We start from the raw sequence: 53,877 nt of genomic DNA, 5'->3' as shown, positions 1-53,877 counted from the left end.
CGTGCTCGCGACGGGCTTCGCCGCCACCGAACCGCCCGTCGCCCGACGCGTGCGGGGCCGCGACGGCCTGTTGCTCGCCGATCACTGGGGCGGCGGGATGACGGCCTGGGCGACGACCCTGGTGGCCGGGTTCCCCGACCTGTTCGTCGTCGACGGGCCCAACGCGGCGCTCGGCCACAACAGCGCCGTCGACATGATCGAGACGCAGGCACGGTTCGTCGTCGCGGTCCTGCGACGCGCGCGGGCCGACGGTGCGCGCACGGTCGAGGTGGACCCCGACGCCGAGCGCCGATGGACGGCGGACCTCGACGCGATGGCCGCGGGCACGGTCTGGCTGACCGGCGGATGCCGCAGCTGGTACGTCGACGAGCGGAGCGGCCGGCTCACCCTGCTCTGGCCGGGGACGGCGCGCGCGTTCCGGCGGACCCTCGAGCGGTTGGCCACCCAGCCGCTCCCCCGACGAGCGGCCTGAGACGCATCGCGCGCTCACCACGCGATCCGTTCGAACTCTGCTCGCAACGCCGCTCCGCGCGCCGGGTGCACCTGCTCCACCCAGCCGACCCGTCCCTCCAGATGGGCGCGGAAGTCGGCGTGGTCGCCGCGGTCCTGCGACGCCGGTCCGTACCGCACGCAGTTGTGCAGGACCGCTCCGAGGCGGTCGAGCTCGCGTCGGCCGACGCCGGGCACCGCGTTCACGACCACGCCCGTGACCGACTGGCGGACCCCCTGCCGCCGCACGCGCGTCTTCCGGGGGTTCAGCGCGTGCCCCTCGTCGGCGACGATCCGGTCGACGCCGCGCAGGAACGCGTCGGGTCGCGCGGCGATCGCGCCGTCGCCGCTGAACGCCAGGTCGTCCGCGTACCGCGTGTAGACGGCGTCCGCGGCCTGCGCCCACCCGGCGAGCCGGGCGTCGAGTCGGCGGAGCGACAGGTTCGCCAGCGCCGGCGAGGACGGCGCACCCTGCGGCAGGTGTGGCGTGGCGAGGGCCTGGCGGAGCGCCCACCGCTCGTCGAGGTCCCCGCCCGGCGGCATCGCGCGGAGCACCGCGTCCGGCACGACGTGCGTGCACAGTCCGGTGAGCACGTGCGCCACGGGTTCGGCGTACCCGACCCGGCGGAAGATCCCGTACACGCGGGAGGCCGGGACGGCCGCGAAGAAGGACACGAGGTCGGCACTCACGACGACGTCGTGCCCGACGTGGACCTCGGCACCGGACAACGCGCTGCGACCGCGCACGAAGCCGTGCACCGCGTCGGACAGCGGGAGGGGCGCCAACACCTGGTCGAGCACCACCCGCTGCATCGTCCGGAGCTGGTGGAGCGGCGCCTCCAGCAACCGTGGGGTCCGTCCCGGGCGCTGGACCCACCGGTGCTCGTAGTGGTGGAGCGGACTCCCGGCCGGGACCCGACGGTTCCACCCGCGGGTGTCGGCGAACCAGAGCAGCCGCTCGGTGGTGACACCGAGCAGCGTCGCGAGATCGGGCAACGCGTCGACGACGGGAACGTGCGCCGCGACCGGAGCCGCGACCACGGGTGCGACCGTGCGCACCCGGAGCCGCACGGGCCGGCGGGCTGTGAGGCGTGCGAACGCCGCGGTGAACGAGCGGTCGGACGCGAGGACCCCGGCCAGCCGACGCGGCGCGTCCCGTGGGGCGCGCGGGTACACGGCGAGGACGGCCGCGACCGCGGGCTCGACCAGACCCGGACGGCGTCCAACCGTCGTGGTGCCTGCGGCCGAGAGCTCCGCGGGTCGCCACGCCGACGCGGCCAGGAAGGCGTCCGCGAGCGCGATCGCCGTCTCGACGAGACCGGCCGACCGCTCCGGGGCGACGAGCCGCGAGGTCGGTGGCGGGTCGGCGTGCTGGTGGTCCCCGGACGACTCGTCGTGCCGTTCGGGAGCGTCAGCGCGCGGAGCGCGCCCGAGCTCCTGAGGCGTGTGTTCCTGGTCGATCCGCGTGCCCCGGGGTAGCCCCGGAGAGGATGCAGCAGCGCGTGCTCCATCCGCCTCGCCCGGGGACCACCGCACGGGCTCACCATAGTGCGCAGCGGATCGTCGTGGTGGTGCGGGATCAGGACCGGGCGAACGCCGCCAGCGTCCGCGGCCCCAGGCCGGACCCGAGGGCGGCCAGGTGCGCGCGGGTGTCCACGTCACGTCGGAGGCCGGTGAGGCCCGGCAGGTCGAGCTCCGTGTAGCCCTGGGCCCGATGGGCGCGGGCGGAGCCGCGTCCGAACCGCGGGCGGTGGTCGTGGCCGTGCAGTGCCGTGAGCAGGACGGTGCCGGTCCCGTCGGCGTCCGGCAGCACCGCGCGCGGGTACGGTGCCGCCGCCGCGAGCGCGGCACGGAGCTGCGCCGCGTCGAGTGCGGGCAGGTCGCCCTGGAGGACCGCGGTCGGGCCGTGTGCGCACGTCGCGACGCCCGCGAGCACCGCGGCGTCGAGGCCGCGGCCCGGGTCCTCGACCACGGTGACGGCGAGGGCGTGGAACGCCGGCGCGGACGACGGGTGGGTCACGACCACGACCGGCGCGACCGTGGCGGCGACGGCGACCGTGTCGAGCGCGATGGCGAGGGCCTGCTCGGGCGTGGCCGCGAGTCGCGTCTTGGCCCCCGCCGTGCCCTTGACCGGGACGACGATCGTCCAGTCCGGGGTCACGGCACCTCGGTGGGCGGCAGGATCCGGTGGGTGCGGGTCTGCTGGGCCTGCTCGGCCGCGGCCGCGGCCGCTGCCAGACCGGCCTCGTAGCCGTCGCGGTGCGCCTCGGCGGAACCACGCCGGAACCAGTCGCGCTCGGCCGGGTACTGGAGCACCCGCGCGCCGGGCGCGTCGGCGTCGAGCAGGTGCCCGAGTCCGCGGACCACCGCGACCGGGAGGCCCGTCGCCTTGCCCTTGGCGAGGTCTGCCGCGGCGGCGATCTCGTCGCCGACCGCCGGAGCGGTCACCCCGAGTGGCCGTCCGCTCGCGTCGAGGGTCCCGGCGAGGTCGACGAGCAGCCGGACGCCACTCGCGCCGATCGCGACGTCGGTCTGCCCGGTGCGCCACGCCCGCCCGAGCGTGTCGGTGACGACCACGCCGAGGCGGAGGCCGAAGCGGGCCTCCAGGGCCGTGCGGATGCGGCGGGCGGAGGCGTCCGGGTCCTCCGGCAGACGGAGGACGGTGCCGTCGGCGGTGTTCGAGGCGTCGACCCCGGCGGCGGCACCGACGATGCCGAGCCGGTTCTCCACGATCCGGGTGACCCGCCCGTCGGGGGTGGGACGTTCGGCGACGACGCGGACGGTCTCCTCGGCGATCACGCGGTCACGATCGGCGGCGGGGGCCGTCCGCCCCTCGGCCTTCGACACGACCTTGCTCGTCACCGCGAGGACGTCGCCGTCGGCGAGCGCCTGCTCGGGGTCCGCGGCGATCGCGTCACCGATGAGCGCGGCGAGGTCGGCACCCGGAACGACCTCGGGCACGCCGCGGATGGCGAAGACGGTGAACCGGGTCACCTGGTCAGCTTCGGCAGGACCGCGTCGGAGAACACATCGATCCATTCTCGCTGGTTCCGCCCGACGTTGTGCAGGTAGATCCGGTCGAAGCCGAGGTCCGCGTACCGCTGCAACGCCCGGAGGTGCACGTCCGGGTCGCTCGAGATGACCATGCGGCCCTCGAAGTCCTCGGGGCGGACGAGCTTGGCCATCTGCTCGAACTCGAACGGCGAGCGGATGTCGGCCTTCGGGAACTTCATGCCGCCGTTCGGCCACTCGACCATCGCGTTCCGGAGCGCCTCCTCGTCGGTCGGCGCCCAGGACAGGTGCACCTGGAGGACGCGGGGCATGGTCGACGGGTCCTTGCCGGCCTCGCGCGCGCCCTCGTCGAACTTGGCGAACAGGCCCGCGATCTTCTCGAGCGGTGCCCCCACCGTGATGAGGCCGTCGACCGTCCGCCCGGCGCGCTTGGCGGTCACGGGACCGGCGGTGGCGACGAGGATCTCCGGCGGCACCTCGGGCATGGTCCACAGCCGGGTCGACTCGAGCTTGAAGAAGGTGCCGGAGTGCTTGACGTCCTTGCCCGCGGCCGAGGCCCGGAACAGCTTCTGCATGACGTCGATGGCCTCGAACATGCGGTTGATGCGTTCCGGCGTCTCGGGCCAGTACTGCCCGACGACGTGCTCGTTGAGCGCCTCGCCGGATCCGAGTCCGAGCCAGTGCCGGCCCGGGTACATGGCGGCGAGGGTCGCCGACGCCTGGGCCACCATCGCCGGGTGCCAGCGGAACGTCGGGGCCGTGACGCCGGGCCCCATGTCCCCCCGGGTCCGTTCGCCGATGGCGGTGAGCACGTTCCACACGAACGAACTCTGACCCTGCGCGGGGACCCACGGCTGGAAGTGGTCGGCGGCCATCACCCCCGAGAACCCGTGCTGCTCGGCGTACTCGCTCAGCGCGACGGCCTCGGTCGGGTGGAACTGCTCGAGCATGGCGGCGTAGCCGATGGTCGGTCCGGTCACGGGATGCGTCCTCCTGTCGTGGGGGCCCGTGCGCCTGATGCATCCGCGGTCCGGGCTCCGGCTCGATCGTACGGGCGGTCAGGTCATGACGCTGGCTGCGGATCCGCGACGACCATCCGCTCCGCTGACGCTCCCCGGGCCTCCAGCCCGAGCGCCAGCGCGGCCCGCGCCATGTCGGCCGTGGCGTCGTCGTCGGTCATCCAGAGCGGGACGGCCCGGGTCGGGAGCCCGTCGCGCTGCAGCTCGGCCGCGGCGTCCGCGTCGACCTCGTCGACGAGCCAGGCGTCGAGCAGCCCGCCGTCCCGCCGGGCGCCGTAGTGCCGTGCGATCCCCGCGGCCGTCGCCTCGACGCCGGCCACCGCACAGCAGACGTCCGCCATGCCACGCACGGGTCGACCTCCGATCACCGGGGCGACGCCGACCACCGGACCCCGGGCCGCGGCGAGCGCCTCGCGGACCCCTGGCACGCCGAGCATCGTGCCGATCGACACCACCGGGTTCGACGGCGCGAGGAGCACGACGTCGGCACCACGGATCGCCGCCGCTGCCGCCGCACTGACCGACGCCCGTTCGACGCCCTGCTGCACGAACCCGTGCGTGGGGATCGCGGCGCGGTGGCGCACCCACCACTCCTCGAAGTGGATGCGGTCCCGGGTGCCGTCGGGACGGTCGACGTCGACGAGGGTCGGGACCTCGTCGTCGGTCACGGGCAGGAGCGTGACGTCGAGGGCCCACCGCGCTGCCAGCCGCGCCGTGGCCCGGGTCAGGTCGTCGCCGTCGCGGAGCATCGCGGTGCGCGCGATGTGCGTGCCGAGGTCGAGGTCGCCGAGCGTGAACCACGGCCACCCCACGCCGTAGGCGGTGAGCTCGGCGCTGACGCGTTCGGACTCACCGGCACGCCCCCATCCGCGCTCGGTGTCGTTCGCGTCGGCGAGCGCGTACATGACGGAGTCGAGGTCGGGGCACACGCGCAGGCCGGTGAGCCAGAGGTCGTCGCCCGTGTTCACCACGACCGTGACGTCGAGGTCCTGCTGCCGGGCGAGGTGCCGGACGCCGCGCGCGAACCGTCCCCCGCCGACGCCGCCTGCGAGCACGGTGACGGAACGGCGGGTGGGCACGGGTGTCGAGGTCGAGGAGGCCATGCGTCTGATCCTCCCAGGCACCGGGAACGCCAGGGAACGCGGATCGGTCCGGCACGGATCAGCAACAGGAGGAGCACGTCCCCCACATCGTCCGACATGCGTCGTGGTGCCGCGTCCCGGGCCGCAGAAGTGCGCGAGCGGCTCCGTTTGTCCCCCGTTCGATGGGTGGCACCCGGACATGCGGGACGGCACGGCCGAGAACGCGTTGCATCGCCTGCGTCGACGTCAGCCCGTACGGCGCGTCGCGATCACACCGGCGCAGGGCCCGACGTCCACGCGCTCCAGAGCAGACCGAGAAGCAGACCCGAGAAGCACCACCGACATCAGGGAGAACGCGATGATCGACACCACCACCATGAACGACATCTTCGACGCGACGGTCATCGACCGCGACGGCGACAAGGTCGGCACCGTCAAGCAGGTCTACGTGGACCAGAACGACGGTCACCCGCTGTTCGCCAGCGTCTCGACGGGACTCTTCGGCACCTCCGAGTCCTTCGTCCCGCTGGAGAACGCGAACTACAGCAACGGCACGTTGACGGTCGGGTACGAGAAGGCCAAGATCAAGGACGCCCCGCGGGTGGACGCCGACGGCCAGCTCGGCATCGACGAGGAGAACACCCTGTTCTCGTACTACGGCATCACCGGCGGCACCGGCACGACGGACACCTACGCCGGCACCGACACCACCACGACCGGCACCGACACCACGGGCACGGTCGGCACCGGCACCACGGGCTTCGAGGGCGCCGGCCACGACACCTCCGGCCCCGACACCGACGACGCCATGACCCGTTCGGAGCAGCACCTCCAGGTCGGCACGCAGCAGGTCCAGACCGGCCGTGCGCGCCTCCGCAAGCACATCGTCACCGAGCAGCAGAACGTCACCGTCCCCGTCCAGCACGAGGAGGTCCGACTCGAGCGCGAGCCGATCACCGACGCGAACGTCGGCGCCGCGACCGACGGCCCGGAGCTCAGCGAGGAGGAGCACGAGGTGACCCTCAGCGAGGAGCGCGTCGTCGTCGACAAGGAGACCGTGCCGGTCGAGCGCGTCCGCCTCGGCAAGGACACCGTCACCGAGCAGCAGAACGTGACCGAGGACGTCGCGCACGAGGAGATCGAGCTCGAGGGCGACGGCGGCACCACCGGCACGACGGGCACCACGCGGAGCTGACTCCGCAGCACCGTCACCACGACGACGGCCCGCCACCCCTCGGTGGCGGGCCGTCGTCGTTCGTCGTGCAGGACGCGTCCGGACCGCACGGGACGTCGACCCCGAAGAGGGGCCTGCGCGGCACCTGGGAGGCGCCGGTACGGTCGCCGCATGGGGGAACTCCGTGACACCGCCGTCCCGTCCGAGCCCGCGGGAGCGGCGGCCCCGCCGTTCCGGTTCCGCCGCCCGCTCGGGTGGCCCGAACCGTCGGCGGAGTGGGTCGCCCTGCACCAACTGTGGGAGCCGCCGGAGGGCTGGTCCCCGGCACCGGGCCTCCCGGCCGCGCCACGCGGATGGCGCTTCTGGACGCGCGATCGCGCGGCGATGCTCGCGTTCCTCGGCCCGTCGTGGTCGACGGCCCGACGCGCCCTCACCGACGGCACGCCGACCACCGCGTTCGTCGGCGGCGTCGGCGGCGGGGACGCCGCGACGATCCGCGCGATCACCTGCGGCGGGGTCTGACCGGACGACCGGCGGATCAGCGCGCGTCGGTGCCAGGGACGCCAGCGCGTCCGGGCGCGGTGTGCTCGAGCTCGGGTGCCGGTTCCCCCAGCACCCACCGGGCCACGGCGTCACCCAGCAGCGGGCCCATCGTCAGTCCGGCCGCGCCGTACCCCGTCGCGACGACGACGCCCGGCGCACCCGGCAGCGCACCGACGACCGGCATGGTGTCGTCGGGCAGGGGCCGCAGCCCGACCCGCGTCTCGATGAGCGTCGCGTCCGCGAGTCCCGGCGCGACCGCCAGCGCGTCCTGCAGGACCTGGAGCTGCCCGGCCGCGGTGACGCGTGGGTCGAACCCGCTGCCGGTCTCCCGGGTCGCGCCGACGGCGACGCGCGAGTCGTCGAACGCCACGAGGTAGTGGTGCGACAACGGGTGGACGGAGGGCCAGGCGGACGTGTCGACGCCCTCGACGCGGAGGTGCGTGATCTGACCGCGCTGCGGTGCGACCGGGACGGCGGCACCCGTGGATGCGAGGAGGTCCCGTGACCACGCGCCCGCGGCGACCACGACGACGTCCGCCGTCGTGTCCGCGCCGTCGACGTCGACCAGCGGCCGGCCCTGCACGACGCGCACCGACCGGACGTGGCCGCCCCGCCGCACCGCGCCGAGGCGCTCGGCCGCCAGGAGGAGCGCATCACGGAGCGTGCGGCCGTCCACGCGTCCGCCGCCCTCGATGAAGAGCGCGTCGAGTCCCGCGGCGAGCGGAGGGAAGCGTCGTCGAGCCTCGACGTTCGTGATGCGCTCCACCGCGCCGACGACCGACCCGGCGACGGCCGCCCGCGACCGGACCCGGGCCTCCGCGGCGTCCAGGAGGGCCGGGTCGGCGTTGACGACGAGCGCACCGCTCCGACGGTGGTCGGTCCGGGTCACGCCGACGCCGGCGAGCTGCGCGAGCAGGTCCGGGTAGAACGCGGCGCCCGCCGCGTAGAGGTCGAGGAACGGCCCGTCGACCGCGGACGACCAGGGCTGCAGGATCCCCGCACTCGCCGCGGTCGCCTGCCCGGTCGCGCCGTCGTCGACGACCGTCACGGCCACCCCACGGCGCGCCAGGGCGAACGCGGTGGCGGCGCCGGCGATCCCGGCTCCGATCACGAGGGCGGTGGCGGTGGTGTCGGAGCGGGGCACGGAGCGGCTTCCTGTCGGCGGGCGGGGGCGCGACGATGCTCTCACGAGCCGGCGACGAGGCAGCGCCGGTACCGGTACGCCGCGTGCGAGGGCGTGACGAGGTCACGATCGCGGAGGATCGTCATGCGCGGCCGCGACGCGGAACGGCAGGCGGCGGCGAACGTCGTGCGGAGCGCGTCGCTGTACTCGACGTCGATCACCCGTCCGCCGTACACGCGGGTGTACGCACGGCACTCGTCGTAGCGCACGCACTCCTCGGCGACGGCGAAGTCGAAGCCCGCGACGTCCCGCCCCCGCGTGCCGAGGCCCGGCGCGTTCTTCTGCCCCGCGGCGAGGCCGTCCCGGTGCGCCACGTCGACCAGGAGCGCGGCGGTGGCGAGGGCGTCAGCGCGGCTGAGGCGCCCGCGCGAGCGCGTCCACGAGTCGAGGTTGTCGAACTCGACGGCGTCGAACCCACGACGTGCACAGCGGTCCACGGTGCGGGACAGGACCCGGACGACGTCTCGACGGTGCGCCGCGGTCCCGGTGTCCAGGAGGACCTCGTCCGGCCACCCGGGATCGCTGACCGGTTTCCCCGATGCGGTCCGGAGGAGGTCCCTCGGGTGCTCGCGCCGCCACCACGCGGTGTCCTGGGGCTGGGTCTGGAACCCGTTGACGTAGCAGATCCCGTACGTGCCCGGTGCCGGATGCGCGGTGCTGTCCCGTTCGACGATCGTGACGCCGGCGGGCGGACGGTAGGCGCCGCCGAGCTGGTAGTCCGGGCGCCCGCGGGTCGGGAACGGCCGGACCGGCGGGGACGAACGCGTCGCGGTGGACGCGGGTGCCGCGACGGCGAGCCTCCCGACACCGAGCCCCCCGACGCCGAGCCTCCCGACACCGAGCCTCCCGACACCGAGCCTCCCGATGGCGGCCGACGCGGGTCGGTCCGACGGCGCGGCGGACGCCACGGACGGGGCGACCACCCAGCCGGCCACGACGAGCACGGCGGCCATGCAGGCTCGCCCGGAGACGCGACGAGCGGTCACCCGCCGAGCACCGCCCAACCGGAGGCCGCCAGTCGGACGCGACCGTGGTCGACCTCGCCCGCCCCCGCCTCGACCGTGGTCGACCCGGCAGCGGGCAGCGACACCGCCTCGTCGCCGATGTTGAGCGCGGTGACGACCGCGTCCGTGCCGATCGCCGTCCGGAGCACGATCGCCGTGTTCTCGAGGTGCACGATGTCCGTGTGCGCGCGGTGCAGCCACGGGTGGCGACGCCGCACGGCGACGAGCGCCTGGTGCGTGCGGAACGCGTCCCGGCCCTCCGGATCGAGGTCGGCCGGAGCCGGTGGCACGGGTGGGAACGCCGGGCGCACGGCGTCGTCGCCGCCGACCCGGGCCTCCTTGACGCCGCGGAAGGCGTACTCGTCGCCCGCGTACACACTCGGCACGCCGGCCACCGTGAACAGGACCGCGAGGGCGTGCGGCAGGTGCCGCGGACCGACCGCGGAGGTGATGCGCGTCACGTCGTGGTTACCGACGAACGTGCTCGGGACGAACGTCGACAGGAGCGCGTCGTGCCGGCGGATCGCGTGTGCGAGCTCGTGGCAGTTGCCGTCCGCGATGCCGTGCCAGATGCCCTGCCACAGCTCGTACTGGGTGACCGAGTCCATGGTCGAGGCCCGCACGACGGCAGCGGCGTCACCGTGGATCACCTCACCCGAGAACCAAGCGTCCGGGTGCCGCTCTCGCACGCGGGGCAACACCGCCGCCCAGAACGCGGGCGGCACGGCGTACGCGGCGTCGAGGCGCCAGCCGTCCACGCCGCGGTCGAGCCAGTGGGTCATGACGTCGACGACCAGGTCGACGGTCGCCGAGGAGCCGTGGTCGAGGGCGACGAGTTGGTCGTGTCCCTCGAACACGTCCGCGTCGACGCGGTCACCGGGACGCCACCCGTCCCAGCGCACGCGGAACAGTCCGGCGGTCGGGGCCGCGGGTCCGTCCTCCTCGAGCGCTCGGAACGCCGGATGCGCGCGCCCCACGTGGTTGAACACCCCGTCGAGCAGCACCCGGACGCCGCGGTCGTGCGCCGTGGCGACGAGACGGAGGAGGTCGTCCTCGTCCCCGAGCCGCGGGTCCACCCGGAAGTGGTCGAGCGTGTCGTAGCCGTGCGTCGACGACGCGAACACCGGTCCCAGCGCGATGCCGTTCAGCCCGAGGTCGACGACGTGGTCGAGCCACGCCTCGAGTCGGCCGAGCCGGTGCTCGACCGGGCGTTCCCGTGCCGACGGCGCGGGGGCCTCCGGCGGACGGATGTCGGCACCGACGAACCCCAACGGGTACACGTGCCACCAGAGGGCGTGCTCCACCCAGGACGTCATCGACCACCTCCGGTTCGTCGGCCTGGTCGACCCTACCGATCCGCGCTGGGGGCCACGCGGTCAGGAGCCGGACCAGCCGGGTGCGACGAGGCCCGTCTCGTAGGCGAACACGACGAGCTGCGCCCGGTCCCGTGCGCGGAGCTTCACCATCGCCCGGCTCACGTGTGACTTCGTCGTCGCAGGGCTGATGAACAGGCGTTGTGCGATCTCGCTGTTCGACAGTCCCCCGGCGACCCAGCGCATGACCTCGCGCTCCCGGTCGGTCAACCGGTCGAGTGCAGGGGTCAGTTCCGCCGGGGTGGCGTGCGTGGCGAAGGCGGCGACGAGGGACCGGGTCGCCCCCGGCGAGAGCAACGAGTCACCCGCGACCACCGTCCGGATCGCGCGGAGGAGCTCGGCCGGCTCGGTGTCCTTGACCAGGAACCCGGCCGCTCCGCCTCGGATCGCCTCGAACACGAAGGCGTCCTCCTCGAAGGTCGTGAGGACCACGACGCGCACGTCACGGAGCGCCGGGTCGGCACCGATGCGCCGCGTCGCCACGAGTCCGTCGACGCGGGGCATGCGGATGTCCATGAGCACGACGTCGGGGTGGTGTTCCACGGCGGCACGCACGGCGTCCTCGCCGTCGGCGGCCTCGGCGACGACGGTCATGTCGGGCTCGGACTCGACGAGCGCCCGCAGTCCGCCGCGGACGAGTGCCTGGTCGTCCGCGATCACCAACCGGAGCGGTGCCGCCTCGCTGGCGTCATCCACGGTGTGCCTCCTGTCCTCGCTCGAGGGCAGCGGTCCGTCGGTCCGAGATGTCCGTGCCCGTGCCCGTGGTCGTGGTCGTGGTCGTGGTCGTGGTCGTGCCGGTGGTCGGGAGCCGCGCGTGCACCCGCCATCCGCCACCGGTGACCGGGCCGGCTTCGAGCACGCCGCCGACCGCAGCCACCCGCTCCCGCATGCCGATGATGCCGTTGCCCGACGGACCGAGGTCGGCCTGGGCGCGGTCGAGGGTGTCCTGCGGGGCGTCCACCGAGGCCGACGCGGAGGACGCGGCCGACGCGGCCGACGCGGCCGGGTCCGGCTGTGCAGCAGTGCCCCTCCGCCCGCGCGCGTCGGGCAGGTCCTCCACGGTGACGTCGAGGACTTCCGCAGACGCGCCGACGACCACCGCGACACGATTCCACGGCGCGTGCTTCATGACGTTCGTCACCGACTCCTGCACGATGCGGAACGCCGTCCGATCCACGATGCGGTCGACGGCGCCGAGGTCGCCGTCGACGTCGAGCGTGACGTCGAGTCCGGCCGCCTCCGCGCGCAGGACGAGATCCCGGAGTCGATCGAGGCCGGGCACCGGGGACCGTTCGGGCACCACGACGCCCCCGTCCCCGGTCGCCTCGATCCCACTCCCGGTCGCCGCACCTGCGCCGCCGCTGTTCGTTCCCGCGTCCGGATCGTCCACCCTGCGGAGGACCCCGAGCACCGCGCGGAGCTCCACGAGGGCCTCGTGGCTGGCGTCGCGGATGCTCGTCAACGCGGCCCGGGTCGGGTCCGGCAGGTCGGCGCCGAGGTGCAGCGCCACCCCGGCCTGCAGGTTGATCAGCGACATGTTGTGCGCCACCGAGTCGTGCAGCTCGCGAGCGATGCGGACGCGTTCGTCCTCGGCGCGCCGCCGGACCGCTTCCGCGCGTGCGCGGCGGGCCTCGGCCGCGCGGAGCACGCGGACGCGAGCGAGCTCGCTGAGCGCGATCGTGAGCCCACCCCACGCGAGCATGACGGTGACCGTCCCCCAGGGCAGGACGGACGAACGCCCGGTCGCGAGGTCCACCCACGGGAGCGCGAACGCGCCGATCGCCACCGCCGCGGACGCGGAACGTCGACGACCCGACAGCCACGCGTTCACCGCCGCCATGGTGAGGGCCGCGACGAAGGGACCCCGCGGGCTCACGAGGACCGCGTAGCCGAGGGTCGTCGCCAGCGTCACGCCGAGGACGACGACCGGCCAACGCCACCGGAACGGCAGGACGACCACCGCAGCGACGAGCATCGCGATCGCGAGCGGACCGGGTGCCGCCACGACGGCCTCCCCCGTTCCCGGCCCCCACGGCGGTCCCGGATGAGCAGGCACGGTGCCGGGCGTCGGCCCGGTCCAGCGCGACAGGACGAGGGTGCCGACGAGTTGCAGTGCCGCCACCGGGAGCACCCTGCCGACGCGCGCGAACCGCCGCCGCCCGGTCTCGGTGGGTCTCCTCATGCCCGGAAGCCTAGGTGCCGACCGGGGCGCCGTCGTCCGCCCGGGGAGGTGTCCGTGGACTCCTCCCTCCGGCGTGATGCGTGTGGAGGAACGACCTTGGGTACTGCCGTCGGGAGCACGTCCAGGAGCGTCCCCCGAGCGGACGACAGGACGACCGCGGAGCAGGAGCCTGGACCGGTCGCACCAGCGACGCCCAGCCACCGACCGAGGAGGTCACCATGACACCCGCACTCACCGCACTCGCCGCCGCACCGTCCTGGCACGGCGGCCCGCCCATGGCCCCGTTCGCCGTCGTGTTCCTCGCGACCCTCGTCGTGCTCGCCCTCGTGTTCGGGGTCCTCCGCCGCGGGCCGTGGCGCGCTCGCTCCGACGCCCGGGCCGTCCTCGCGGACCGGTTCGCGCGCGGCGAGATCGACGCGACGGAGTACCGGGCGCGGTCGTCCGAGCTCGACCGACGTTGACGCCGCGGCACCGTGCCGCACGCCGCGGTCGCCGCCGGTCCCGGGACTACGTCCCGTCTCCGCCCGCGGCGGCCGCGTCGGACACGACGCCCTGCGCCTGCTCGAGCAGCCCGGTCGCGAGGTCGTTCAGCACGAGGTACAGCCCGGCCCGGTGCTCGGCGTCGACGGCCCGCATGACCCCCTCGTAGCGGCGCCGGATCTGCGCGACGACGGCCTGACCCGCGGGTTCGAGCGTCAGCAGGGACCCGCGCCGGTCGGCCGGGTTCGGGATCCGCTTGATGAACCCGCCCGCCACGAGTCGGTCGAGCATGCTCGTGACCGCACCGGAGGTCAGCTCGAGGAACCCGGCGACCTCGGTCGGCGTGGACCGGGCCGTGTCGTCGATGAGCACGAGCGCCCGCAGCGCGTTCTCGTGCACGCCCGCGAGGAGGCTCAGCTGCCGCATGAGCGCGGCGTTCGCCCGCTGTACGGAGGTGAACGCCGCGATGAGGTCGGACACGTCCTCGTCCGCTGTTCCCACCCGTCACCCCCCCTGCTCCCGCCCGGAGGTACGCACGCTACACCGAGTCCAGGTCGTCCTCGGCGCGACCCGCGAGCGCCGCGGTTGCCGGACGACGCCCCCGATCGAGGGGGACGACGGCCGCGCCTGGCAACGACGAAGCCCCGAACCTGCGGCTGATGCCGGGAGGTCCGGGGCTGGTGGTGCGCCCCCTGGGACTTGAACCCAGAACCCACTGTTGAGGGCTGATAGTTCGGGTGATCTCGGGCTATCTCGGAAAGTCCCGACCAGCGTGCGGATTGCTCTTTCCGAGGTTGGGCCAGCGTTGGTCTATCTCGGTGGATATCGGGAGCAAACCGCCGGGTAACCGGTGGCTACATCCCGGATTCCACTGCTTCCGCGAACCGATCGAGGATCGTCCGAACGTCGGGCCCGACCTTGGCTTTCGCGGCGTAGTGCTTCTTCGTGACGGCGTTGCTCGAGTGCCCTAGCTGAGCGGCCGCGACGTCGATGCCGTCCTCTCGGTCCAGTACCGTCGCGACGGCTTTTCGGAACGTCTTCGGGGTGATCCAGGTTGGGTAGTCCCAGTGCTCGCGGAAGTCCCGCCACTGCCTGCGCATGTTGTTCGGCGCGCGAAGAGTTCCCGTTGAGGATGGGAACACCCACTCCCCCTGGGACTCGGTGCGTCGTCGCAGCAGCATCGCCACGGCGAACGACGGCAGTCCCAGGGTTCGGTGCGATGAGTCGCTCTTCGGCCGCTCCTGCCGGCGCAGTCCTTGGCCGGTGATCTGGACGACGGTGGAGCGGATCGTGACCGTGGGCAGATCGGCTCCGAGGTCGAGGTCTGTCCAGCGGAGCGCGAGGACTTCGCCCGTGCGGGCGCCGGTGGCGAGGAACATGTCGACGATGTCGGCGAGGTCAGTGACGCGGCCTCGCCCGCCCTTGTCGGTGCCGCGGTCCCACTCGGCCACTCGCTTGCGCATGAGGGGCACGTCCTCCATGTCGACGACGAGAATGTCCTGCCGTGCGGCGCGGACGGTCTCGGTCTCCCGGACGGGGTTCGTGGGGGCGGCGCCATGCCGGACGGCGAGGGACATCGCCCCGGTCAGCACGACGCGGGCTCGTTTGGCGGCGGCGTCGCCGTTGGTGGCGCGGACGGCGGCGAGGAACCGGTCGACGAGTGGGACTGTGCACTCACGGATCCGGACGTCACCGAGCGCCGGGAGGATGTGCACGCGCAGAGAGCGCCGGTAGGCCTCGAGGGTGGACTCGGCCAGCTGCCGCTGCTCAAGCGCCGATGCCCACTGCTCGGCGAGGTCGCGGACCCGGCTGTCACCGGTGAGTTCGCCGCCGTGCATGCGGGTCCGGTCCCTCAGGTGCTCGACCAGCGCGTCCTCGGCCTGCCGACCGCTAGCGCCCTGGCGCTCGACCTTCCGAGTGACGCCGTCGAAGTCCCGGAACCGCGCGGACGCCACCCAAGTGGCACCGCGCTTGGTGCGGCTGATCTTCCCCCAGGTGCCGAGGACGAGCGGTGGTCGCGGCATCAGGCCACCTCACTAATCCGGAGTTCGCCGGCGAGGATCGCCTGCTGGAACACCTTCACGCAGTGGAGCGTGACACCGAGCTCCTGCGCGATCGCGAGGGGACTGGCGCTGATGCGCTCGGCGCGTGCGTAGTCGTCGGGGTGGATGAGCATGCGTGCTGCCTCTCGCTGTGCTCGGTGTTCGAGGGCGGGGTGGCACGAGCGGTCGCGGTGCTTCGCGTGCACGTACTCGTGGCAGAGCGTCTCCGCCTCGAGCGCAAGGGTGAGGTCAGGGCGGATGACGATGAGGCGCTGGTCGTCGTAGTAGACACCCAGGCGGCCGGGCGGGAGTTCGGTGCTGTACTCGAGTCGCACCCCCAGCGACTCGATCAGGCGGAACACGTCCACGAGCCCCCTCTCAAGGCCGATCCTGCTCGCGCTCCTGCTCCGATTGGTAGTCGGGGCGGTCGGATGCTGCGATCGCTTCGTCGGCGTCCAGGGTGATCGCCGACGAGCTGTCACTTTGACGCAGAGGTGTGACATTGCTGGCTCCGTCGAAGCGCGCGCGGAATGCCTCGTCAGCTTCGATGCGCGCCACGAACACGTCCGGCTGCATGCCGATGAGCTCGCAGAAGTCCTCGATGTCGTTGAGGGACCACTCGTAGGTGTCCTTCACGCGCTCGCGCACGTAGCCCTCGGACTTGCCGAGCTGGCGTGCGAGCTCTCGTCCGGACATCCGATGGTTGCCCATCTCACGGCGGATCGCTGCGGAGACCAGCTTGGCGAACTCGTTCGGCTCAGGTGCCTGGTGTCGTGCCACGCGAGGACTGTACTGGTTCCGGACACTAACTGTCTACCTAGAAGCGCGTTTGCGTGTCCAGACGACACTCCGCGCGTCAAGGTGCTTGCGTATGCGTGTCTAGACGCGCACACTGTCTGCCATGGAACAGAACGTGACTCCTTCAGGGCACAAAGTGCCTCTGCGCGAGCAGGTTGCGTCCAACGTTCGGGCGGAGCTCGCTGCGAACCGGATGACGGCCGCGGACCTCTCCCGCATCCTCCATGTCGGCTACCGGGCCGCGCTCCGACGCTTCAACGGTGAGCAGGAGATCGGCCTGGGCGAGCTGGCAACGATCGCGGCGGCGCTGCAGGTGCCGGTCTCGGCGTTCTTGGCTCCGCGCCCCGTCGAGCGGGCGGTGGCGTGATGGCTGCACTGCTGAGTCTCGAGCAGGCCGCCGAGTACCTCGGCGTTCGGCCTTCGACCATCTACGACTGGCGCACCGACCGGAAGGGCCCGCAGGCCGTGAAGGTCGGCCGGCTCGTGAAGTTCCGGGTCGAGGACCTGGACGCCTTCATCGACACCCAGGTAGAGCGCCGCTCCGCCTGACCCTCCCCCACCGCGCGCGGCTCCCGAACGCCGCCGGGTTCTCTCCCTCACATCTAGGGGCAACGACACCATGAAGCAGAACATCAAGAGCTCAGTGCGCCCGAAAACACGTCTGAGCGACCGCATCCGAGCCGTCGGACCGCTGATCCTCGCGATCGCTGGCGTCCTCGGCCTCGCGCTCTCTCAGACCGGAATCGGCCGATGACCGGGCAGATGATCTCGGCGACCGCGCTCGCCGAGGGCGACCTCGTCATCCTTGAGCACAACGAGGACCGCGCGACGCGTCTCGTCGTCGAGGTCAGCTACGACACCGCGTGGGTGACGATCTTCCACCGCGACAGCGAGGGCGCGGGCCCCGTGGCGTTGTCGTCGGTGCCGGTCGATTCGATGGTGGTGCTGCTGCCGTCGCGGGCGGCGCGGTCCGAGCCGTCGGAGGCGTCGCGGGTGCTGCTGCGTGGCGTGCCGTGGTTCACGGCCGTCGCGGTCATCGCGCTCGTCGCGGTGCTCGTAGGGGCGCCGCGAGGGGGCGGCGCGGGGTTCCTGATCGTGGTGCTGTGGCTGGTCGCGGTGGTGCGGATGGCGACGACGCCGGACGGCCGGCGGTGAGCGCGGTGGAGCTGCCCGCGAACCTGCAGATCGCGCTCGCGGACTACCCGCAGTGCGACAAGCGGACGCAGCGGCCGGGCGGCATCGTCGAGCGCTGCGCGAAGCCGTCGGAGTGGGCGATCCGCTGCAACCGGTGCGGTGCCGTCGCGATGGTGTGTGACGAGCACGGCGCTGAGGTCGCGAACGTGCAGCGGCCGCAGGGATGTGCGGTGTGCAAGCAGGTGGGGCTCGTGCCGCTGCGGTGGACGTTCATCTTCCTCCGGTGCCGGTCGTGACGGCCGTCGTCGGGCTCGACCTGTCCCTCGCTTGCTCGGGCGTGACGTACATCTCGCCCACCGGCCATATCGACGCCCGTCGAGTGCAGACGAGCACGACGAGCGGCGTGCTCGAGGAGTGGCGGCGGATCCGGACGGCGGCGGCGCGCGTCGTGCGTCTCGTGCCGGCGCCGTGCTTGGTCCTCGTGGAGTGGGCGTCGTACGGGTCGAAGTTCGGCGCGCAGGACGAGCGCGGTGCACACCGGTGGCTCGTCGCCGGGACGCTCGCGGAGCTCGGCTGCGACGTCGTGAAGGTGTCGCCGAAGCAGCGGGCGAAGTACGCGACCGGCAACGGCAACGCGAAGAAGCCGGAGGTGCTCGCAGCGATGCGGGACCGGCACCCGGGAGTCGCGATCCCGGACGACAACGTCGCGGACGCTCTCGCCCTCGGGGCGATGGGCGCGCGGTGGCTCGGGCACCCGGTCGACGGGGACGCGAGCCGTGAACAGCAACAGGTCATGCGCGCAGTGCGGTGGCCTCAACGAGAAGGAGCAACAGCGTGAGCAAGATCAGCATCTCCGGCCAGGTGCCGGCGGAGCAGAACAACGGGCTCATCGATCACGAGGCGGAGCTGCTCGGCGAGCGCACGCCGGAGCCGCTCGTCGCGATCGTGATCATCGACCGGCACGGGCTGAAGTTCGTCGACGACAAGCAGGACTGGTCGGCGACGGTGAAGTTCCGGCACATCGAGCCCCTGTCGGGCGCGGCCGCGGACACGGCGCGGGCGCTGCTCGAGTCGGCGTACCAGACGCGGACGGGCGAGGCGAAGCTCGACTTCGGCGACGTCGACGGCGCGGCGGCCGAGGACGGCGATCCGTTCGGGGACGACGAGTGAGCGCGGCGACGGCGGCGCTGCCCGCGTGGCTCGAGGCCCGCGCCGGCGCACCGGACACGGATCGCACGCAGTGGCTGTTCGAGCGTGCGCAGGGCGTCACGGCGACGGAGGTCCGGGACCTGTACCTGCGGGCGAAGGGCCTCGGCGGTCGGTCGGCGGAGGACCTCATCCGGGAGAAGCTGGCGCTGCTCCTGGCGCCGACGCCGGAGGCGCGTGAGGCGGCCGCGGCGGCGACGTTCGTCGGGAACCGCTACACCCAGTGGGGGAAGACGCGGGAGCCGATCATCGCGCAGCAGCTGCTCGACGAGTTCGGGATGCTGCCGGAGGCGCGTGTGTTCCGATCGCGCGACGACGCGCGGCACCTGGCATCCCCGGACGGCGTCCGCGTCCGTGAGGACGGCGCGCTCGAGGTAGCGGAGATCAAGACGTCGGGCGTCGACATCGCGCCCGGCACGGCGGCCTACCGCAAGAAGGGCTACGAGTACCAGCAGCAGTGGGTCATGGGCGTGCTGGGCGCGGAGCGGTCGCTGTACGCGTGGGAGCAGCACGACGGCGACTGGCTGCCGCGTGGTGGGCAGTTCGAGGAGCCGGAGCCGCTGGACCTGTACGTCCCGTCGGCGTGGATCGACTTCGACCACGAGATGTTCGGCGAGCTCGTCGTGCTCGCTGATCACTTCCTCGAGCGCCTCGACGCGGCGCTGGCGGCGGCGCGTGCTGGCGAGGGGCCGGTGATCGACGAGGAGCTGGACACGCTCGCCGTGAACTACCTCCGCGGCCTCGAGCTCGAGAAGGAGGCGAAGGCGCTGAAGGAGCCGGCGTACCGAGCGATGTTCGACCTGCTCGACGCCGGTGAGCCGGTGGTGCAGGAGTCGGCGCTGGCGCGGGTGTCGTTCACCCCGGCGGTCGTCGAGTCGAAGCCGACGTTCGAGTTGGACCAGGTGCGCGCGAAGGCGGCGGCGCCGGCGGGCCTGTACGAGCGGCTCGAGCAGGCGCAGCACGACGTCGAGCAGGCGCAGGAGGCGCTGGCGCGTGAGCAGCTGCTCGTGGACGCGCACGAGGCGGAGTTCGTCGTGCAGGCGGGCGTGGAGCAGGTCGTGGTGAAGAAGGCAGCGCTGCGGGTCACCGCGGCGAAGGGCACGAAGGAGACGAAGTAGATGGCGCTGCAGACACGCAAGCCGACGGGACTCCCGTCGTGGCCGATCGGGCTGCTCGCGGGCAAGGAGAAGACGGGGAAGTCGTGGGCGTGCGCTCAGGCGTCAGCGTCGCGTCTCGTCGCTCGGACGCTGTGGATCGGGATCGGTGAGAACGACCCGGACGAGTACGGCGTCGTGCCGGGCGCGGACTTCGAGATCGTGCTGCACGACGGGTCGTACCGGGGCATCCTCGGCGCCGTCCGGGACGCGGTCGCGGAGCCGCGCGGTGACCGGCCGAACCTGATCGTCGTCGACTCGGGGACACGGCTGTGGAACCTGATCACGGACAACGCGCAGGTCGCGGCGAACCGGCGGGCGAAGGGCCGGAAGAACGCGAACAACGACTACACGATCTCGATGGACCTGTGGAACGTGGCCGCGCAGCAGTGGAAGGACGTCATGGACGTCCTGCGGTCCCACGACGGGCCCGTGCTGGTGACGGCGCGTCTCGACGAGGTCGCGGTGATGGACGGTGGGCAGCCGACGACGGAGCGCACGTGGAAGGTGCAGGGGCACAAGTCGCTGCCGTTCGACGTCGACTGGGTCGTCGAGATGCGCGAGCGCGGGAAGTACCTGCTCACGGGCGTCCGGTCGGCGCACATGCCGCTCGAGGGTCCGCAGGACGTGAAGGGCTGGACAGTCGACGCGATGTGGTCGCGGCTCGGGATCGAGCAGGGTGCCGCGATGGGAGCTCGGACGCACTCGGACACGGTGCGGGAGTCGGAGGACGGCGAGCAGTCAGCGGCCGCTCCCCGCGCGCAGCGTCCGCAGGGGTCCGGCCGGAACTGGATCGCCGAGGCGGACCAGGTGGCGACGCAGGAGGGCGCGAACGCGCTGTGGCGGCAGATCCCGCCGCACGAGAAGTCGCCCGAGATCCGGGAGCGGATGCGTGCGGCGGTGACGGCGGCGCAGGCACGTGAGCCGGAGCCGGAGCCGCAGTGGGCCGAGCAGCAGGCGCCCGAGGCGACGACGAGCTGGGCCACGGCCGAGGTGCCGCAGTCCGAGGGCGGCCCGATGGCGCTCGACGGCGTGGACGAGGCCGAGGCGGAGCCCGAGAGCGGATACGACCGGTGAGCGCGGTGGATGCCGGCACGGGCGAGGTGATCGAGCGTCCGGTGCTGAACCCGCGGATCGCGGCGGTGCTCGAGACGGTCGGCATCCACCGGCCCGACCCGACCGACGCACTGCACCGGGCTCTCGCGGAGGCGGTCGGTCGGACGCTGACGGGCTCGTACGGGGCGCAGCTGATCGCGATGCGGTTCGAGGTCGCGCAGTTCCTGCGGGAGGCCGGCGAGGGGTACGCGACCGCGAAGGCGAAGTACGAGCACCACGTCGCGTCGACCACGGTCCGCGAGGTCGCGGCGAACAAGACGTCTCGGACGCTGGCGCAGCAGATGGCGGAGGGCTCGGACGAGGGTCACCGGCTGCTGCTCGAGCTGCTGGTGGCGGAGAAGCGGGAGCAGTGGCTGCGGAAGCTGCTCGACACGTTCGCGGCGGCGGGCGACAACCACCGCACCGATCGCGCGGATCAGCGCGCGGCGGATCAGTTCCAGGCTCACGGGCACGTTCCGGAGCAGAGGTAGGAGAAGACGATGCCCACTGGGTACACGGAGGCGCTCTACAAGGGCGACAAGCAGACGTTCGAGCAGTTCGCGATGAAGTGCGCACGGGCGTTCGGCGCGCTGGTGGAGCTCCGCGATGAGCCGAACGCACTGATCCCGGAGTGCTTCGAGGTGTCGGAGTACGAGCGCCGGCGGCTGGACGAGGCAGTCGAGCTCGTTGTGGCGCTGAAGCATCGGTCGCCGGAGGACTGGTCTGCTGCACAGGACGCGGAGGTCGCCGAGCACAACGAGCACGTTCGGACGGCGATCCAGGCCGCCGGGGAGCGCCGGATCCGGTACGAGCAGATGCTCGCGCAGGTGCGTGGGTGGACGCCGCCGACGTCGGAGCACGAGGGGATGCGCGACTTCATGGTGGAGCAGCTGACGACGTCGATCAAGTTCGACTGCTCGACCAGCTACCTCGACGAGCAGCGGCCGCTACCGGTCGACGAGTACGCGCTCCTGAAGCAGGACAAGGCGGCTCAGGAGCTCGAACGTGCCGAGCAGTCATGGCGTGACGCGAAGGAGCGTGCGGATGCTCGGACGTGTTGGGTGCGCGCCCTGCGGGAGTCGTTGGGGGTGCGAGCGTGAGCGACACGATGCTGGTGCGTCGCGGCGACGTCGTGCACGTTCGGGGCTGCGACCGCACCGCGGGCGCGAAGGTGACGCCGGTGTACTCGACGGGCCCGGGCATGCAGTTCTGCACGCTGTGCGGCGCGGAGCCGCGGCCGAAGGTGGCGGCTGGGTCGCTCGGGTCGAGCGTGGTCGGGAAGACGGTGGCGGTGCCGCCTGCTGGTCTGGACGAGGCGTTCACGGGCCGCGTGCTGTCCGTGGCGCACGAGGGTGGCGCGACGGGTCGCACGATCACGTCGTTCCTGTTCGAGCCGGCCGAGGCGCTTGGTCGGGCGCGGTCGCTGACAGTGGACTCGTCGGTGCGGGTCGAGGTGCGATCGTGATCGCGGGCTCGTCGCGTCCGGTGCGGCCGAACACGGAGCGTTCCGCGCGGTGCTGGCGGTGCGGTGTCGACTTCGCGCCTGGTGCGGAGCGGGTGAAGTCCGACGCGCCGTGCCGCGACTGCCGACGGGCGCTTCGCGAGCAAGGTGACGAGACGCGCTGGCGGCGGGGGCAGGCAGCGTGAGCGGCCACGACCTGTACGCCGACGACTTCCCGCCGCATGGGACGACGGCTGGGTACCGCGCGGGATGCCGCTCGAGCGGCGCTTGCCCGGGTCGGCTCGAGCGGGGTCAGACGTGTGTGCAGGCGAACCAGCGGTACGCGTCGGACTGGGCGTACCGGAAAGCCGTTGACGCAGACCGGGAACTGGCAGCCCTCAGCCCGGATCCGTCGCCCGAGGAGACAGTCGTCGCGAAGCCGAAGCCCCGCTCGCGGCCAAAGCCGCCCGCGCCGACTCCGGTGGCGCCAGAGCTGCAGCAGTGGCCGGACGAAGCAGCGCCGTCGGCTGTGGATCTGCTCGCCGAGAAGCGAACGACCGAGGGTCGCGAGCTGCACCTCGTCGAGGGAGGGCCCGTCGTACCGATTGGGAAGCACGGCACGACGAACGGCTACCAGCGCGGCTGCCGCGACCCCCAGGCGTGTCCGAAGGGCGACGACGGGCGCTCCTGCGTTCAGGCGTATCGCGACTACCAGCGCGAGTACCGCCTGCGCCGGAAGGCGCAGGAGCAGGAACGTCGCGAGGCCGACGCTCCGGTGCAACCCGCTGATGCGCAGCCAGTCATGCCTGCCGTCGAGGTCGTCGAGGCCCCGCCGGTGGCTGAGGACGAGGAGCCGCGGCCGCGCGGGAAACAGGTTCTCGACGATGCAGTACGGACGCTCGCGGAGGCCCTCGAGCTGCAACGCGCCATCGCTCAGATCGGTGAGCGAGCACTGCGCACCATCCGGATCGAGATCAATCACCTGCGTCGCGAGGTCGCGGCGCACGAGAGCAAGCAGGAGAGGTCATGAGCAACGAGGGAACGGTCGTGCGGGTGGACCCGGCGACGCTGATCGTGGCGGCGAACGTCCGGTCGAACACGAAGGTGACGAAGGAGTTCGTCGCGTCGGTGAAGCTGCATGGGGTGCTGGTGCCGATCACGGCGCAGGAGGCCGAGGACGGGCTCCGCGTGGTCGACGGGCAGCGGCGGACGCTGGCGGCGCTGGAAGCCGGCGTGGCGGAGGTGCCGGTGTTCGTCGTCGCGCCGCTCGAGGACGCGGCGCGGATCGTCGACCAGGTGGTGGTGAACGATCACCGTGAGCAGCTGGACGAGGTCGAGCAGGTGCTCGCGATGAAGGAGCTCGAGCAGCTCGGGGTGAGCGCTGCGGCGATCGCCAAGCGCACGGGCACGAAGCGGAAGGCCGTCGACGGCGCTCTCGCGGTCGGCGGGTCCGAGCAGGCGCTCGTCGCGATGCGCGAGCACCAGCTGTCGTTCGACGCGGCGATCGCCATCGCTGAGTTCGAGGGCGACCGGGCCGCGCAGGACCGCATCATCCGCATGGGTGCGAGCTCGTACGCCGTGGCGCAGGAGCGCGAGCGTCGGGCGTCCGCTGCGCTGGCCGCGGAGGTCGAGGCGCAGGGCGTGAAGGTGATTCAGCACCCCGACTGGGACGACGCACGAATCCGTCCCGCCAGTCGGCTGTACCTCGATGAGGCGATGACCCAGCGACTCGACGAGGTCGAGCACGAGGAGCTGGTGCGGCTGGCGGGCGACGGGCTGCGAGCGTGGGTCGTTCTCAAGTGGACGGCAAGTGACGGTCGGGAGCCGTCGGTCGAGTATGGCGTCTCGGGCTGGAAGGACCGCGGGTTGTTCGCCCGGGAGGTGCCGACGAGCTCCGCCCCGAAGCCGGAGACGCCGGAGGAGATCTCGGCCGCGAAGGAGGAGCGCCGCCGCAGTCGCGAGTCGACGAAGGCATGGTCGACGGCGACGGGTGTGCGTGTGGCGTGGCTGCAGGAGCTGCTGCAGCGACGGACGCTTCCGAAGGGCTGGGAGCTGCTCTCCGTTCGGCGGTCGCTCGCGTCGTCGATGCAGGGCTACCCATGGTCGATGGTGCTCACGCTGCTTCGCACCGAGCGGTCGTCGGGCGGTCTCGGGAAGTACGACGTCGAGGCGTACCTGACCGAGCACCCGACTCGTGCGCCGCAGGTGGCGTTGGCGCTGGCGGTCGGGTCGCTCGAGGGTGCGCGTGAGTTCGACCGGAAGGGCTGGCAGGGCCACTTCGGTGAGACGAAGCCGTACCTCGAGCTGCTGGCGTCGTGGGGGTACGAGCTGTCCGACGTCGAACGGCAGGTCATCCACGCGGAGACGGTCGCAGCATGAGCTCGCTCACTCCGAAGGCGCTGCTGATCGCGCTCGAGCAGCGTGACGGTCGCCGGTCCGCGTGGACGGGGAACGAGAGCGACACGCTCGTGCCACAGCATCGCGCGAACCGGGGCATGGGCGGCCGGGGGTCGTTGGACCGGCTGTCGAACCTGGTGTGGCTCGAGAGCGACCTGAACGGGCTGATCGAGTCGGACCCGGAGTGGCAGCAGGTGGCGGTGGCGCGCGGGATCAAGATCAGCGGCCACCAGGATCCCGAGGACGTCGAGGTACGGCACGCGGTGCACGGGTTGGCGCTGCTGACGGACGACGGCGACGTGATACCGGTCGGGCCGGCCGTGGAGGTGTGGTCCTGATGGCGGTCATCGCGCAGTTCGACGGCGGCACCTGCCGTGACTGCCTCGCCCCGATCGTCGTCGGAGACCCCATCGTCCCGAAGGTGCTGGACGGGAAGCGGGTGTGGACGCACGAGACCTGTCCCGCCGGCAAGTGGGACTCACGACCGGGCGTCGAGGTGTGCACCGAGTGCTGGCTCGAGAAGCCGTGCGCGTGTGAAGACGGCCAGTGATGGCTGCGCTGAGCAGGGACGCAGTGCTGGCGCACCTCGCGAGGTGGCAGGGCCACCAGAGCCTGCTGGTGGCGGCGATGGCCGAGGGCATGAGGACCCGCATCGAGGCGGGCGAGATGGACGAACGAGAGGAGGAGAGCTGATGGCAGCCGATGTGACCGCGGACGCGTACTTCGCGATCGTGCCCGAGTGGGTGCTCGACAGCGGCGTCTCCGGTAACGCGGTGAAGCTGTACGCGATCCTGCGCCGATACGCGGACAACGCGACCGGGGAGGCGCATCCGTCGCGGCGGACGCTGGCGACGCGGATGGGGTTCTCGCGGCCGCAGTCGATCGATCCGATCGTGCAGGAGCTCGTGCAGGCGAGCGCAGTCAGCACGTTCGAGCGGTGGACGCACGCGGGCGATCAGGACTCGAACGGGTACCACGTGAGGACGCAAGCGCCGCACAGGGTGGTGCGGCAGAGCGCACCACCGGTAGTGCGGCAGAGCGCACGAGGGGTGGTGCGCGAGACCGCACACAAACCAGAGCCAGTGGAACTAGAGCCAGAGGAACTAGAGGGGCCGCGCAAGCGCGGCTCACGCCTCCCCGAGAGCTTCGCCGTGGACGACGTGATGCGGCAGTGGGCGAAGGTCAACGCGCCGTCGGTCGACGTCGTCGCGGAGACGGAGATCTTCCGGGAGCACTGGGGGTCGAAGGCCGGCCGGGACGCGGTGAAGGTGAACTGGCGGCTGACTTGGCAGACGTGGATGCGTCGTCAGCACGGGTGGAACGTCGACCGTGGGTGGAAGCCGACGACGCGGGCAGCGAACGTCACGGACGAGGTCCTGGCGGAGCAGAAGGCCGCGTGGTGCGCCGAGCACGGGATCACGGTCGCGGAGTGGGACGCGCACGAGGGCGACGAGGCGTGGCGGGCGGAGGTGATCCGTCGTGGAGGATCAGCAGGCTGACGTCATGGCGGAGCAGTCCGTCGTCGGCGCGATGCTGCTCGACAAGGACGCGATCTGGTCGGCGCTCGAGGTGCTGCAGCCGGGCGACTTCTACCAGCCGCGGCACGAGGCGATCGCGAAGGCGGTCGTGGCGCTCGCGCAGCGTGGGGAGCCGACGGACACCCTCGCGGTGATCAATGAGCTCGAGCAGACGGGTGCGATCGCCCGGGCAGGTGGCGCCCCGTACCTGTTCGAGCTGACGTCGACGGCGACGATGCTTGCGGCGGCCGCGTCGGTCGAGTACCACGCGGACATCGTGCGGCAGAAGGCGATCCGCCGACGTCTGCGGGAGGCCGGCGTGCGGATCACGCAGATGGGGACCGCGACCGAGGGCGACCCGATGCAGCTGGTCGACACGGCGCAGCAGGAGCTCGAGGACGTCGCGAAGAACACCCGCGTGCAGGTGCACGCCGTCGGGGAGACGATCGCGGCGACCATCGACCGGCTGCAGGAGCGGCCGGAGTACGTGTCCACGGGCTTCGAGTCGCTGGACCGGGTGATCGGCGGCCTCGCGGCGGGGAACCTCGTCATCGTCGGCGCCCGGCCCGGCGAGGGGAAGACGATCCTCGGGATGAACCTCGCGACGCGGCTCGCGACGCACGGGATGGTCGTGTACGTCTCGCTCGAGATGTCGGAGGACGAGCTGCAGTTGCGGCTGCTGTCGCAGTTCGGCGAGGTCCACATGAAGTCGCTGCGGAACCACACGCTGAACGACGAGCAGTGGAACCGGGTGGCGATCGCGCGTCGCGCGATGCAGGGCGCGCCGATCTTCATCGACGACCGCTCGACGACGCTCGCGGAGATCCGGTCGTTCGTGCGGACGGTGTCGCGCCGCGGGAAGCTCGCCGGCGTTGTCATCGACTACTTGCAGTTGATGGAGGGTGCGACGCAGCAGCAGTCCCGGCAGGAGTTCGTCGGCGCGGTGTCGCGGGCGCTGAAGAAGCTCGCGAAGCAGCTCGGGGTGCCGGTGATCGCGCTGTCGCAGCTGAATCGCCTCGTGGAGGGTCGGAAGTCGCGGGTGCCGATCCTGTCGGACCTGCGCGAGTCCGGGTCGATCGAGCAGGACGCGGACGTGGTGCTGCTGCTCTCGTACGACCGGGCGAGGCCGCACGACCTGACCGTGTCGGTGGGGAAGAACCGGCACGGGGAGCTGGGCGAGGTGTCGCTGATCTGGCAGGGCCAGTTCGCGCGCCTGAGGGACAGGACATGGTCGCCGCACGGTGCGGTGGCCCTCGACGGAACGGAGGCAGCGTGATGACGATGGAACTGCGTAACGAGCCGGTGCAGGCGCGTTCGAAGACGACGCTCGAGCGGCTCACGACGGCGGCGCGCGAGGTGGTGGACGAGGTCGGTCTCGACCGGCTGACGACGGCCGACGTCGCGGTCCGGGCGGGGCTGAGCATCGGGACGGTGTACCGGTACTTCCCGGACCGGATCGCGATCCTGAACGCGATCGAGCCCGAGCGGGCGATCGCGGCGGAGGTGCGTGAGGAGCGGCGTCGGCAGGACGCGAAGTGGGGCGAGCAGAACCACCCGGACGGCACCGGCGCAGGTCGCTACCCGGACGTGATGATCAGCAAGTCGTGGGGCGGCCTCCGCGACCTGTTCCGGGACCTGACCGACGCGCACGCCGCTGACGACACCGTGACCTTCCTCGACATCCTCGCCGAGGAAGTCCTCGAGGCGTTCGCCGAGGACGACCCGGTGAAGCTCCGGACCGAACTGATCCAGGTCGCCGCGGTCGCGCAGCAGTGGGTGTCCGCGATCGACCGCAGGACCGCCTGATGGGCGTCACGAGGACGAAGACCGAGATCGTCGCCGACGCGTGGGCGGACGACTTCGGCGGCGTATCCGTCGAAGTCCGCGGCACGCAGGCGCAGCTCGAGATCGCGGAGGCAGCGCAGCTCCGCGACGAGCTCGATGAAGCAATCAGCGCGGCACTGACTTGCCGCATCGAGAAGACCGCCACGGCGGCAGAGACGGAGAACTGAGATGGCCGGAGAGACCGTGATCACCGTGGTGGGGAACCTCACCGCGGACCCCGAGCTGCGCTACACGCAGAACGGGAAGCCGGTGGCGAACTTCACCATCGCGAGCACCCCGCGCACCTTCGACCGTCAGGCGAACGAGTGGAAGGACGGCGACGCGCTGTTCCTCCGAGCGAGCGTCTGGAACGAGTTCGCCGAGCACGTGTCCGGCAGCCTCACGAAGGGCAGTCGCGTCATCGTGCAGGGCCGGCTCCGCCAGCGCTCGTACCAGGACCGCGAGGGCAACAACCGCACGTCGATCGAGCTCGACGTCGACGAGATCGGCCCCTCGCTGCGGTACGCCACCGCACAGGTCACTCGCACGTCCGGCGGTAGCGGTCGCGGCCAGTCGAACGGCGGCGGTCAGCAGGCCGAGCCGTGGTCACCGCAGAGCAACGCGAGCAGCCAGGACGTGTGGAACACGCCCCAGGGCGGCACGTACGACGACGACCTGCCGTTCTGATGCCCGTCGAGACGTGGAACATGGTCGCGATCCCGAAGCGGGTCGCCAAGCGCGCAGCGGAGCGGTTCGAGGAGAACGAGTCGGGCTGCCACCTCAGCACCTACTCGACCGGCTCGCACGGGTACGCGCAGATCGGCTGGCAGCAGGCTGCTGAGCGCCACGTCGTCCTCGCGCACCGCGCAGCGTGGACTGCGGCCAACGGGCCCGTGCCGGTCGGGATGACGCTTGACCACATTTGCCGTGAGCGGCGGTGCGTGAACGTCGAGCACCTGCGGTTGCTGTCGAACTTCGAGAACGGGCGCCGGAACACGGGCGTCGACTTCCCGCTCGGTCAGTGCGCTCACGGGCACGGCGACGAGCACCTCCGCACCTACACGCGCTCGGGCGGCAAGAAGTCGCTCGGGTGCTCGATCTGCCGCTCCGAGATGCAGCGGCGCTACCGAGAGAAGGCGGCAGCATGACCGACACCATCGAGACCGAGGAGCTCGCGCCCGAGATCCGCATCGGACTGAAGGCCGCGACCGCACGACGTCGCCTCGAGGACCTCCCCGAGCTCGTCGCCTACATCCGCTCGCTCGTCGTGCCCACGCTCGGCGGCGCGAAGGACGGCATGCCGAGGGCCGCGTCGAAGGAGCCGCCGCTGCCGATGCGCGCCGACGCGGCGGACGATGCGGACGCGATCTGGCGGCAGCTGATCGAGTGGGTCGACTTCTGGGCCAGCGTGTTTCAGGTGAAGCCGCCCGCGGCCGCGCAGGCAGCATGGCGGAACGAGAACGGCGACCTGCTCGGCTTCCGACCGCACATCACCCCGCCCGGCGCCGGCGTCATGACGAAGTACCTCGTCGACTGGCTCCTCGTCCGACACGAGGCGATCGCCGACAAGCAGTCCGGCGAGCTGTACTACGACGACGTCGCGGACCTGCAGCAGGTCGACCACGAACGGCAGTCGCGCTCGTCGATCTGGGGGAAGTACCCGCGTGCGCCCCGCCGGCAGCGGCCGGTGCTGCCGCGGCCGTGCCCGGTGTGCGACCACTACGCGTACGGCGCCGAGTGGCCCGACGGCGGGCAGCCGGAGGACGTGGTGCTGCGATGCGAGCACTGCGGCCACGTCGACGAGCAGCCGCTCACGACGTCGAAGGGTGCGCGGCAGGTGATCGTGGAGCTCCGCGAGGAACGGCAATCGTGGGACCGCCGCGGCGTGCTCGCGTTCTACGACATGCACGGCTACTACCCGACCGAGGAGGAACCTCTCGACCGCGAGCGCTCCTTGCCCGTCTGCGGCGCCCTGACGCTCGTCGACGGTCGCACGTTCGTGTGCACGCTCCTGACCCGGCACGAGGGCGACCACAGTGCGGCGCCGGGTGGCGATGGGAAGCGGTTCGAGTGGCCGCGAAAGGAGCAGGCAGCATGACCGAGCAGGAGTACACGCCCACCACCGAGCAGGTCCGCGAGAACTACTACGCGTCTCCGGGGGTGATCGAGTGGGAGGCGTCACGTGCAGCGGCGTTCGACCGGTGGCTCGCCGCGCACGAAGCCGAGGTCCGCGCGTCCGTGCAGGTGCCGACGCGCGAGCAGATCGACACCGCAGTGGGTGCGGTGCTGTTCAACGCATCGAACTACCCGCGACCAGCCGTGCCGCACATCGCGGGTCAGGACATCGCACCGCTGCGTACGAAGGTCACCGACGCCGTGCTCGCCCTGCTCTCGCAGCCGAAGGGGGACGACTGATGGTGGCGAACCACGACACTGTGGCGGGCATCCTCGGGCGTCCCGGCTACTGGCAGGCGCGAGCCGAGCAGTTGGAACGAGAGAACGCCGAACTGCGCGCCCAAGTAGCGGCGCTCTCGCAGCCGTTTCCGAGTGTCGAGCCGGAGCGAACCGCCGACGACGAGTACGAGGGTGGTCGCGCCGACGGGTGGGCGGCCGCGATCGACGTCGCCCGCGCTGTCGCCGAGGAAGAGGGCGACATGGACTACGAGGAGACGAATCGAGCAGCCGGAGCGGTCGCAGTTCTCGCCGCGCTGGAACGTGGTGGCGAGGTTGCGCCGTCCTCAACCGTCGCCGAGCCGGTCCGCATCGAGGACATGGCACCGGGGACGACGTTCCGAGCCGAGACGTTCCGCGGGTACGCCTCGCACTGGACCTGGCTGGGTGACGGGTTCGTTCGCTCCGGCATGGGCATCGACCATTGGCTCCGAGGGTCCGACGGATCGAGTTACATCGACCCGTCCACGGTCCGCGACGTGACCCCGCCACCCACACAGCCCGAGACGATCACGGACCACGAGTACGTCGAGGGCCGATTCGGCGATGACGGCGTCTGCCACGCACACACCCCTGGCGTGACGAACTACAGCGCCTGGCCGAGTCGCTGCTACCACCCACGAGCCGAGCACGCCGCGCCCGCACAGCCCGAGGGGACCGGCAGTGCCGGATGAGGAGTGGTGGACGAAGCGGCAGGCGTGCCGACACCTGCAGATCACCGCGAAGACGTTCGAGCGGTACGTGCAGGACGGCATGCCGACCCTCACCGTCGACCGGCGCGTGTTCGTGAAGCGCGACGTCGTCCAGGCGGAGTACCGGCGCCGGAGACTCGCGGAGAAGGCAACACGCGCCACGCCGTAACCGCGCGCTTCCGGGCATGTCGCATCGCGTGTGTACACTGGCGCTAGCGAACGACCATGCCAACCCGGCTCGGTCGCACCACGAAGGCCCTCGACATCACGTCGGGGGCCTTCGTCGTACCAGCTCCCGGCGAGGCGTCGTTGCCCCGGGCAGGGGATGATCCACCCGCGTTCGGGCGAACGGATCCCGGGCCGGCCGCTAGCTTGGAGGAGCGCGGCCGGCCCGACGACCTCACTGAAGGCGCACCCGTCCCTTCCGCTGACGACCCTTGTAATCACGCCAGCGGACATGTGCGCGCTTCGCGACAAGCAGCTTCCCGCCACTGCCGGTAGCTCGCTGCCACTTGCCGTCTCCGTCACGCTGGTAGCGGCCGAGCGCGAATCCCATCGCATGCGTCTCGTCGAGCTCGGCAACCTCACCTGGCGCAGCTGCCCCCAGCGCCTTGTAGGTCCGGGTGCGCATAGCCTTGTCCTTCGCCTGGGGAAGCCGGATCGTCATCTCGATGTGTGAGGCGAATGACCCACCCGTGTTTCTCAGATGCCAGCGGAATACGCGGCCCTGGGGCTCGAGCAGCGTGAACGAGGCAGGCCGAGGTCGGGTGCGCTCGAGATGAGCTGTCCATGCCTGCCAGCCAGTGAAGAGGGCGGCGAGGATCGACACGATCAGTGCGGCGATCGCGAGCGCGGCGGCGTCCATGGTCGTGATCGTACGACCTGAGGCGGGCTCGTCAGAGTGGAAGCGCGGGGCGTACGGGTGCATGATCAGCGCCATGGGCATCTTGTTCCGCAGTCGCCGCAAGGTCGGTTCGAACCTGTGGCTGAACCTCGCCAAGAGCGGCGCATCCCTCACGGCGCGCGCTGGACGAGCGAGCGTGAACAGCCGCGGCCGCGTGACAGTGCGGCTCGCCAAGGGCATCACCTGGCGCATCAAGTAGCTGTCCCGCGTCGCACTGCGGGGTAGGTCACCGACCAGCACCCGCAGAAGGGACGCGTCATGCCGTCGTTCACCACCGCCGACGTCGTAACCCTCGACAGCGTCTACCGCGACGCACTACCGGACGCCGAGCTCCGCGACGCCGAGATGAGCGCTCTGTGCCTGTCCGACGCTGGACTGCTCGCCGTCGCGAACTACGCCGCCGACGTCGCCCGCGTCGAAGCCACCCCGACCGTCAGCACCGACCCGGTGGACGTTACCGACACCGACGGCCGCGTGATCGCGCAGGTGCCGCCCGAGCTGAACATCCTCGCCGGCATCGAGGACCAGCTCACCCGCATCGCCGAGAACACCGGCCATGCACCCACCCCCATCACCGCGGAGCAGGCGGTCGCCGTGTGGACGGACATGGTCCGCATGTACGAGGACCTCGCCGTCCCGTACCTGAAGGCACTCGGCATCACCGTCGACGAGTGACCGTGGACAACGGCATCACCGTCCCAGCATGGTCCGGCCGCCGCGCACAGCAGGCACTCGAGTGGGTGCGGCAGTCGTACGGCCCACGCGGACCGCTCGCCGGCTCGACCGCCGAAGCGCGCATGCACGGCGCACCGTGCGTCATCTGCGGGATGCGCATCGACTACAGCAGCCGCGGGAAGGCCGACAGCCTCACCGTCGAGCACGTTAAGCCACGCCGCCACTACCCGCACCTCACGTGGGATCGCAGCAACCACCGGCCAGCGCACGCGTCGTGCAACTACGCGGGCAACAGCGACCGACCGAACCAGTCGCTCGGCCTCACCTCGATCTGAACCCACAGAGGAGGCACCGACCGTGCACACTCTGACCACCACCCCGAACGTAGTACAAGTGCGGACTTGTATCGGGGTGCAAGATTCGTCCAAATCCGCCAACGCCCATCGCAACCCACTAGGGGCGGGGGTGAAGATCCACGCCACCGCACGCGCCGACAGCGCCGCCGGTGGTGTCCTCCCCCCCCTGGGGTGGTCGGAGGGGGTCGCGCGCACGCCTGAGGGGTTGGGTCGGGCTGCTGGGGAGGGTCGGAGGGCCCGCAGGAGGGCCGTGGAGGCCGTTTCGGGCCAGTTCGGGGGACGAAAGGCTCCCGAATCGGCGGCTGAGACCGCTCGAGGAGCGATTTCGGGGTACATCAGGCCGGACTGGGCGTCGAAGTGAGCCTCGCGGAGCAGTTCGAGGCGTCCGTGGAGGCGGCGCAGCACCTCGACGAGCGTGATCACGCCGCTGTCGAGCTCGGTCGGATGATGGCCCGCAAGATCGACGCCTGGATGGTCATCGTCGGGTGGGCGGAGGCCGACGCGGAGGAGCGTGGCGGCCGCCCGCTGGTCCCGCAGAACGACAACGTCACGATGTCGGCGTTCCTGAAGACGTGCGACGCGTTGGGGCTGACGCCGATGAGTCGGAGAGCGATCGATGCCGCCTCGCGGCCGCGGATGACGGGCGGGGGCGACAGTGGCGACGACGACGAGGACGACAAGCCGCGCGAACCGGCCCGGGTCACGTCGGCGGCCGAGTACCGCAGTCGCGCAGGTCGCCGATCCTCGTGACGGGTCGATCCACGACGAGTACGTCTACGCCGGCTGGGAGAAGCTGAGCCCGCGGAAACGGTACGGGAAGGCTGTTCCGCGGCTCTGGACGCCGTCCCTGCGCGAGCTGACGCCGGAGACGTCACTCGGGTTCGACGTCATCAACTTCGCGCGCGACGTGCTCCGCCAGGACCTGCTGCCGTGGCAGCGGTGGCTCGCGATCCACATGCTCGAGCTGCGCGTCGACGGGTCGCTGCGGTTCCGGAAGGCGATCGTCTTGGTCGCTCGCCAGAACGGCAAGTCGACGTTCATGCAGATCCTCGCGCTCTACATGATGATCGCGGAGGCGTGGCCGCTGACGCTCGGCACCGCGCAGGACCTCGGGACCGCTGAGGAGGTCTGGGAGGACGTCGTCTCCACGCTCGACGACGACCCGGAGCTCGCAGGCTTCGTGAAGAAGGTCACGAAGGTCAACGGCAAGAAGTCGCTGCTGCTCACCACGGGCGAGCGGTACCTGGTGAAGGCCGCGAACCGCCGCGCGGGCCGTGGGCTCCGCGGGAACCTCGTGATCCTCGACGAGCTGCGCGAGCAGCAGACGTGGGCGGCGTGGGCGGCGATCTCGAAGACGACGAACGCGCAGCGCCTCGCGCTGGTCGTGGGGATCTCGAACGCCGGCGACATCACCTCGGTGGTGCTGTGGTACCTGCGGCTACGCGCGCACCGCGCACTCGGGGACCCGGACGGCATCGACGTCGAGGGCGACCTTCTCGCTGCGGCGACGCCGGGCAACGTGGAGGCGGCGATCGAGTCGCCGTACCTCGAGAAGTTCGACGTGGACGTCGAGGGTGAGGACGACGGCGAGGACGACGAGTTCTACGACGACGAGCTCGACGAGAACCCGTTTGACGACGAGGACGACGACGACGTGTCCCTCGGCCTGTTCGAGTGGTCCGCGGCGCCGAACCTCGACCGGATGGACAAGGACGGGTGGGCGCAGGCGAACCCTTCGCTCGGGCACGTGATGGAGATCCGGGCGATCGCGTCGGATGCGAAGGACGACCCGGAGTGGGTGTTCCGCACCGAGGTGCTGTGCCAGTGGGCGAACACGTCGCTGTCGGGCCCGTTCCCGGCCGGTTCGTGGGAGCGCGGCCAGAACCATCCCGTGGTGCGTCCTGACGGCTCCTACGCGCTCGACGACAGCGACCGCATCGTCGGCCAGTTCGACGTCTGCATCGAGCAGACCGCTGACCGGTCCATGTACTCGCTCATCGCCTGCGGGAAGCGCCCGGACGGCGTCGACCAGGTCGAACTCATTGCGTACCGGTCCGGAAGCGACTGGATCGCGGACTTCCTCCTGCACGACGAGCGCTGCCGCGGCCGGGTGCGCCGCGTTACCGGGCAGACCCGCGGCGCTCCCGTGTCGGCGTTCATGGCTGACCTCGCCGACAAGTACGCGAACCCCGCCGACCCGTGGATGCTCGAGGTCGTGCCGTGGCTCGGCGCTGACCTGACGATCGCGTGCGCGATTCTCAGCGACGCGGTCGTCGGCACGCCGGAGAAGCCGGAGCCGACGGTGCGGCACAACGTGCAGCCGATCCTCGACACCGCCGCCGGCACCGCGGTCGTGAAGCAGCTCTCCGGCGGGTGGGTCGTGGACCGCGACAACTCCCCCGCCGACGCGGCACCCCTGATGGGTGCTGCGGGCGCGCTGTGGCTGTCGCGGAAGCACGCCATCGCACCGCCACCGCCACCGCCACCGCCGCGAGCGGTGCGGTCGGCTGACACCTCGCTGACTCGTCAGGGTCCCTCGTCCCTGACGAGCGACCTCCGGAACGTCGGCTTCTGACGAAGGGATCCCCATGGTCGACTCGAACGGCGCGGTAGACCTGCGGACCGCCGTCCCGAAGGGGCCGAAGGGGTACGAGAACGAGAACGCGTCGATCGGGACGCAGTGGTGGAGCAGTCTCGACACGTACGAGGAGACCCCGGAGCTCCGGTGGCCGCTGAACATCTACAACTACGACCGGATGCGTCGGCAGGACGCGCAGGTCATCCAGGTGCTCCGCGCGGTAATGCTCCCCATCCGCCGTACGCCGTGGCGGATCGATCCGAATGGCGCTCCTGACGAAGTCGTGGAGCACGTCGCGAACGATCTCGGGCTTCCGATCGTCGGGCAGTCCGCGCGGCCGCTGACGCGGGTCCGGAACCGGTTCGACTGGAACGAGCACCTCCGCCTGGCGCTGCTGTCACTGGTATTCGGTCACTCGTTCTTCGAGCAGGTGTACTCGGTCACGCCGGACGGTCCGAACGGCGCGCTCCGCGCGCACCTGCAGGACCTGCAGTGGCGGCCGCCACGGACGATCGCGCGCATCGACGTCGCCGCGGACGGGGATCTCGTCGCGATCCGTCAGCAGGGCCTCGTGGGCGGGAAGACCGAGGTCGACATCCCCGCGTCGCAGCTCGTGGCGTACATCACCGACCGGGAGGGCGGGAACTGGCTCGGCCAGTCGCTGCTCCGGCCGGCGTACAAGTTCTGGCTGCTGAAGGACCGGCTCCTGCGGGTGCAGGCGCAGACCATCGACCGCAACGGCATGGGCTTCCCCGTGTACACGGCGCCCGAGGTGCCGCTGACAGTTCAGGGCGAGGACCGCACGAGGCTCGAGCAGTCGTACATCGACGCCGGATTTGGGATCGCGTCGGGGATGCGCGCTGGCGAGAACGCTGGCGCGTCGATCTCGGCGGGCGCGAAGCTCGCGCTGCTCGGCGTCGAGGGGCAGCTGCCCGACGCGGACAAGCCGATCCGGTACTACGACGAGCAGATCGCGAAGGCGGTCCTGGCGAACTTCCTCAGCCTCGGCGGGGACAACTCGACGGGCTCCTACGCCCTCGGGGACACGTTCCAGGACTTCTTCACGCTCTCGCTGCAGAGCGTCGCCCTGGACCTCGCGACGACCGCGACGCGGCACGTCGTCGAGGACATCGTCGACCTGAACTACGGCACGGACGTCCCGGCGCCGCGGATCGTGTTCGACGAGATCGGCTCCCGGCATCCCGTCACCGCCGGCGCGATCAACGCGCTGGTCCTCTGCGGCGCGATCACGATGGACGACCCGCTCGAGGAGTACCTCCGCACGACGTACGGCCTGCCGCCGCGTGACCCGAAGACCGCCCGGAGCATCGGGCCGAAGACAGCACCGAACGCGGCGCCGGACGGCACCGCAGGAGGAGGAACCGCATCATGACCGACCACCGGACCGCGAACCGGTACTGGGGCAGCAAGCCCCTGCCGAAAACGAAGACGGAGTTCTTCGACGCCGTCACGACGCCGGCGCCGTCGGGCAGCGGCACGGTCGCGACGATCCGCATGTACGGGCCCATCGACTCGTGGGGTGGCTTCTGGGGCGTCTCCGCGAACGACGTCGGGAAGGTCCTCGACGCGCTGCCCGACTCGGTGACGCGCATCATCCTGCGCGTGAACAGCCCGGGCGGCGAGGTGTTCGAGGGCGTCTCGATCCTGAACATGCTGCGCGCCCACAAGGCGTCCGTGACCGCGGTCGTCGACGGGCTCGCCGCGTCCGCAGCGTCCGTCATCGCGGCCGGCGCCGACGACACGGTGATGTCGCCCGGCACGCAGATGATGATCCACTCGCCGTCCGTGTTCGCGTTCGGCAACGCGGTCGATCTGCGGAAGCAGGCCGACGTCCTCGACAGCATCGAGTCGTCGCTGATCGAGATCTACGCGGGGAAGGCCGGCGACAAGGACTGGCCGGCGCTCCTCGCCGACGACACGTGGATGAGCGCCACGGAGGCGGTCGCCGCTGGCCTCGCGGACCGGGTCGCGGTCATCCCGGACGCCGGGGAGACCGAGACCGTCGGCGACGAGGACGACGACGAGCAGCTCATCGTCATCCCCGACGAGGAGATCTCGGACTCCGCTGCCTCGCGCGTGCTCCGCATCGTCGCGCGCGCCACGCCGTCCAAGCCGACCCCCGCGGACGTCGCCCGCGCCATCAACTCCCGCGCGCAGCATGCGCCGCGGACCACTCGTCCGGCCGAGCCGGGCACACCCAACACCACCGACACGAAGGGAGGCGACCACATGGCCGCCCTCAGCATCGAAGTCCGGAACCGGCTCGGCCTGCCCGCCGAGGGTGACGTGGACGACGCGACGATCCTCGCCGCTGTCGACCGTGTCGCCGCCCCGGCTCCGACCAACACTGTCCCCGAGGGCACCCGCCTCGTGGACGCCGCCCAGTTCGACCAGCTCGTCGCCGACGCCGCCGCGGGCCGTGAGGCGCGCGCGCAGCAGGTCACCGAGCGCCGCGACGGCATCGTCCAGAACGCGGTCCGCGCGGGGAAGATCGCGCCGGCCCGGGCGGAGCACTGGCGTGCCGCGCTCGACGCCGACGAGGAGGGCGTGAGGGCGACCCTCGACTCGCTCGCCGAGGGGCTGGTCGCCCCGATCGTGCCGCTCGGTCACACCGGTGGCGTGGACGAGTCCGCATCCGACGAGGACGCGCTGTACAGCAAGGTCTTCGGTCACCTCGAGAGCAAGGGAGCCTGATCATGGCTGACTACGCACCCCGGTTCGTCCCGGGCCAGAACGCGACCTACGTCGCGACCACCCCGATCGTCGGCGGTCAGCTCGTCGAGGTCACGGGGAACCGCAGCGTCGGTACCGCGGCCGACGGATCCGTGAAGGTCGTCGGTGTCGCGCTGTACGACGCGCGTGTCGGCGATGAGGTCGCTGTCGTCCGCGGCGGCACGCAGCGCCTGCTCGCCGTCGGCGCGATCGTCGCCGGCGACCGCGTCGCACCCGCCGCGAACGGCGCGGTCTCGACGGACACCACCGGCACCATCGGCCTCGCAGTCGCGGGCGCCGCCGACGGCGGCATCGCCGAGATCAACCTCACCCTCGTCTAGGAGGACGACCACCCATGGGATACGCATACCCCGTCACCCCGGCTTCGGTCGGGTCGGATCTCTCCACCATCGAGATCCACCAGTTCCTGAAGTCGCCCACGCTGATCCGCCGCGCGCTCGCGGACATCACCGCGCAGGGCTTCATCGCCGACTACCTCCTCGGCGGCCGGTACAAGGCCGTCGGAGGCGCGATCCTCTACGAGACCGGCGAGGTCATCTACCCCGCCGACGCTCCCGAGGTCGTCGCACCCGGCGCCGAGTTCCCGAAGACCGTCATGACGGCGGGTCAGCTCGCCGCGGCGCACACGGCGAAGTGGGGCCAGGACACGCCCGTCACCGACGAGGCGATCGCCCGGTACAACTTCGACCCGGCGCAGCGGGCGCTGCTGAAGCTCGGGAACGGCATGATCCGGCAGGTCGACTCGACCGCGCTGTCCGTGATCGCGTCGCTCCTCACGCAGACGTACGCCGGTGGCGTGTGGTCCGAGGCGGGCAACATCATCGAGAACGTCCTCGGTGCGAAGGCGTGGGCGGAGGAGAACCTCACCCAGTACGGCGAGTACGACTTCAACGTCGTCGTCCTCAAGCCGACGCAGTTCGCGAAGGTCGCCGCGTCGCTGATCACGTCGAACTTCCTGCCCCGCGAGTCGGGGAACACGGTCGAGACGGGTGTCATCCCGAACTACCTCGGCCTGACCTGGACGACGTCGCGGTACGTGCCGTTCACGGACCCGTTCCTCGTGGACCGGAACCAGCTCGGCGGCATGGCCGACGAGGACCTCGGCTCGCCGGGCTACTCGCGCGCGGCGTCCGGCATCGAGACGAAGACGATCCGCGCCGAGAGCCGCGACGCGTACGACCTCCGGGCCCGTCGCGTCACCGTCCCGGTCGTCCGCGACATCCGCGCGGGCCTCCGCATCACCGGAACGGGGCTGTGAGCATGGCTGATCACGCGAGCCCCAGCACGGCGAAGCTCTACACGGTGACCGGCGCCGCCGCCGTCATCGGGTCCGGCGCTGCGCAGCGCTACGTCTACCGCGGTGGCGTGTTCACGGACGAGGGCGTGAAGCCGGAGCAGATCGAGCACCTCAAGTCCGTGAACCTCATCGCGGACCACGTCGCCGACACCTCGCAGGAGGTCACCCTCCCCGATGGTGACCCGACGGAGCAGTGGACGGTCGTGCAGCTGCGGAAGTACGCGGCCGACAACTCGATCAGCCTCGGGAGCGCGACCACGAAGGCCGACATCGCCGCGGCGATCATCGCGGCGAAGGCCGACAGCGACACGAGCGGCACCGGCACGGCCGGCGGCGCTCCGGGGGCCTGATGGGAGGGGACGCTGCGACCGACGACGAGCCGGACCTGCCGCAGACGCGGTGGGCGACGCCGAGCGACATCGAGGGCACGTGGCGTCCCCTCAACCCCGCGGAGACCGTCCGGGCGGCCAACCTGATTGGGACGGTCGAGCGAGCGATCGCGCGGACGTGGCCGACCACCGCCGACCGGATCACCGCAGGGACGCTCGACAAGGCGTCCGTCGTCGACGTCATCGTGTGGTCGGTGCTGCCGCTGCTCGAGGTGACGACGACACCGACCGGCCCCGAGATCCCGTCTCGGGCGACGTCGTACCAGAGCACGTCGGGCACGGAGGGACGCACGGTCACCCTCGATGGGTCGCCGCACGCGTCGTTCCTGACCTTCGCCGGGTGGATGGTCGACGTGTTCGAGAGCTCCCCTGCCGGCGTCGCGGTGGTCGTCCCGCAGCCGCGTCTCGGACAGGTGCGCGGCGGCATCGACCGTTTGTTCCCGCTGTGGGACCCCCGCCGCCGCTGGGAGAACGGATACGACGATGGCTACCCACGCTGAAACGGTCATCTGGCATCAGCGCCGCTCCGGGAAGGGCGACGCGCGGGGCCTCACCACTGTGACAACCGTCGACACGACGATCACGGGCTGTGAGGTGCAGGGACTCTCGTCGGTCGAGGCCCCGACCCGCACGACGTCGGCGGTCACGTTCTACAACGCGACGACCACCTACCGGGTGTCCACGCACGAGCCCGTCGAGGGCATCAGCAAGGGCGACCAGGTCACCTGGCGTAGCGCGACGTACAACGTGCAGGGCCGCGGCATGACGTTCTACGGGATGCTCCCGCACACCGAGTTCGACATGGTCCTCGAGGAGGGGTGATGTTCGGCAAGGTGATCATCGGCAGGGACACCCTCGACGAGATGCAGCGGTCCGAGCCGGTTCGGAAGGCGCTCCTGCGGAAGGCCGCGCGGATCCTCCCGCGAGCGCAGCGGCTTGCCGCGGAAGCGGGCGCGATCGAGTTCTCCCGGTCGCTGCAGATCGTGTCCGGCATCCGCCCGGGCACGAAGTCCCCGCGGGGCTACAAACGCGCGTTCGTGCAGGTGATCGCAACGTCGGACGACGCGGAGGACCTCGAGCACGGCAACGCAGGCGTGAACAAGCAGGCGATCCTCCGGAGGTCGATCGGGGCATGATCCTGAACGGCTTGTTCCCCGACGTGGAGCAGCTCGTCATCGGATTCGTGCACCGCATCCTCGATCCGCTCGTCGACGGCGGCATCGACGTGGTGTCCGAGTTGCCCATGGATTGGGATGCGACGGTCACCCCGGACAAGGTGCCGCTCGTCATGGTCGAGCGGACTCCCGGGCCTGGTTCCACGAACACGCAGTACGAGACGGCGCTGAGCGTTGACATCACCGTGTTCCACACCGACCGCGGGTCGCTGTGGGACCTCGTGCGACCCCTCGAGGCCGCGCTCCCATCCATCCCCGACACGGGCGAGGTCGACGAGCTGGCCGTCCCGTCCACGTTCGGGTCCCTGGCTTACAAGAACCCGAAGGTGAGGCGCGCCGTTGCCACCATCGAACTCGTCGCTCGAGCCCACTGAGGACCCCACGGACGCCGGTACGGCGGACACCGGGTCGCAGGAGCCGAGCTCGGAGACCCAACCCGCCGACGCGCAGCCCACCGAGGATGCCGCGGCGGAGGACAGCACCAGCACATCAACCAACGCGACTCCCGAGCTCCGGGTGGCCGCTCTCGACCAGGAGGTCAACATGCCCGACGTGGCATCGCAGCTCGCCAACGACAACCGGTTCATCCGCAAGCACGGCACGCAGATCTTCGCGATCGCCGACTACTCCGCCGCCGTGCCCGAAGACTGGTTCGGTGCCCCGGACGCCACCACGGGCGTCATCCTGCCCATCGCCCTGCCCGAGGGGTACTTCAACATGGGGTACATCACCACGGACGGCATCAAGGACGCGAACAACGTGTCCGCGTCGGCCGTGAACATGGTGCAGGACCTCGATCCCGTCCGGAACGACATCGACGGGATGACGAAGACCCTCGATGTCACGTTCGGCGAGTCGAACGCGTGGACCCGCGCGCTCGCGCACGGCATCCCGGTGGCCGACTGGCCGGCCTCGAAGACCGTCGGGTACGAGTACCACGACGGCGACAAGGCCGACTTCCCGTTCTACCGGGGCCTGATCCTGACCCAGGACGGCGTCGGCTCGAGCCGGTTCTACCGCGTGGAGTTCGCGTACCGGATGCAGGTCACCGACATCGCGGACCGCACCCTCAACCGCACCGACGTCGAGGCCACGGGGCGCACGTTCACGTGCCTCCGCGACCCCGAGGTGGGCCGTTCCTACACGGAGGCGTCCACGGGCCTCATCGTCGCTCCGGCGCAGGCTGGCGGCGGGTCGTAGCAGTGGCTGGGGGCGGGCGCGATTCCCGTGGTGAGTTGCGCGCCCGTCCCCCTCCAACTCACCACCAACCGCCACGAACGGAGGAAACCAGCATGACCAGCAACGCCGACGAGAAGCGCTCCGCCGCGTACACGCGCGCGAGTGTGCGCAACAAGGTCGAGGAGACCCTCGGGTCCGCCTCGATCAGCTACTCCCCCGACGGGGAGCACTACTTCGAGCTCCCCCACCCGATGCTCTACGACAAGGCCACGAAGGCGGCACTGAAGCCCCTCGCGGACGACGACGACGAGGGCATCGCCCGCGTCCTCCTCGGGGAGCAGTACGACGCCTTCATCGAGGCCGGCGGCGACCCCGACGAGATCGGACTCCTGCAGATCGCGGTGTCGCAGGACACCCGGGCTTCGCTGACCGCTGGCCGCCCTACGAAGCGGTAGGCCCCGACGACATCGACGACGCCCTCAGCAGACCGCTTCCCGCTCCGGTGGAGATCGCGGTTCGTGCTGAGGGCGTCGTCATGCTCGTGGACGAGTACGCGGAGTCAGCTGACGCGGCCCTGCAGGCGCACTACGCGCCGCGGGATCCGATCGCTGAGTTCATCCGGGGCGACATCACGTTCCGGCAGCTCCGCGTCCTCGCCGAGGGCCTACCCGCCGATTCCGCGGTCACGCGCGCACACATCGGATCGACGTGGACCGTCACCGACTGGCTTCTCCACGACGTCTCGTCGCAGCTTCGGTCGCTGAACGCGGGCCTGGCGAACATGTTCCGCGAGAAGGGCGAACCGGCGATCGAGCCGAAGTTCCTTCCGACACCCCTGGATGGGCAGTCCGTGGAGGACGCCGTCGAAGAGCAGTACCGGGAACAGCAGCGCGCCGAGATGGACGAGGTCGCCGCGGTCCTGTTCGCGAACAACCAACGCTAGGAGGTGTCCCGTGGCCGGTTCCGCCGCATGGGTCGACGTCATCCCCAACATGGCGCAGACCGCGTCGCTGATGGTCAAGGGGACCAGCGCTGCTGCGAAGGCTGCGGGCACGACTGCCGGCCGCGAGTTCTCTGCTGGGCTCGCGACCGGCGCGAAGGGCGGCGGTGGAGCGACGGCGCTGGTCGCCGAGATGGAGAAGGCGACGAAGGCCGCTGCGCGCGCGGTGCAGTCGGAGAAGAACGCGATCGCCGCCGCCCGGAACGCGGAGAAGGCGGCCACGGAGAACGTGGCGGCCGCGGAGGCGCGTCTTGCCGAGCAGCGTCTGAAGTACGGCACGACGTCGTCGCAGGCGTTGAAGGCGGAGGCGGCGCTCACCACCGCGAAGGGCCGCGGGGCGGCCGCGTCGCTGAAGGTCACGGGCACCGAAGAGGGCCTCGCGGCGGCGTACCGCGAGCAGAAGGTCGTGACCGGGCAGCTCGTGGAGGCGCAGGCTGCGCTCAGCGCTGAGCAGGCGAAGTCGCCGACGGTGCTCAACCGGATGGCGGCGGCGTCGGAGAAGGGCGCTGCCGGGTTCGCGAAGCTGAAGTCCGGCGCCGCTGGCCTGATGGGGTCGCTCGGGTCGCTCGCGCCGATGCTCGGTGTCTTCGCCGCTGCGGAGTTCGCGAAGGCGTCCACGGAGTCGGCGATCTCGTTCCAGAAGTCGTCGAACGTCCTCGTGACCGCCGCCGGTGAGACGCAGCGGAACCTCGCGATGGTCCGCGCGGGGCTGCTGAAGATCTCGAGCGACACCGGTACCTCGCTCGATCAGATGACCGAGGGCATGTACACGGTCGAGAAGGCCGGCTACCGCGGCGCTGCTGGTCTGTCGATCATGAGCGCGGCGGCGAAGGGCGCCGCCGATGAGGGCGCGGACCTCGGAACCGTGACGAACGCGCTGACGTCGGTCATGCAGTCCTACGGCAGCACGCTCGGGAACCCGAAGAAGGCCATGAACGCGCTCATGGTCGCTGCGGAGCACTCGAAGTCGACGCTGCAGGAGTTCGCGGGGTCCCTGTCGAACGTGCTGCCCGTCGCGTCGAAGCTCGGCATCCCGTTCAACCAGATCGCGGGCGCGCTCGGCACGATGACCTCGACCGGCATGTCGGCGCAGCAGGCGGCGCAGGACCTGAACCACACGATCGCTTCACTGGCGTCGCCGACGCGGGTCATGGCGACGGAGATGGACGCGTTCGGCATCTCGGCCGCCGACGTCCGCGACAACCTCGCGAAAAAGGGTCTCGCGGGCACGATCGAGTACCTGTCGGACACGGTGAAGTCGAAGCTCGGCCCGTCGACGGCTGAGGCCGCGTCGATCATCGCGTCGATGCCGAAGACGATCCAGACGTCCTACGGCGAGCTCGTGAACGGCACAAAGACGCTGTCCCAGTTCACGAACTCGGTGCAGAACTCGACGAAGCTCACGGCGCAGCAGAAGGCGCAGATCATGCAGGCCGCGCCGGCAGCTCGCGGGTACACGCAGGCGATGAAGAACATGACCGGCGGAATCGTCGGTCTGAACACGTCGATGATGCTTACCGGGAGCGCGACCAAGGGCCTACAGGACCGTACGACTGAGGTCGGCAAGGCGATGAACTCGACGGCTGACTTCCAGAAAAAGTGGAACCTGACGTCGCAGACCACGGCCAACCGGCTGGCGGTCGCGAAGCAGACCCTCGCGAACGTCGGCACCACGATTGCGGGCGACGTGCTCCCGGGCCTGGCGAACACCGCGAAGGGCTTCGCGACCGGCGTCAACGCGGCGGTGCGCTTCGCCAGCGCGAACAGCAGCTGGCTGAAGCCTCTCGTCCTCGGTCTCGGTGGGGCGCTCATCGCGTTCAAGTCGATCGGCCTGGCGATGAGGGGCTACGCGCTGCTGATGGGGCTCGCTCGCGCCGCGGTGGTGTCGTACACGCTGGTCACGAAGGGCATGGCGGCGGCGCAGGCTGTGGCGACGACGGCGACATTCGGTCTCGACGCTGCGATGGACGCTAACCCGATCGGGCTCGTGACGATCGCGATCGAGTTCATCATCGCGGCCCTCGCTGCCCTGGTAGCGGGTGTGGTCTACGCCTACACCCACTGGGCGTGGTTTCACGACGGCGTCACAGCCGCGTGGAAGGGGATCCAGGCGGCGGCCGCGTTCGCATGGAACTCGGTCCTGAAGCCGACGTTCGCCTGGATCGTCAGCGCTGTCACGACCGTCGGGAACGCCGCGGTGTGGCTGTGGAAGAACGTGTTCGTCCCCGCGTGGGACGGCATCGCTTCCGGCGCGACCTGGCTGTGGTCTTCGGTCATCAAGCCTGTGTTCGACGGGATTGGTGTCGGTGTCCGCGCGGTCGGCGGGTTCTTCGTCTCCTGGTGGAACACGACAGTCACCGTGTTCAAGGCGATCGGTGCCGCAGCCGTCGCGGTCGGCCAGTTCTTCGTCGTTCTCTGGACGGCGTACGTCGCTCCGCCGCTCACCGCGATCGGGAAGGCGGTCGCGTACCTCTGGTCGAACTACGTGTACCCGATCTTCGACCTGATTGGGCACATCTTCCTCTGGGTCGGCGCGCAGCTCGTGTCGTTCTGGACGACGAACGTGCAGCCGATCTTCTCGGCGATCGGCCGCTTCATCGCGATGGTGTGGACGACGTACATCCAGCCCACGTTCGTCGCGATCTCCGCGTTCATCACGAACGTTCTCGCGGCGGCGATCAACTGGCTGTGGACCGTGGTGATCGTGCCGGCGTGGACGGGCATCACGAAGGCGATCACGTGGGCGTGGAGTGTGGTCCTGCTCCCCACGTTCAACGCCATCGTGTCGTTCGTCCGGACGGTCCTCGGCGCTGTGTTCTCGTGGCTCTGGACGGCCGTGATCCAGCCGGCGTGGAACGCGATCAGCGGGGCGATCTCGTGGGCGTGGACGGTCGTCATCCGTCCGGCGTTCGCGGCGATCCATTCGTTCATCACGGGCACGCTGGTGCCGGCGTTCCAGTTCCTGTGGAACAGCGGCGTGAAGCCCGCGTGGAACTCGATCTCGTCGCACATCTCGAGCGTGTGGAACAACGACGTCAAGCCGGTGTTCAACGCCCTGAAGGGGTTCGTGACGAAGACGATCCCGGACGCGTTCTCGACCGCCGTGGGCGCCGTCGGGAAGGCGTGGGACGGGCTGAAGTCGATCGCTAAGGCACCGATCAAGTTCGTCGTCGACACCGTCATCAACGACGCCCTGATCGGGAACTTCAACAAGGTCGCTGGGTTCTTTGGGTCCAAGAAGATGCCGAAGGTCGCGCTCCCGAAGGGGTTCGCGGGCGGCGGTGTCATCCCGGGTTACCAGGCGGCACGTCGCGACGACGTGATGACGCCGATGCGGCGCGGTGAAGGCGTCCTCGTCCCCGAGGTCGTTCGAGCTCTCGGGCCCGGGTTCGTGCATGCGCTGAACGCTGCGGGGAATCGTGGCGGCGTGCAGGGCGTGCGTTCGGCAGTCGGGTACGCCGGCGGTGGCGTGGTCGGGGCGATCAAGGGTGCCGCGTCGACGGCGCTGGATTGGGGGAAGGACGCTGCGGGTGCGGCGGGCGCGTTCATCCGTGACCCGTCGGGTACGCTCGGCCGGCTCGTCCGCGCGGCGATCGCGAGGATCCCTGGCGGCGGCGCGATGACGTCGGTGGCGTCGTCCGCGGCGAACAACCTGCTGGGGTCGGCGCTGTCGGCTCTGAAGAGCCTCGGCGGGGTCGCGAGCGTCATCGGCAGCATCGGCAACGCTGGCGGCTCGTCGGGCACGCCGGCGGGGTCCGGTGTGGCTCGGTGGCAACCGGACGTCGTGAAGGCTCTCGCGGCGAACGGCCTGTCGACGTCGTCGGACATGGTCGCGAAGGTGCTCCGCCAGATCCAGACGGAGTCCGGCGGCAACCCGAAGGCCATCCAGGGGAACATCGGCGACATCAACAACAGGACGGGCGACCTCGCCAAGGGGCTGATGCAGACGATCAGCACCACGTTCGCGGCGTACCAGTTCCCGGGCCACGGCGACATCTTCAACGGGTACGACAACATGCTCGCCGCGCTGAACTACGCGAAGCACACCTACGGACCGAACCTGAACGGGCTCGGCGAGGGGCACGGCTACGCATACGGCGGCGTGGTGGGGACGATCGAGCCGACCCTGTACGACACCGGCGGGATGCTGCCGACCGGGCCGACGCTGGTGATGAACAAGACGGGGAGGCCCGAGCACGTGTTCACGGACCGGCAGCTCACCGAGCTCGTCACGACGGGGGGCGGTGTCACGAAGCACCTCGAGCCGCACTTCCACAGCGAGGGGCGTGAGTTCACGCTCCGCGACTACATGGAGCTGCAGCACCGCACGGAGGTCATGGCCGGCGGACGACGCTGATCGGCTGCACCGAGCAGGAGGAGGCACCTGATGGCGACGATCGCGGACGGCGGCGGCCCGGGACAGATCATCGACACCGTCGTGGACGGCAACGGCAGCGGGACCGGGACCGGGACCGTGGAGGACGGAAACGACGTCCTGACCGTCCAGCAGGCTCTCGCGGTCCAGCCGGTCCGCGCCGACTCCCGGACGCTGCACCTCGAGTCCATGGACGGGTCGGTGGTGATCCCACTGAACGTCGACGCGGATCGGGTGCTGCTCCCGGGCGCTACGGGGCTGGGACTGTCGCCGCTGAGCGTCGTCACGGCGACGACGCCCGGGATGCGAGGGTCATGGCTGCAGGAGATCGACGTGCTCGAGCGAGAGGTGTTCCTCCCGCTCGAGTTCGCGTCGGAGCAGTCACACGCGGAGTTCCTCGCGAACATCGCAGAGCTTCGCGCGCTGATCGCGCAGTGGGACTCGGTAACCATCGGGCAGACCGGCACGTTCCGGCTGGTCGCGAACTCGGTCTTCGGCGAGCGTGTGCTCGACGTGATCTACAAGAGCGGCTGGGAGGGCAACTGGGGTGCTGGGAACTCCGGCGTCAGCTGGGAGAAGGTGCCGCTCACCCTCGTCGCTGTCGACCCGTACTGGCGGGACCGGGAACCGACCGAGATCGAGTACTCGGCAACCCCGGGGGCGACGTTCCTCGGAACAGGCGACGGGACGAACCCGTGGCCGCGACGGATCACGCCGTCGGTGGTCGTGGGGTCGGACATGGAGATCGCGGTCGACGGTGAGGTGCCCGTGTGGCCGGAGATCGAGATCAACGGGCCGGCCGCGTCGGCGATCGTGCAGTACCCGGGCACGGACGTGGAGCTCCGCTCAGGGGTGCCGGACGGTTCGACGCTGTGGCTGGTGTCGGATCCGCGCGCCCGGTCGGCGACGCTCGACTCCGCGATCGCGTGGGAGCTGATCAGCATGGGCGCGACGATGGCGCCCCTGCTGCCGGGTGTGAACGCCGTCAGCGTCATCCTCGCGACCACGGGCGAGGGCACCAGCTTGATCGTTCGGTGGACCCCCGGCTACGAGTCGGCTTGGTGATGGGAGGTCGCTCGTGACGCCGCAGTGGATGGTGTGGCCTCGCGATCTCGACCTTCGACGTCGGTTCAATCCGGTGCGGTTCTGGTCGTCACTGACGGTCGTGGAACGGCACAACGTGACCGACGCGTCTCCTGGCACCTGGTCGGTCACGGCGCAGAACGAGGGGCTGCGGGATCTCTTGTACCCGGGGCGTGGCGCGATCCTTTACCGGAACGACGGGAAGGTGATGTCGGGTCCGATCACCGGCATTCAGCGTGGCGCGTACGTGTCCACGATCAGTGGCGAGTCAGACACGGCGACGATCTCGGACCGGATCCTGTTCCCGTCTGGCGCTGACCCGATCACGGCCCAGCCCGTCGGGTACGACAATCGGTCGGGCGCGGCAGAGGACGTGCTTCTCGGCTACCTGACGTCGAATCTCGGCTCCGGGACGACGTCGGACCGGCGGGAGCCCCTGTTCCGCATCCCGGCGTCACAGGGCCGCGGCTCGTCCGTCACGATCAACGGTCGGCTCGAGCAGCTCGGCACGACGATCGCCGACATCGCCGAGCTGGGCGGCCTCCACATCGACGTCGTGCAGGACGAGGACGACGACGGGCCGTTCCTGTCGTTGCTGCTTCGCCCGGTCGCGGACCTGTCCGCGAACATCCGCTTCGGCACTGCCGGTGCGTTCGTCGGCGGCGTCGTCGGCGACGACTGGTCCTACACGCTGTCGCGCCCTTCGTTGACGCGTGCGATCGTCGCGGGCCCGGGCGTCGGCAAGGACCGCACCTTCGTGCAGGTCGTCGACTCGGCCGCGGAGGCGCTCTGGGGAGCCCGCATCGAGGGGCTCGTGGATCAGCGCACCGCCACCGACTCCACGGGCCTGAACCAGGCCGGCGCCGACGCTCTCTCGTCCGGTGCTGCGCCAGTGACGGTGTCGTTCACGATCAGCGACTCCCCGACTATCCAGTACCGCCGTGACTGGCGGGTGGGCGACACCGTCGGCGTTGGCATCGACGGTCTGGACCTCACGAACGTGGTACGCGAGGTCACCACGATGGTCACCTCGCAGCAGGGCGCGCAGACCGAGAAGGTCTCCGCGGTCGTGGGGTCTCGGGACTCGTCTGCGTGGGTGTCCCGCACGAACAAGGACGTCGGCAGGGCGCTGCGTCAGCTGCAACTACTCAGGGCCGTCTAGGAGGCACCATGACCGAATCGTCCTTCCCACTGACCAGCGCTGACCTCACGGACGACATGTGGGGACAGGCCGTGGGAGCGGTCGGCGACGGGATCCTCGACGACTGGGGTAGCCCGTACGCGATCACGGTGAACACGAACGACACCGTCACCGTCGGTGTCTCCTCCGTGAGTGGGGAAGCTCGAGCGGTTGTCGGCGGCTTCGGGCACAGAATCGACGCTCCCGTGACGGTGTCGGTGCCCGCCGTCAGCGCGCCAACGACGTACTGGGTGGGTCTTCTCCGCGATCCCGCGAACGCGACCAACCCAGTGAAGCTCACGGTGCTGTCCGGCACGTCCGTGCCACTGTCGATCGGGCAACGGTTCGTGCTGCTGCAGAAGTTCGTGCGCGGCGCCGGGCAGACGCTCGCCGCCGCGCAGGGCTTCTCGGTACGGCCCTGCATCAGCCCGACGCTCACGATGGCGTCCTCGACATCGCTCCTCGAGACCCCACCCAAGCTGTTCCTGCGCGGCACGACGGTGTACTGCGCCGACGTCGAACTGTCGTTCACGGCCGCCGGCACCGCCGGGAGCCCGCGGTGGGACGAAGTCGGCGCCGTCACCGCGTTGACGGGCGGCACCCAGGCGCTCGGGATGGTCACGGCCGACGGGAAGATCCACCCGGTCGCATCGCGATCGTTCACCGAAGTCGTCCCGCACACCGTGCTGATCACGGTCATCGCCACAGCGACCGGAGCTGCGTCGAAGGCCACGGGCGGGAACCTCTACGTCCGCCTGAACGGCATCGACGTGCTCACGCCGACGACGCAGCGGCAGGACGAGATCGCGCCGGGATCACAGAACGTTCCGACGCTGACCGCCGTCGCGCGGACTCAGGTCGGCTCAAACACGGTGCAGTTCGCGGCGACCGCGGACAAGGGCAGCGACGACATCAAGTTCCAGCAGATCGCCATCGGCGTGACCGCTTTCAGCTAGGAGGTTCCATGGCACACCACGGTGAGCACGACGCCGACAACGACGACGCGCCGACGACTCCAAACAGCACTCCCCCGGACCTGGACGTGGACGCCCACGTCCGACCGGGGGTGGTCCTGTGACGGAGATCATGACGATCAACTCCGGCGAGGCGCTCGAGCGCGCGATCGGGGACATCGGGCAGCTGTACACGCCTGGCGGGTACTGCCTAGAGCACAACGCCCGCTGGCAGCTCGCCGGTGTGACGTCGCCGTTCGGACGGCAGGGGCGGATCGCCCAGATCGCGTTGGACGCGTGGAACTGGTCTGAGTACCAGGTGCCGGGCGACGCGAACCCGCCGGACGGTGTGCCGGCGTTCTTCGGCGTCAGCCCGACGCGGACGGACCGGAACAAGGCTGCCGGCGACATCGTCACCACGCAGCGCCGCAACGGGATCTCGGGGTGCGTCGCGACGGACGCGTACGGGAACCGGGTCGGCTGGATGACGCTCGAGCAGCGCGCCGCCGAGACGCAGCGGCCGTACCTCGGATGGACGCGGGACTTCCTCGGCGCCATCACCACCGCGGGCGTGACGCACGCGCTCGCTCACTTCACGCACAGCGCAACCGTTCAGGAGGACACCATGCTCGCTCTTCGCCGCAACGACACCGGCGCGTGCTTCGCGCTCGCGCCCGGCTACGTCCGCTACCAGGGCAACGCCCGGGAGCACGACCTCACCGCGAAGGTGTCGTCGTCGCCCGCTCGAGCGCAGAACACCGACGTGGCGTCGCTGAAGCTCATCTTCGCGGCGTACGGGGTGCCGTCGGAGGCGGCCGACCCGAACTGGCTCAAGAAGAACGCGAACGACGGCGCGGCCACCTGGTCGCGCATCGGTCAACTGCAGAAGGCACTCGGGCACTGAGCCCGGAGAGGACACATCATGGAAGCCACCATCAAGAAGTACGCCCCGTCGCTGCTGCCGCTGTTCGTCCTCGTCCTGGGTGTGTTCCAGGCCGCGGGCGACAGCGCGAACCTGCTGAACCCGGTGATCATCACCCAGGTGGTGATCCTCCTCGCGCAGGCGGGTGCCGCGTACTGGCTGCCGCTGCTGCCGAAGGGCTGGCAGGGGGCGTTCAAGACCGGCGCCGGCATCGTCGCGGTGATCCTCGTCGCCGTGCTCCCGTACGTGATCTCGGGGCACATCACGCAAGCGCAGCTGATCCTCGTTCTGACCTCGATCGTGAAGACCATCGCCACGGAGCTCGGCGTGCAGATCCGCACCGACAGCACCATCGACGCCGGCAGTACCTCGGACCCCGGGGTGCCGTCGCTGACGTCGGTGCAGACGGTCGCGGACACCCCCGTGAGCTCGACGGTGCCGGACACCACGGACACGTCGACCGCAGTCCCGGCGGTGTCCTGACCGTGGGCGGCGGCACACGGACGCGGCGGAGTCTGATCCGTCGGCTCCGCGACGCGTCCGTGTGGGGACCGGACGCGATCGGCCCCGACGACGTCCGAGTCCGCGGCCTCCTGCAGGCCGCGTTCCCCTGGTTCGACATCTGTCTGGTGCTCTTCGGCCTCGGCGGGTTCGACTCCGGGATCCCCGCTCTCCGGGACGTGTTCTCCGACGTGTACGCCCGAGCATGGTGCGCGACGATCGCAGTCGTCGCGCTCGGCTGCCTGCTGGGGGTGGCGTTCCCGGAGAGGTTCTGGCGGATCGAGCTGTACGGCAAGGCGTTCCTCGCGATGATGCTCACCGTCTATGCGTTCGCGCTGCTGTGGGCGGGCGCGGTCAGCGGTGACGGTGGGCGCGCGGCGGTCGGGTTCATGCCGATCGCGTTCATCGGGCCGCTCATCTGGCGTGTGAACGACGTCGTGAAGGACGCACGCCGGAACGGGTGGAAGGGGCATGTCTGATGGATGTCGACTCCTTCGTGCAGGTCATGGGAGCGATCGCGAAGGTCAGCGCCGGGGTCCTCGGACCGTTCGCCGCGGCCTGGGGAACGGTCAAGGTGGCGCAGATCCGAGCACGCCGGAATCCTGCCGAGCAGCAGCGGGCGGACAACGAGACCAGCCGCGTCACGATCGAAACGTTCGAGGCGTTCAAGTCCGAGTACCTGCAGAAGATCAACGACCTCCGTGAGGACGTGGACCGGCTGAAGACCGCGGTCACGCGCGCGACACGGGTGTTGCGGATCCTGCGTGAGGCGTTCCGGCAGTACATCCGCGACGTCGCCCACGACTGGGGCCGCACGGACAAGCCGCCGACGATCGCGGACCACATCCGGGACATGTTGATCGAGGACGACCTCGACAACACCTTCAGCGATGAGTCGATGCAGGACCTCCGTGATCAGGTCCGAAAGACGACGCGCACAACTTCGACGGCTGATCCGTCAGACGGGAGCAACTGATGGTGGACGAAGTACGGCGGCAGGAGCGCGGCGGTCTGAAGGCGGACCTCCTCGCCGCCAACCAGATCCCCCTCGAGCGGGAGATCGTCGTCGCGATTGACACCGGCGACGTGTGGATCGGCGACGGCGTTTCCCCACTCTCGGCGTGCCACCAGCTCGGACAGGGCCCAGCGGGTTCGTCCGCGTACCAGTCGTGGCTGAACCTCGGGAACACCGGTTCGGAGGCGGACTTCATCGCGTCCCTCGGCGGCGGCGTTTCCCCACTCTCGGCGTGCCACCAGCTCGGAC

At 70.7% G+C, this 53,877-nt stretch carries 72 protein-coding genes (1 of these 72 only partly in view); 57 read left to right on the top strand and 15 right to left on the bottom strand.

What is annotated here, in order from left to right; translation table 11 throughout:
- Positions 1-472, top strand: the end of a protein-coding gene (locus DEI86_RS13785; RefSeq protein WP_220038526.1) for an NAD(P)/FAD-dependent oxidoreductase. Its footprint begins 1,037 nt before the window's first position; 472 of the gene's 1,509 nt are visible here — the last part of the coding sequence; the start codon falls outside the window, past its left edge; its stop codon occupies positions 470-472.
- Positions 473-486: 14 nt separating this feature from the next.
- On the opposite strand, the gene DEI86_RS13780 is transcribed toward DEI86_RS13785, so the two are convergent.
- The 5 genes from DEI86_RS13780 to cofD all read right to left on the bottom strand — a co-directional run bounded on the left by DEI86_RS13780 (position 487) and on the right by cofD (position 5,623).
- Positions 487-2,025, bottom strand: coding sequence for a reverse transcriptase family protein (locus DEI86_RS13780; RefSeq protein ID WP_111049908.1), 1,539 nt, complete (start codon positions 2,023-2,025; stop codon positions 487-489).
- 43 nt (positions 2,026-2,068) lie between these two features.
- Positions 2,069-2,650 (bottom strand): 2-phospho-L-lactate guanylyltransferase, encoded by a 582-nt coding sequence (gene cofC / locus DEI86_RS13775; protein WP_111013436.1) that lies wholly within the window; start codon positions 2,648-2,650, stop codon positions 2,069-2,071.
- Positions 2,647-3,483 carry a coenzyme F420-0:L-glutamate ligase gene (cofE, locus tag DEI86_RS13770; RefSeq protein ID WP_258370162.1) on the bottom strand — a complete coding sequence of 279 codons (837 nt, stop codon included), beginning with the start codon at positions 3,481-3,483 and terminating at the stop codon, positions 2,647-2,649. The genes cofC and cofE overlap by 4 nt, the downstream gene beginning before the upstream one ends.
- Positions 3,480-4,451, bottom strand: a complete 972-nt coding sequence (locus tag DEI86_RS13765; protein WP_111009641.1) for a TIGR03557 family F420-dependent LLM class oxidoreductase — start codon at positions 4,449-4,451, stop codon at positions 3,480-3,482. Before DEI86_RS13765 ends, cofE begins: the two co-directional genes overlap by 4 nt.
- A 113-nt stretch (positions 4,452-4,564) precedes the next feature.
- On the bottom strand, positions 4,565-5,623 hold the full coding sequence (gene cofD, locus DEI86_RS13760) for a 2-phospho-L-lactate transferase (RefSeq protein WP_111049907.1): 1,059 nt from the start codon (positions 5,621-5,623) through the stop codon (positions 4,565-4,567).
- Between the two features lie 337 nt (positions 5,624-5,960).
- On the opposite strand from cofD, the gene DEI86_RS13755 reads away from it, so the two are divergent.
- On the top strand, positions 5,961-6,797 hold the full coding sequence (locus DEI86_RS13755; RefSeq protein WP_111026170.1) for a DUF2382 domain-containing protein: 837 nt from the start codon (positions 5,961-5,963) through the stop codon (positions 6,795-6,797).
- A 150-nt stretch (positions 6,798-6,947) separates the two neighbouring features.
- Positions 6,948-7,298, top strand: coding sequence for a hypothetical protein (locus tag DEI86_RS13750; RefSeq protein ID WP_111026171.1), 351 nt, complete (start codon positions 6,948-6,950; stop codon positions 7,296-7,298).
- A gap of 16 nt (positions 7,299-7,314) precedes the next feature.
- Here the strand turns inward: DEI86_RS13750 and DEI86_RS13745 are convergent, their stop codons facing one another.
- Genes DEI86_RS13745 through DEI86_RS13725 form a run of 5 tightly spaced genes read right to left on the bottom strand, consistent with a single transcriptional unit; the run spans position 7,315 to position 13,061 of the window.
- The gene (locus DEI86_RS13745) at positions 7,315-8,463 is read right to left on the bottom strand and encodes an FAD-binding oxidoreductase (RefSeq protein ID WP_111049906.1); all 1,149 of its coding nucleotides are present in this window, start codon (positions 8,461-8,463) and stop codon (positions 7,315-7,317) included.
- Positions 8,464-8,504: 41 nt separating this feature from the next.
- Positions 8,505-9,455, bottom strand: coding sequence for an endo alpha-1,4 polygalactosaminidase (locus tag DEI86_RS13740; RefSeq protein ID WP_111049905.1), 951 nt, complete (start codon positions 9,453-9,455; stop codon positions 8,505-8,507).
- Positions 9,456-9,484: 29 nt separating this feature from the next.
- Entirely contained in the window at positions 9,485-10,822 is a 1,338-nt protein-coding gene (locus tag DEI86_RS13735; RefSeq protein WP_111013442.1) for an alpha-amylase family protein, read from the bottom strand.
- A 60-nt stretch (positions 10,823-10,882) separates the two neighbouring features.
- On the bottom strand, positions 10,883-11,575 hold the full coding sequence (locus DEI86_RS13730) for a response regulator transcription factor (RefSeq protein WP_258376557.1): 693 nt from the start codon (positions 11,573-11,575) through the stop codon (positions 10,883-10,885).
- Positions 11,568-13,061 carry a sensor histidine kinase gene (locus DEI86_RS13725; RefSeq protein WP_111049904.1) on the bottom strand — a complete coding sequence of 498 codons (1,494 nt, stop codon included), beginning with the start codon at positions 13,059-13,061 and terminating at the stop codon, positions 11,568-11,570. Before DEI86_RS13725 ends, DEI86_RS13730 begins: the two co-directional genes overlap by 8 nt.
- A gap of 218 nt (positions 13,062-13,279) precedes the next feature.
- On the opposite strand from DEI86_RS13725, the gene DEI86_RS13720 reads away from it, so the two are divergent.
- Complete coding sequence (locus tag DEI86_RS13720; protein WP_111049903.1) at positions 13,280-13,522, top strand: SHOCT domain-containing protein; 243 nt, start codon at positions 13,280-13,282, stop codon at positions 13,520-13,522.
- Between the two features lie 46 nt (positions 13,523-13,568).
- Here the strand turns inward: DEI86_RS13720 and DEI86_RS13715 are convergent, their stop codons facing one another.
- From DEI86_RS13715 to DEI86_RS13700, 4 genes are all read right to left on the bottom strand, one after another.
- Complete coding sequence (locus DEI86_RS13715; RefSeq protein WP_111009566.1) at positions 13,569-14,021, bottom strand: MarR family winged helix-turn-helix transcriptional regulator; 453 nt, start codon at positions 14,019-14,021, stop codon at positions 13,569-13,571.
- A gap of 374 nt (positions 14,022-14,395) precedes the next feature.
- Complete coding sequence (gene xerC / locus DEI86_RS13710) at positions 14,396-15,565, bottom strand: tyrosine recombinase XerC (RefSeq protein ID WP_111049902.1); 1,170 nt, start codon at positions 15,563-15,565, stop codon at positions 14,396-14,398.
- Entirely contained in the window at positions 15,565-15,951 is a 387-nt protein-coding gene (locus DEI86_RS13705) for a hypothetical protein (protein WP_111049901.1), read from the bottom strand. The genes xerC and DEI86_RS13705 overlap by 1 nt, the downstream gene beginning before the upstream one ends.
- Before the next feature lie 10 nt (positions 15,952-15,961).
- The gene (locus DEI86_RS13700) at positions 15,962-16,363 is read right to left on the bottom strand and encodes a helix-turn-helix transcriptional regulator (RefSeq protein ID WP_111049900.1); all 402 of its coding nucleotides are present in this window, start codon (positions 16,361-16,363) and stop codon (positions 15,962-15,964) included.
- Positions 16,364-16,484: 121 nt separating this feature from the next.
- On the opposite strand from DEI86_RS13700, the gene DEI86_RS13695 reads away from it, so the two are divergent.
- From DEI86_RS13695 to DEI86_RS13580, 27 genes are all read left to right on the top strand, one after another.
- Positions 16,485-16,748: a helix-turn-helix domain-containing protein gene (locus DEI86_RS13695; protein ID WP_146244949.1), complete on the top strand. Its 264-nt coding sequence runs from the start codon at positions 16,485-16,487 to the stop codon at positions 16,746-16,748.
- On the top strand, positions 16,748-16,930 hold the full coding sequence (locus tag DEI86_RS13690) for an AlpA family transcriptional regulator (RefSeq protein ID WP_111049898.1): 183 nt from the start codon (positions 16,748-16,750) through the stop codon (positions 16,928-16,930). The genes DEI86_RS13695 and DEI86_RS13690 overlap by 1 nt, the downstream gene beginning before the upstream one ends.
- Positions 16,931-17,000: 70 nt before the next feature.
- Positions 17,001-17,135, top strand: a complete 135-nt coding sequence (locus tag DEI86_RS16930; RefSeq protein ID WP_258376556.1) for a hypothetical protein — start codon at positions 17,001-17,003, stop codon at positions 17,133-17,135.
- On the top strand, positions 17,132-17,536 hold the full coding sequence (locus tag DEI86_RS16625; RefSeq protein WP_111049897.1) for a hypothetical protein: 405 nt from the start codon (positions 17,132-17,134) through the stop codon (positions 17,534-17,536). The genes DEI86_RS16930 and DEI86_RS16625 overlap by 4 nt, the downstream gene beginning before the upstream one ends.
- Positions 17,533-17,811 carry a hypothetical protein gene (locus DEI86_RS13680; RefSeq protein WP_111049896.1) on the top strand — a complete coding sequence of 93 codons (279 nt, stop codon included), beginning with the start codon at positions 17,533-17,535 and terminating at the stop codon, positions 17,809-17,811. The genes DEI86_RS16625 and DEI86_RS13680 overlap by 4 nt, the downstream gene beginning before the upstream one ends.
- A complete protein-coding gene (locus DEI86_RS13675; protein ID WP_146244946.1) occupies positions 17,808-18,353 on the top strand; it encodes a crossover junction endodeoxyribonuclease RuvC in 546 nt (181 codons plus the stop codon). The genes DEI86_RS13680 and DEI86_RS13675 overlap by 4 nt, the downstream gene beginning before the upstream one ends.
- Positions 18,350-18,685, top strand: a complete 336-nt coding sequence (locus DEI86_RS16620) for a hypothetical protein (RefSeq protein WP_181439788.1) — start codon at positions 18,350-18,352, stop codon at positions 18,683-18,685. Before DEI86_RS13675 ends, DEI86_RS16620 begins: the two co-directional genes overlap by 4 nt.
- Positions 18,682-19,839: a YqaJ viral recombinase family protein gene (locus DEI86_RS13670; RefSeq protein ID WP_181439787.1), complete on the top strand. Its 1,158-nt coding sequence runs from the start codon at positions 18,682-18,684 to the stop codon at positions 19,837-19,839. The genes DEI86_RS16620 and DEI86_RS13670 overlap by 4 nt, the downstream gene beginning before the upstream one ends.
- Positions 19,840-20,952, top strand: coding sequence for a hypothetical protein (locus DEI86_RS13665; protein WP_111049893.1), 1,113 nt, complete (start codon positions 19,840-19,842; stop codon positions 20,950-20,952).
- Positions 20,949-21,461 carry a hypothetical protein gene (locus tag DEI86_RS13660; protein ID WP_111049892.1) on the top strand — a complete coding sequence of 171 codons (513 nt, stop codon included), beginning with the start codon at positions 20,949-20,951 and terminating at the stop codon, positions 21,459-21,461. The genes DEI86_RS13665 and DEI86_RS13660 overlap by 4 nt, the downstream gene beginning before the upstream one ends.
- A gap of 9 nt (positions 21,462-21,470) precedes the next feature.
- Positions 21,471-22,070: a hypothetical protein gene (locus DEI86_RS13655; RefSeq protein WP_111049891.1), complete on the top strand. Its 600-nt coding sequence runs from the start codon at positions 21,471-21,473 to the stop codon at positions 22,068-22,070.
- Positions 22,067-22,435 carry a hypothetical protein gene (locus DEI86_RS13650; protein WP_111049890.1) on the top strand — a complete coding sequence of 123 codons (369 nt, stop codon included), beginning with the start codon at positions 22,067-22,069 and terminating at the stop codon, positions 22,433-22,435. Before DEI86_RS13655 ends, DEI86_RS13650 begins: the two co-directional genes overlap by 4 nt.
- Before the next feature lie 298 nt (positions 22,436-22,733).
- Positions 22,734-23,441 carry a hypothetical protein gene (locus DEI86_RS13645; RefSeq protein ID WP_146244945.1) on the top strand — a complete coding sequence of 236 codons (708 nt, stop codon included), beginning with the start codon at positions 22,734-22,736 and terminating at the stop codon, positions 23,439-23,441.
- The gene (locus DEI86_RS13640; RefSeq protein WP_111049888.1) at positions 23,438-24,790 is read left to right on the top strand and encodes a ParB/RepB/Spo0J family partition protein; all 1,353 of its coding nucleotides are present in this window, start codon (positions 23,438-23,440) and stop codon (positions 24,788-24,790) included. Before DEI86_RS13645 ends, DEI86_RS13640 begins: the two co-directional genes overlap by 4 nt.
- The gene (locus DEI86_RS13635; RefSeq protein ID WP_111049887.1) at positions 24,787-25,146 is read left to right on the top strand and encodes a hypothetical protein; all 360 of its coding nucleotides are present in this window, start codon (positions 24,787-24,789) and stop codon (positions 25,144-25,146) included. Before DEI86_RS13640 ends, DEI86_RS13635 begins: the two co-directional genes overlap by 4 nt.
- Positions 25,146-25,358, top strand: a complete 213-nt coding sequence (locus DEI86_RS13630; RefSeq protein ID WP_146244944.1) for a hypothetical protein — start codon at positions 25,146-25,148, stop codon at positions 25,356-25,358. Before DEI86_RS13635 ends, DEI86_RS13630 begins: the two co-directional genes overlap by 1 nt.
- Positions 25,358-25,501, top strand: a complete 144-nt coding sequence (locus tag DEI86_RS16615; protein WP_181439786.1) for a hypothetical protein — start codon at positions 25,358-25,360, stop codon at positions 25,499-25,501. The genes DEI86_RS13630 and DEI86_RS16615 overlap by 1 nt, the downstream gene beginning before the upstream one ends.
- Positions 25,501-26,307 (top strand): helix-turn-helix domain-containing protein, encoded by an 807-nt coding sequence (locus DEI86_RS13625; RefSeq protein ID WP_111049885.1) that lies wholly within the window; start codon positions 25,501-25,503, stop codon positions 26,305-26,307. Before DEI86_RS16615 ends, DEI86_RS13625 begins: the two co-directional genes overlap by 1 nt.
- Positions 26,308-26,311: 4 nt before the next feature.
- Positions 26,312-27,601, top strand: a complete 1,290-nt coding sequence (locus tag DEI86_RS13620; RefSeq protein WP_146244943.1) for a replicative DNA helicase — start codon at positions 26,312-26,314, stop codon at positions 27,599-27,601.
- A gap of 5 nt (positions 27,602-27,606) precedes the next feature.
- On the top strand, positions 27,607-28,131 hold the full coding sequence (locus DEI86_RS13615; RefSeq protein WP_258376555.1) for a helix-turn-helix domain-containing protein: 525 nt from the start codon (positions 27,607-27,609) through the stop codon (positions 28,129-28,131).
- A complete protein-coding gene (locus tag DEI86_RS13610; RefSeq protein WP_111049882.1) occupies positions 28,131-28,337 on the top strand; it encodes a hypothetical protein in 207 nt (68 codons plus the stop codon). The genes DEI86_RS13615 and DEI86_RS13610 overlap by 1 nt, the downstream gene beginning before the upstream one ends.
- A gap of 1 nt (position 28,338) precedes the next feature.
- Entirely contained in the window at positions 28,339-28,836 is a 498-nt protein-coding gene (locus DEI86_RS13605; RefSeq protein WP_111049881.1) for a single-stranded DNA-binding protein, read from the top strand.
- Complete coding sequence (locus tag DEI86_RS13600; protein ID WP_111049880.1) at positions 28,836-29,297, top strand: HNH endonuclease signature motif containing protein; 462 nt, start codon at positions 28,836-28,838, stop codon at positions 29,295-29,297. Before DEI86_RS13605 ends, DEI86_RS13600 begins: the two co-directional genes overlap by 1 nt.
- Positions 29,294-30,247, top strand: a complete 954-nt coding sequence (locus DEI86_RS13595) for a hypothetical protein (protein ID WP_111049879.1) — start codon at positions 29,294-29,296, stop codon at positions 30,245-30,247. The genes DEI86_RS13600 and DEI86_RS13595 overlap by 4 nt, the downstream gene beginning before the upstream one ends.
- Positions 30,244-30,564, top strand: coding sequence for a hypothetical protein (locus tag DEI86_RS13590; RefSeq protein WP_111049878.1), 321 nt, complete (start codon positions 30,244-30,246; stop codon positions 30,562-30,564). Before DEI86_RS13595 ends, DEI86_RS13590 begins: the two co-directional genes overlap by 4 nt.
- On the top strand, positions 30,564-31,274 hold the full coding sequence (locus DEI86_RS13585; RefSeq protein ID WP_111049877.1) for a hypothetical protein: 711 nt from the start codon (positions 30,564-30,566) through the stop codon (positions 31,272-31,274). Before DEI86_RS13590 ends, DEI86_RS13585 begins: the two co-directional genes overlap by 1 nt.
- Positions 31,264-31,461 (top strand): hypothetical protein, encoded by a 198-nt coding sequence (locus tag DEI86_RS13580; protein WP_111049876.1) that lies wholly within the window; start codon positions 31,264-31,266, stop codon positions 31,459-31,461. The genes DEI86_RS13585 and DEI86_RS13580 overlap by 11 nt, the downstream gene beginning before the upstream one ends.
- 231 nt (positions 31,462-31,692) lie before the next feature.
- Here the strand turns inward: DEI86_RS13580 and DEI86_RS13575 are convergent, their stop codons facing one another.
- Positions 31,693-32,157 (bottom strand): hypothetical protein, encoded by a 465-nt coding sequence (locus DEI86_RS13575; RefSeq protein ID WP_181439785.1) that lies wholly within the window; start codon positions 32,155-32,157, stop codon positions 31,693-31,695.
- 73 nt (positions 32,158-32,230) lie between these two features.
- Between DEI86_RS13575 and DEI86_RS13570 the strand changes: the two genes are divergently transcribed.
- The 26 genes from DEI86_RS13570 to DEI86_RS13445 all read left to right on the top strand — a co-directional run.
- The gene (locus tag DEI86_RS13570) at positions 32,231-32,395 is read left to right on the top strand and encodes a DUF4236 domain-containing protein (protein WP_111049874.1); all 165 of its coding nucleotides are present in this window, start codon (positions 32,231-32,233) and stop codon (positions 32,393-32,395) included.
- A 59-nt stretch (positions 32,396-32,454) separates the two neighbouring features.
- Positions 32,455-32,871, top strand: a complete 417-nt coding sequence (locus DEI86_RS13565) for a hypothetical protein (RefSeq protein ID WP_111049873.1) — start codon at positions 32,455-32,457, stop codon at positions 32,869-32,871.
- Positions 32,868-33,206, top strand: coding sequence for an HNH endonuclease (locus tag DEI86_RS13560; protein WP_146244942.1), 339 nt, complete (start codon positions 32,868-32,870; stop codon positions 33,204-33,206). The genes DEI86_RS13565 and DEI86_RS13560 overlap by 4 nt, the downstream gene beginning before the upstream one ends.
- Positions 33,207-33,584: 378 nt before the next feature.
- Positions 33,585-33,977, top strand: coding sequence for a hypothetical protein (locus DEI86_RS13555; protein WP_111049871.1), 393 nt, complete (start codon positions 33,585-33,587; stop codon positions 33,975-33,977).
- On the top strand, positions 33,883-35,802 hold the full coding sequence (locus DEI86_RS13550) for a hypothetical protein (protein ID WP_111049870.1): 1,920 nt from the start codon (positions 33,883-33,885) through the stop codon (positions 35,800-35,802). The genes DEI86_RS13555 and DEI86_RS13550 overlap by 95 nt, the downstream gene beginning before the upstream one ends.
- Positions 35,803-35,815: 13 nt before the next feature.
- Positions 35,816-37,198: a hypothetical protein gene (locus DEI86_RS13545; RefSeq protein ID WP_181439784.1), complete on the top strand. Its 1,383-nt coding sequence runs from the start codon at positions 35,816-35,818 to the stop codon at positions 37,196-37,198.
- Complete coding sequence (locus tag DEI86_RS13540) at positions 37,195-38,520, top strand: head maturation protease, ClpP-related (protein WP_111049869.1); 1,326 nt, start codon at positions 37,195-37,197, stop codon at positions 38,518-38,520. Before DEI86_RS13545 ends, DEI86_RS13540 begins: the two co-directional genes overlap by 4 nt.
- A 2-nt stretch (positions 38,521-38,522) precedes the next feature.
- Positions 38,523-38,879 carry a capsid cement protein gene (locus DEI86_RS13535; protein WP_111049868.1) on the top strand — a complete coding sequence of 119 codons (357 nt, stop codon included), beginning with the start codon at positions 38,523-38,525 and terminating at the stop codon, positions 38,877-38,879.
- A gap of 14 nt (positions 38,880-38,893) precedes the next feature.
- A complete protein-coding gene (locus DEI86_RS16740; protein ID WP_220038525.1) occupies positions 38,894-39,817 on the top strand; it encodes a hypothetical protein in 924 nt (307 codons plus the stop codon).
- Positions 39,818-39,819: 2 nt separating this feature from the next.
- Complete coding sequence (locus DEI86_RS13525; RefSeq protein ID WP_111049867.1) at positions 39,820-40,206, top strand: hypothetical protein; 387 nt, start codon at positions 39,820-39,822, stop codon at positions 40,204-40,206.
- The gene (locus DEI86_RS13520) at positions 40,206-40,745 is read left to right on the top strand and encodes a hypothetical protein (protein ID WP_111049866.1); all 540 of its coding nucleotides are present in this window, start codon (positions 40,206-40,208) and stop codon (positions 40,743-40,745) included. The genes DEI86_RS13525 and DEI86_RS13520 overlap by 1 nt, the downstream gene beginning before the upstream one ends.
- Positions 40,746-40,803: 58 nt before the next feature.
- Positions 40,804-41,067 carry a hypothetical protein gene (locus DEI86_RS13515; protein ID WP_111049865.1) on the top strand — a complete coding sequence of 88 codons (264 nt, stop codon included), beginning with the start codon at positions 40,804-40,806 and terminating at the stop codon, positions 41,065-41,067.
- Entirely contained in the window at positions 41,067-41,381 is a 315-nt protein-coding gene (locus DEI86_RS13510) for a hypothetical protein (protein ID WP_111049864.1), read from the top strand. The genes DEI86_RS13515 and DEI86_RS13510 overlap by 1 nt, the downstream gene beginning before the upstream one ends.
- Positions 41,378-41,794 (top strand): hypothetical protein, encoded by a 417-nt coding sequence (locus tag DEI86_RS13505; RefSeq protein WP_111049863.1) that lies wholly within the window; start codon positions 41,378-41,380, stop codon positions 41,792-41,794. Before DEI86_RS13510 ends, DEI86_RS13505 begins: the two co-directional genes overlap by 4 nt.
- Before the next feature lie 169 nt (positions 41,795-41,963).
- Positions 41,964-42,620 (top strand): hypothetical protein, encoded by a 657-nt coding sequence (locus tag DEI86_RS13500; RefSeq protein ID WP_146244940.1) that lies wholly within the window; start codon positions 41,964-41,966, stop codon positions 42,618-42,620.
- Between the two features lie 92 nt (positions 42,621-42,712).
- A complete protein-coding gene (locus DEI86_RS13495) occupies positions 42,713-43,054 on the top strand; it encodes a hypothetical protein (protein WP_111049861.1) in 342 nt (113 codons plus the stop codon).
- Between the two features lie 80 nt (positions 43,055-43,134).
- Complete coding sequence (locus tag DEI86_RS13490) at positions 43,135-43,542, top strand: hypothetical protein (RefSeq protein ID WP_146244939.1); 408 nt, start codon at positions 43,135-43,137, stop codon at positions 43,540-43,542.
- A 10-nt stretch (positions 43,543-43,552) separates the two neighbouring features.
- Positions 43,553-47,956 (top strand): phage tail tape measure protein, encoded by a 4,404-nt coding sequence (locus DEI86_RS13485; RefSeq protein ID WP_181439783.1) that lies wholly within the window; start codon positions 43,553-43,555, stop codon positions 47,954-47,956.
- 30 nt (positions 47,957-47,986) lie between these two features.
- Positions 47,987-49,039 (top strand): hypothetical protein, encoded by a 1,053-nt coding sequence (locus DEI86_RS13480; protein ID WP_111049859.1) that lies wholly within the window; start codon positions 47,987-47,989, stop codon positions 49,037-49,039.
- 28 nt (positions 49,040-49,067) lie between these two features.
- Entirely contained in the window at positions 49,068-50,219 is a 1,152-nt protein-coding gene (locus tag DEI86_RS13475; protein WP_258376559.1) for a siphovirus ReqiPepy6 Gp37-like family protein, read from the top strand.
- Between the two features lie 8 nt (positions 50,220-50,227).
- Positions 50,228-51,193, top strand: a complete 966-nt coding sequence (locus tag DEI86_RS13470) for a hypothetical protein (protein WP_111049857.1) — start codon at positions 50,228-50,230, stop codon at positions 51,191-51,193.
- Between the two features lie 130 nt (positions 51,194-51,323).
- A complete protein-coding gene (locus DEI86_RS13465; protein ID WP_146244938.1) occupies positions 51,324-52,094 on the top strand; it encodes a hypothetical protein in 771 nt (256 codons plus the stop codon).
- Positions 52,095-52,112: 18 nt separating this feature from the next.
- Positions 52,113-52,595: a hypothetical protein gene (locus DEI86_RS13460; RefSeq protein WP_111049855.1), complete on the top strand. Its 483-nt coding sequence runs from the start codon at positions 52,113-52,115 to the stop codon at positions 52,593-52,595.
- A gap of 59 nt (positions 52,596-52,654) precedes the next feature.
- Positions 52,655-53,092: a hypothetical protein gene (locus DEI86_RS13455; RefSeq protein ID WP_146244937.1), complete on the top strand. Its 438-nt coding sequence runs from the start codon at positions 52,655-52,657 to the stop codon at positions 53,090-53,092.
- Complete coding sequence (locus DEI86_RS13450) at positions 53,092-53,589, top strand: hypothetical protein (RefSeq protein WP_111049853.1); 498 nt, start codon at positions 53,092-53,094, stop codon at positions 53,587-53,589. Before DEI86_RS13455 ends, DEI86_RS13450 begins: the two co-directional genes overlap by 1 nt.
- Positions 53,589-53,877 (top strand): hypothetical protein (locus tag DEI86_RS13445; protein ID WP_220038524.1); only part of this gene is annotated, 289 nt, incomplete at its 3' end. The genes DEI86_RS13450 and DEI86_RS13445, both read left to right, overlap by 1 nt.

This window comes from Curtobacterium sp. MCBD17_028, assembly GCF_003234875.1.
Taxonomy (GTDB): domain Bacteria; phylum Actinomycetota; class Actinomycetes; order Actinomycetales; family Microbacteriaceae; genus Curtobacterium.
Note: the sequence above shows the minus strand (reverse complement) of the source record. Positions and strands in the feature narration are given on the sequence as shown.

Excerpts from the sequence above, each read along its gene's own strand:
- DEI86_RS13765 (WP_111009641.1), bottom strand. The coding sequence starts at position 4,451 with ATGCTCGAGCAGTTCCACCCGACCGAGGCCGTCGCGCTGAGCGAGTAC.
- cofD (WP_111049907.1), bottom strand. The coding sequence starts at position 5,623 with ATGGCCTCCTCGACCTCGACACCCGTGCCCACCCGCCGTTCCGTCACC.
- DEI86_RS13755 (WP_111026170.1), top strand. The coding sequence starts at position 5,961 with ATGATCGACACCACCACCATGAACGACATCTTCGACGCGACGGTCATC.
- DEI86_RS13750 (WP_111026171.1), top strand. The coding sequence starts at position 6,948 with ATGGGGGAACTCCGTGACACCGCCGTCCCGTCCGAGCCCGCGGGAGCG.
- DEI86_RS13740 (WP_111049905.1), bottom strand. The coding sequence starts at position 9,455 with ATGGCCGCCGTGCTCGTCGTGGCCGGCTGGGTGGTCGCCCCGTCCGTG.
- DEI86_RS13735 (WP_111013442.1), bottom strand. The coding sequence starts at position 10,822 with ATGACGTCCTGGGTGGAGCACGCCCTCTGGTGGCACGTGTACCCGTTG.
- DEI86_RS13725 (WP_111049904.1), bottom strand. The coding sequence starts at position 13,061 with ATGAGGAGACCCACCGAGACCGGGCGGCGGCGGTTCGCGCGCGTCGGC.
- DEI86_RS13720 (WP_111049903.1), top strand. The coding sequence starts at position 13,280 with ATGACACCCGCACTCACCGCACTCGCCGCCGCACCGTCCTGGCACGGC.
- xerC (WP_111049902.1), bottom strand. The coding sequence starts at position 15,565 with ATGCCGCGACCACCGCTCGTCCTCGGCACCTGGGGGAAGATCAGCCGC.
- DEI86_RS13695 (WP_146244949.1), top strand. The coding sequence starts at position 16,485 with ATGGAACAGAACGTGACTCCTTCAGGGCACAAAGTGCCTCTGCGCGAG.
- DEI86_RS13690 (WP_111049898.1), top strand. The coding sequence starts at position 16,748 with ATGGCTGCACTGCTGAGTCTCGAGCAGGCCGCCGAGTACCTCGGCGTT.
- DEI86_RS16930 (WP_258376556.1), top strand. The coding sequence starts at position 17,001 with ATGAAGCAGAACATCAAGAGCTCAGTGCGCCCGAAAACACGTCTGAGC.
- DEI86_RS16625 (WP_111049897.1), top strand. The coding sequence starts at position 17,132 with ATGACCGGGCAGATGATCTCGGCGACCGCGCTCGCCGAGGGCGACCTC.
- DEI86_RS13665 (WP_111049893.1), top strand. The coding sequence starts at position 19,840 with ATGGCGCTGCAGACACGCAAGCCGACGGGACTCCCGTCGTGGCCGATC.
- DEI86_RS13655 (WP_111049891.1), top strand. The coding sequence starts at position 21,471 with ATGCCCACTGGGTACACGGAGGCGCTCTACAAGGGCGACAAGCAGACG.
- DEI86_RS13640 (WP_111049888.1), top strand. The coding sequence starts at position 23,438 with ATGAGCAACGAGGGAACGGTCGTGCGGGTGGACCCGGCGACGCTGATC.
- DEI86_RS13635 (WP_111049887.1), top strand. The coding sequence starts at position 24,787 with ATGAGCTCGCTCACTCCGAAGGCGCTGCTGATCGCGCTCGAGCAGCGT.
- DEI86_RS13630 (WP_146244944.1), top strand. The coding sequence starts at position 25,146 with ATGGCGGTCATCGCGCAGTTCGACGGCGGCACCTGCCGTGACTGCCTC.
- DEI86_RS16615 (WP_181439786.1), top strand. The coding sequence starts at position 25,358 with ATGGCTGCGCTGAGCAGGGACGCAGTGCTGGCGCACCTCGCGAGGTGG.
- DEI86_RS13625 (WP_111049885.1), top strand. The coding sequence starts at position 25,501 with ATGGCAGCCGATGTGACCGCGGACGCGTACTTCGCGATCGTGCCCGAG.
- DEI86_RS13620 (WP_146244943.1), top strand. The coding sequence starts at position 26,312 with ATGGCGGAGCAGTCCGTCGTCGGCGCGATGCTGCTCGACAAGGACGCG.
- DEI86_RS13615 (WP_258376555.1), top strand. The coding sequence starts at position 27,607 with ATGGAACTGCGTAACGAGCCGGTGCAGGCGCGTTCGAAGACGACGCTC.
- DEI86_RS13610 (WP_111049882.1), top strand. The coding sequence starts at position 28,131 with ATGGGCGTCACGAGGACGAAGACCGAGATCGTCGCCGACGCGTGGGCG.
- DEI86_RS13605 (WP_111049881.1), top strand. The coding sequence starts at position 28,339 with ATGGCCGGAGAGACCGTGATCACCGTGGTGGGGAACCTCACCGCGGAC.
- DEI86_RS13600 (WP_111049880.1), top strand. The coding sequence starts at position 28,836 with ATGCCCGTCGAGACGTGGAACATGGTCGCGATCCCGAAGCGGGTCGCC.
- DEI86_RS13595 (WP_111049879.1), top strand. The coding sequence starts at position 29,294 with ATGACCGACACCATCGAGACCGAGGAGCTCGCGCCCGAGATCCGCATC.
- DEI86_RS13590 (WP_111049878.1), top strand. The coding sequence starts at position 30,244 with ATGACCGAGCAGGAGTACACGCCCACCACCGAGCAGGTCCGCGAGAAC.
- DEI86_RS13585 (WP_111049877.1), top strand. The coding sequence starts at position 30,564 with ATGGTGGCGAACCACGACACTGTGGCGGGCATCCTCGGGCGTCCCGGC.
- DEI86_RS13575 (WP_181439785.1), bottom strand. The coding sequence starts at position 32,157 with ATGGACGCCGCCGCGCTCGCGATCGCCGCACTGATCGTGTCGATCCTC.
- DEI86_RS13570 (WP_111049874.1), top strand. The coding sequence starts at position 32,231 with ATGGGCATCTTGTTCCGCAGTCGCCGCAAGGTCGGTTCGAACCTGTGG.
- DEI86_RS13565 (WP_111049873.1), top strand. The coding sequence starts at position 32,455 with ATGCCGTCGTTCACCACCGCCGACGTCGTAACCCTCGACAGCGTCTAC.
- DEI86_RS13545 (WP_181439784.1), top strand. The coding sequence starts at position 35,816 with ATGGTCGACTCGAACGGCGCGGTAGACCTGCGGACCGCCGTCCCGAAG.
- DEI86_RS13540 (WP_111049869.1), top strand. The coding sequence starts at position 37,195 with ATGACCGACCACCGGACCGCGAACCGGTACTGGGGCAGCAAGCCCCTG.
- DEI86_RS13535 (WP_111049868.1), top strand. The coding sequence starts at position 38,523 with ATGGCTGACTACGCACCCCGGTTCGTCCCGGGCCAGAACGCGACCTAC.
- DEI86_RS16740 (WP_220038525.1), top strand. The coding sequence starts at position 38,894 with ATGGGATACGCATACCCCGTCACCCCGGCTTCGGTCGGGTCGGATCTC.
- DEI86_RS13525 (WP_111049867.1), top strand. The coding sequence starts at position 39,820 with ATGGCTGATCACGCGAGCCCCAGCACGGCGAAGCTCTACACGGTGACC.
- DEI86_RS13520 (WP_111049866.1), top strand. The coding sequence starts at position 40,206 with ATGGGAGGGGACGCTGCGACCGACGACGAGCCGGACCTGCCGCAGACG.
- DEI86_RS13510 (WP_111049864.1), top strand. The coding sequence starts at position 41,067 with ATGTTCGGCAAGGTGATCATCGGCAGGGACACCCTCGACGAGATGCAG.
- DEI86_RS13505 (WP_111049863.1), top strand. The coding sequence starts at position 41,378 with ATGATCCTGAACGGCTTGTTCCCCGACGTGGAGCAGCTCGTCATCGGA.
- DEI86_RS13500 (WP_146244940.1), top strand. The coding sequence starts at position 41,964 with ATGCCCGACGTGGCATCGCAGCTCGCCAACGACAACCGGTTCATCCGC.
- DEI86_RS13495 (WP_111049861.1), top strand. The coding sequence starts at position 42,713 with ATGACCAGCAACGCCGACGAGAAGCGCTCCGCCGCGTACACGCGCGCG.
- DEI86_RS13490 (WP_146244939.1), top strand. The coding sequence starts at position 43,135 with ATGCTCGTGGACGAGTACGCGGAGTCAGCTGACGCGGCCCTGCAGGCG.
- DEI86_RS13480 (WP_111049859.1), top strand. The coding sequence starts at position 47,987 with ATGGCGACGATCGCGGACGGCGGCGGCCCGGGACAGATCATCGACACC.
- DEI86_RS13475 (WP_258376559.1), top strand. The coding sequence starts at position 49,068 with ATGGTGTGGCCTCGCGATCTCGACCTTCGACGTCGGTTCAATCCGGTG.
- DEI86_RS13470 (WP_111049857.1), top strand. The coding sequence starts at position 50,228 with ATGACCGAATCGTCCTTCCCACTGACCAGCGCTGACCTCACGGACGAC.
- DEI86_RS13465 (WP_146244938.1), top strand. The coding sequence starts at position 51,324 with ATGACGATCAACTCCGGCGAGGCGCTCGAGCGCGCGATCGGGGACATC.
- DEI86_RS13460 (WP_111049855.1), top strand. The coding sequence starts at position 52,113 with ATGGAAGCCACCATCAAGAAGTACGCCCCGTCGCTGCTGCCGCTGTTC.
- DEI86_RS13450 (WP_111049853.1), top strand. The coding sequence starts at position 53,092 with ATGGATGTCGACTCCTTCGTGCAGGTCATGGGAGCGATCGCGAAGGTC.